Origin of the sequence: Micromonospora sp. WMMD956 (assembly GCF_029626125.1) — a bacterium.
GTDB lineage: Bacteria > Actinomycetota > Actinomycetes > Mycobacteriales > Micromonosporaceae > Micromonospora > Micromonospora carbonacea.
The window spans coordinates 6,467,672-6,523,199 of sequence record NZ_JARUBI010000005.1 but is presented as its reverse complement, the minus strand read 5'-3'; the positions used below and the strand labels follow the sequence as shown (position 1 = coordinate 6,523,199).

General features: G+C 74.5%; 56 protein-coding genes and 1 pseudogene (1 of these 57 only partly in view). 22 read left to right on the top strand and 35 right to left on the bottom strand.

What is annotated here, in order from left to right:
* Positions 1–62 precede the first annotated feature (62 nt).
* Complete coding sequence (locus O7628_RS28245; RefSeq protein ID WP_278135225.1) at positions 63–1,769, top strand: acyl-CoA dehydrogenase family protein; 1,707 nt, start codon at positions 63–65, stop codon at positions 1,767–1,769.
* Between the two features lie 4 nt (positions 1,770–1,773).
* Here O7628_RS28245 and O7628_RS28240 read toward each other — a convergent pair whose 3' ends face one another.
* From O7628_RS28240 to O7628_RS28215, 6 genes are all read right to left on the bottom strand, one after another.
* Positions 1,774–2,775 (bottom strand): tyrosine-type recombinase/integrase, encoded by a 1,002-nt coding sequence (locus O7628_RS28240; protein ID WP_074476412.1) that lies wholly within the window; start codon positions 2,773–2,775, stop codon positions 1,774–1,776.
* A gap of 13 nt (positions 2,776–2,788) precedes the next feature.
* On the bottom strand, positions 2,789–4,468 hold the full coding sequence (locus tag O7628_RS28235) for an ABC-F family ATP-binding cassette domain-containing protein (protein WP_278135221.1): 1,680 nt from the start codon (positions 4,466–4,468) through the stop codon (positions 2,789–2,791).
* 266 nt (positions 4,469–4,734) lie between these two features.
* Positions 4,735–5,160, bottom strand: a complete 426-nt coding sequence (locus tag O7628_RS28230) for an Hsp20/alpha crystallin family protein (RefSeq protein WP_278135219.1) — start codon at positions 5,158–5,160, stop codon at positions 4,735–4,737.
* A 111-nt stretch (positions 5,161–5,271) separates the two neighbouring features.
* Positions 5,272–6,042: an aminoglycoside phosphotransferase family protein gene (locus O7628_RS28225; RefSeq protein WP_278135216.1), complete on the bottom strand. Its 771-nt coding sequence runs from the start codon at positions 6,040–6,042 to the stop codon at positions 5,272–5,274.
* Positions 6,043–6,119: 77 nt separating this feature from the next.
* Positions 6,120–6,344, bottom strand: coding sequence for a hypothetical protein (locus O7628_RS28220; protein WP_278135213.1), 225 nt, complete (start codon positions 6,342–6,344; stop codon positions 6,120–6,122).
* A gap of 205 nt (positions 6,345–6,549) precedes the next feature.
* The gene (locus O7628_RS28215; RefSeq protein ID WP_278135211.1) at positions 6,550–7,380 is read right to left on the bottom strand and encodes a phosphotransferase; all 831 of its coding nucleotides are present in this window, start codon (positions 7,378–7,380) and stop codon (positions 6,550–6,552) included.
* A gap of 237 nt (positions 7,381–7,617) precedes the next feature.
* Here O7628_RS28215 and O7628_RS28210 point away from each other — a divergent pair, with 237 nt between their 5' ends.
* Positions 7,618–8,373, top strand: a complete 756-nt coding sequence (locus O7628_RS28210; protein ID WP_278135209.1) for an alpha/beta hydrolase — start codon at positions 7,618–7,620, stop codon at positions 8,371–8,373.
* A 95-nt stretch (positions 8,374–8,468) separates the two neighbouring features.
* On the opposite strand, the gene O7628_RS28205 is transcribed toward O7628_RS28210, so the two are convergent.
* Positions 8,469–9,440, bottom strand: a complete 972-nt coding sequence (locus O7628_RS28205; RefSeq protein ID WP_278135207.1) for a YafY family protein — start codon at positions 9,438–9,440, stop codon at positions 8,469–8,471.
* 99 nt (positions 9,441–9,539) lie between these two features.
* Here O7628_RS28205 and O7628_RS28200 point away from each other — a divergent pair, with 99 nt between their 5' ends.
* Positions 9,540–9,938, top strand: a complete 399-nt coding sequence (locus O7628_RS28200) for a VOC family protein (protein WP_278135205.1) — start codon at positions 9,540–9,542, stop codon at positions 9,936–9,938.
* 85 nt (positions 9,939–10,023) lie between these two features.
* On the opposite strand, the gene O7628_RS28195 is transcribed toward O7628_RS28200, so the two are convergent.
* Positions 10,024–10,917 (bottom strand): aldo/keto reductase, encoded by an 894-nt coding sequence (locus O7628_RS28195; RefSeq protein WP_278135203.1) that lies wholly within the window; start codon positions 10,915–10,917, stop codon positions 10,024–10,026.
* A 73-nt stretch (positions 10,918–10,990) separates the two neighbouring features.
* Positions 10,991–11,824: a helix-turn-helix domain-containing protein gene (locus tag O7628_RS28190; RefSeq protein ID WP_278135201.1), complete on the bottom strand. Its 834-nt coding sequence runs from the start codon at positions 11,822–11,824 to the stop codon at positions 10,991–10,993.
* Positions 11,825–11,926: 102 nt separating this feature from the next.
* Here O7628_RS28190 and O7628_RS28185 point away from each other — a divergent pair, with 102 nt between their 5' ends.
* Both O7628_RS28185 and O7628_RS28180 read left to right on the top strand, forming a co-directional pair.
* The gene (locus tag O7628_RS28185) at positions 11,927–12,799 is read left to right on the top strand and encodes an oxidoreductase (protein WP_278135198.1); all 873 of its coding nucleotides are present in this window, start codon (positions 11,927–11,929) and stop codon (positions 12,797–12,799) included.
* 180 nt (positions 12,800–12,979) lie between these two features.
* On the top strand, positions 12,980–13,555 hold the full coding sequence (locus O7628_RS28180; RefSeq protein WP_278135196.1) for a maleylpyruvate isomerase N-terminal domain-containing protein: 576 nt from the start codon (positions 12,980–12,982) through the stop codon (positions 13,553–13,555).
* A gap of 45 nt (positions 13,556–13,600) precedes the next feature.
* Here the strand turns inward: O7628_RS28180 and O7628_RS28175 are convergent, their stop codons facing one another.
* The 3 genes from O7628_RS28175 to O7628_RS28165 all read right to left on the bottom strand — a co-directional run bounded on the left by O7628_RS28175 (position 13,601) and on the right by O7628_RS28165 (position 16,086).
* Positions 13,601–14,509, bottom strand: a complete 909-nt coding sequence (locus O7628_RS28175; protein ID WP_278135195.1) for an alpha/beta hydrolase — start codon at positions 14,507–14,509, stop codon at positions 13,601–13,603.
* Positions 14,510–14,996: 487 nt separating this feature from the next.
* Entirely contained in the window at positions 14,997–15,410 is a 414-nt protein-coding gene (locus O7628_RS28170; RefSeq protein ID WP_278135193.1) for a methyltransferase domain-containing protein, read from the bottom strand.
* Position 15,411: 1 nt separating this feature from the next.
* Positions 15,412–16,086, bottom strand: coding sequence for an ATP-binding protein (locus tag O7628_RS28165; RefSeq protein WP_278135191.1), 675 nt, complete (start codon positions 16,084–16,086; stop codon positions 15,412–15,414).
* A gap of 340 nt (positions 16,087–16,426) precedes the next feature.
* Here O7628_RS28165 and O7628_RS28160 point away from each other — a divergent pair, with 340 nt between their 5' ends.
* Positions 16,427–17,593, top strand: coding sequence for an erythromycin esterase family protein (locus tag O7628_RS28160; protein WP_278135189.1), 1,167 nt, complete (start codon positions 16,427–16,429; stop codon positions 17,591–17,593).
* Between the two features lie 10 nt (positions 17,594–17,603).
* On the opposite strand, the gene O7628_RS28155 is transcribed toward O7628_RS28160, so the two are convergent.
* Entirely contained in the window at positions 17,604–18,098 is a 495-nt protein-coding gene (locus tag O7628_RS28155) for a DUF1992 domain-containing protein (RefSeq protein WP_278135187.1), read from the bottom strand.
* Between the two features lie 80 nt (positions 18,099–18,178).
* Entirely contained in the window at positions 18,179–18,514 is a 336-nt protein-coding gene (locus O7628_RS28150) for a cupin domain-containing protein (protein WP_278135185.1), read from the bottom strand.
* Positions 18,515–18,585: 71 nt separating this feature from the next.
* Here O7628_RS28150 and O7628_RS28145 point away from each other — a divergent pair, with 71 nt between their 5' ends.
* Positions 18,586–19,527, top strand: a complete 942-nt coding sequence (locus tag O7628_RS28145) for a helix-turn-helix domain-containing protein (RefSeq protein ID WP_278135183.1) — start codon at positions 18,586–18,588, stop codon at positions 19,525–19,527.
* Between the two features lie 16 nt (positions 19,528–19,543).
* On the opposite strand, the gene O7628_RS28140 is transcribed toward O7628_RS28145, so the two are convergent.
* Genes O7628_RS28140 through O7628_RS28130 form a run of 3 tightly spaced genes read right to left on the bottom strand, consistent with a single transcriptional unit; the run spans position 19,544 to position 22,299 of the window.
* The gene (locus O7628_RS28140; RefSeq protein WP_278135181.1) at positions 19,544–20,101 is read right to left on the bottom strand and encodes a GNAT family N-acetyltransferase; all 558 of its coding nucleotides are present in this window, start codon (positions 20,099–20,101) and stop codon (positions 19,544–19,546) included.
* Between the two features lie 54 nt (positions 20,102–20,155).
* Positions 20,156–20,983 (bottom strand): SDR family NAD(P)-dependent oxidoreductase, encoded by an 828-nt coding sequence (locus O7628_RS28135; protein WP_278135179.1) that lies wholly within the window; start codon positions 20,981–20,983, stop codon positions 20,156–20,158.
* Positions 20,980–22,299: an NAD(P)-binding domain-containing protein gene (locus O7628_RS28130; protein WP_278135177.1), complete on the bottom strand. Its 1,320-nt coding sequence runs from the start codon at positions 22,297–22,299 to the stop codon at positions 20,980–20,982. The genes O7628_RS28135 and O7628_RS28130 overlap by 4 nt, the downstream gene beginning before the upstream one ends.
* A gap of 220 nt (positions 22,300–22,519) precedes the next feature.
* On the opposite strand from O7628_RS28130, the gene O7628_RS28125 reads away from it, so the two are divergent.
* The gene (locus O7628_RS28125) at positions 22,520–23,266 is read left to right on the top strand and encodes a methyltransferase domain-containing protein (RefSeq protein WP_278135175.1); all 747 of its coding nucleotides are present in this window, start codon (positions 22,520–22,522) and stop codon (positions 23,264–23,266) included.
* A 43-nt stretch (positions 23,267–23,309) separates the two neighbouring features.
* Here O7628_RS28125 and O7628_RS28120 read toward each other — a convergent pair whose 3' ends face one another.
* Positions 23,310–23,966, bottom strand: a complete 657-nt coding sequence (locus O7628_RS28120) for a TetR family transcriptional regulator (RefSeq protein ID WP_278136429.1) — start codon at positions 23,964–23,966, stop codon at positions 23,310–23,312.
* 78 nt (positions 23,967–24,044) lie between these two features.
* On the opposite strand from O7628_RS28120, the gene O7628_RS28115 reads away from it, so the two are divergent.
* The 3 genes from O7628_RS28115 (at position 24,045) to O7628_RS28105 (ending at position 27,270) form a co-directional block, all read left to right on the top strand.
* Entirely contained in the window at positions 24,045–25,385 is a 1,341-nt protein-coding gene (locus O7628_RS28115; RefSeq protein ID WP_278135174.1) for an MFS transporter, read from the top strand.
* Positions 25,386–25,501: 116 nt separating this feature from the next.
* Positions 25,502–26,647 carry a hypothetical protein gene (locus O7628_RS28110; RefSeq protein ID WP_278135172.1) on the top strand — a complete coding sequence of 382 codons (1,146 nt, stop codon included), beginning with the start codon at positions 25,502–25,504 and terminating at the stop codon, positions 26,645–26,647.
* A gap of 281 nt (positions 26,648–26,928) precedes the next feature.
* Positions 26,929–27,270, top strand: coding sequence for an RNA polymerase-binding protein RbpA (locus O7628_RS28105; protein ID WP_007070998.1), 342 nt, complete (start codon positions 26,929–26,931; stop codon positions 27,268–27,270).
* Positions 27,271–27,333: 63 nt separating this feature from the next.
* Here O7628_RS28105 and O7628_RS28100 read toward each other — a convergent pair whose 3' ends face one another.
* From O7628_RS28100 to O7628_RS28060, 9 genes are all read right to left on the bottom strand, one after another.
* Positions 27,334–27,840 carry an FxsA family protein gene (locus O7628_RS28100; protein WP_278135170.1) on the bottom strand — a complete coding sequence of 169 codons (507 nt, stop codon included), beginning with the start codon at positions 27,838–27,840 and terminating at the stop codon, positions 27,334–27,336.
* A gap of 60 nt (positions 27,841–27,900) precedes the next feature.
* On the bottom strand, positions 27,901–28,683 hold the full coding sequence (locus O7628_RS28095) for a polyprenol monophosphomannose synthase (RefSeq protein WP_074476527.1): 783 nt from the start codon (positions 28,681–28,683) through the stop codon (positions 27,901–27,903).
* A 48-nt stretch (positions 28,684–28,731) separates the two neighbouring features.
* Entirely contained in the window at positions 28,732–30,354 is a 1,623-nt protein-coding gene (gene lnt / locus O7628_RS28090) for an apolipoprotein N-acyltransferase (protein ID WP_278136428.1), read from the bottom strand.
* Positions 30,355–30,811: 457 nt separating this feature from the next.
* Entirely contained in the window at positions 30,812–32,149 is a 1,338-nt protein-coding gene (locus tag O7628_RS28085) for a glutamate mutase L (RefSeq protein WP_278135169.1), read from the bottom strand.
* Complete coding sequence (locus O7628_RS28080; protein WP_278135168.1) at positions 32,146–32,538, bottom strand: hotdog domain-containing protein; 393 nt, start codon at positions 32,536–32,538, stop codon at positions 32,146–32,148. The genes O7628_RS28085 and O7628_RS28080 overlap by 4 nt, the downstream gene beginning before the upstream one ends.
* Positions 32,535–33,308, bottom strand: coding sequence for an OAM dimerization domain-containing protein (locus tag O7628_RS28075; RefSeq protein ID WP_278136427.1), 774 nt, complete (start codon positions 33,306–33,308; stop codon positions 32,535–32,537). The genes O7628_RS28080 and O7628_RS28075 overlap by 4 nt, the downstream gene beginning before the upstream one ends.
* Before the next feature lie 74 nt (positions 33,309–33,382).
* On the bottom strand, positions 33,383–34,942 hold the full coding sequence (locus O7628_RS28070) for a lysine 5,6-aminomutase subunit alpha (protein WP_278135166.1): 1,560 nt from the start codon (positions 34,940–34,942) through the stop codon (positions 33,383–33,385).
* Positions 34,939–36,510: an amidohydrolase family protein gene (locus O7628_RS28065; RefSeq protein WP_278135165.1), complete on the bottom strand. Its 1,572-nt coding sequence runs from the start codon at positions 36,508–36,510 to the stop codon at positions 34,939–34,941. The genes O7628_RS28070 and O7628_RS28065 overlap by 4 nt, the downstream gene beginning before the upstream one ends.
* Before the next feature lie 4 nt (positions 36,511–36,514).
* The gene (locus O7628_RS28060) at positions 36,515–37,624 is read right to left on the bottom strand and encodes a zinc-binding alcohol dehydrogenase (protein ID WP_278135164.1); all 1,110 of its coding nucleotides are present in this window, start codon (positions 37,622–37,624) and stop codon (positions 36,515–36,517) included.
* Positions 37,625–37,719: 95 nt separating this feature from the next.
* On the opposite strand from O7628_RS28060, the gene O7628_RS28055 reads away from it, so the two are divergent.
* Positions 37,720–39,126, top strand: a complete 1,407-nt coding sequence (locus tag O7628_RS28055) for a lysine 2,3-aminomutase (RefSeq protein ID WP_278135163.1) — start codon at positions 37,720–37,722, stop codon at positions 39,124–39,126.
* Between the two features lie 90 nt (positions 39,127–39,216).
* Here the strand turns inward: O7628_RS28055 and O7628_RS28050 are convergent, their stop codons facing one another.
* Positions 39,217–40,089 (bottom strand): CPBP family intramembrane glutamic endopeptidase, encoded by an 873-nt coding sequence (locus tag O7628_RS28050; protein WP_278135161.1) that lies wholly within the window; start codon positions 40,087–40,089, stop codon positions 39,217–39,219.
* Between the two features lie 239 nt (positions 40,090–40,328).
* On the opposite strand from O7628_RS28050, the gene O7628_RS28045 reads away from it, so the two are divergent.
* Together O7628_RS28045 and O7628_RS28040 are read left to right on the top strand one after the other, a co-directional pair.
* Entirely contained in the window at positions 40,329–40,481 is a 153-nt protein-coding gene (locus tag O7628_RS28045; protein ID WP_278135159.1) for a hypothetical protein, read from the top strand.
* Positions 40,481–41,446, top strand: a complete 966-nt coding sequence (locus tag O7628_RS28040) for an N-acetylmuramoyl-L-alanine amidase (protein ID WP_278135158.1) — start codon at positions 40,481–40,483, stop codon at positions 41,444–41,446. Before O7628_RS28045 ends, O7628_RS28040 begins: the two co-directional genes overlap by 1 nt.
* Positions 41,447–41,531: 85 nt before the next feature.
* Here the strand turns inward: O7628_RS28040 and O7628_RS28035 are convergent, their stop codons facing one another.
* A complete protein-coding gene (locus tag O7628_RS28035) occupies positions 41,532–41,726 on the bottom strand; it encodes a CsbD family protein (RefSeq protein ID WP_074476452.1) in 195 nt (64 codons plus the stop codon).
* Positions 41,727–41,892: 166 nt separating this feature from the next.
* On the opposite strand from O7628_RS28035, the gene O7628_RS28030 reads away from it, so the two are divergent.
* Entirely contained in the window at positions 41,893–42,504 is a 612-nt protein-coding gene (locus O7628_RS28030; protein WP_278135155.1) for a histidine phosphatase family protein, read from the top strand.
* Here the strand turns inward: O7628_RS28030 and O7628_RS28025 are convergent.
* From O7628_RS28025 to O7628_RS28020, 3 genes and pseudogenes are all read right to left on the bottom strand, one after another.
* Positions 42,434–42,940 carry an Lrp/AsnC family transcriptional regulator gene (locus O7628_RS28025; RefSeq protein WP_278135152.1) on the bottom strand — a complete coding sequence of 169 codons (507 nt, stop codon included), beginning with the start codon at positions 42,938–42,940 and terminating at the stop codon, positions 42,434–42,436. The genes O7628_RS28030 and O7628_RS28025 overlap by 71 nt on opposite strands.
* 94 nt (positions 42,941–43,034) lie before the next feature.
* A pseudogene (locus O7628_RS32740) lies at positions 43,035–43,220 on the bottom strand (M23 family metallopeptidase); the annotation flags it as partial.
* Positions 43,221–43,235: 15 nt separating this feature from the next.
* Entirely contained in the window at positions 43,236–44,378 is a 1,143-nt protein-coding gene (locus O7628_RS28020) for an acyl-CoA dehydrogenase family protein (protein ID WP_278135149.1), read from the bottom strand.
* A 240-nt stretch (positions 44,379–44,618) separates the two neighbouring features.
* Between O7628_RS28020 and O7628_RS28015 the strand changes: the two genes are divergently transcribed.
* Entirely contained in the window at positions 44,619–44,843 is a 225-nt protein-coding gene (locus O7628_RS28015; RefSeq protein WP_278135148.1) for a hypothetical protein, read from the top strand.
* A gap of 49 nt (positions 44,844–44,892) precedes the next feature.
* The gene (locus O7628_RS28010) at positions 44,893–45,813 is read left to right on the top strand and encodes a 5'-3' exonuclease (protein ID WP_278135146.1); all 921 of its coding nucleotides are present in this window, start codon (positions 44,893–44,895) and stop codon (positions 45,811–45,813) included.
* 49 nt (positions 45,814–45,862) lie between these two features.
* Here O7628_RS28010 and O7628_RS28005 read toward each other — a convergent pair whose 3' ends face one another.
* Both O7628_RS28005 and O7628_RS28000 read right to left on the bottom strand, forming a co-directional pair.
* The gene (locus tag O7628_RS28005) at positions 45,863–46,756 is read right to left on the bottom strand and encodes an MHYT domain-containing protein (RefSeq protein ID WP_278135144.1); all 894 of its coding nucleotides are present in this window, start codon (positions 46,754–46,756) and stop codon (positions 45,863–45,865) included.
* 165 nt (positions 46,757–46,921) lie between these two features.
* Positions 46,922–49,723, bottom strand: coding sequence for a DEAD/DEAH box helicase (locus tag O7628_RS28000; protein WP_278135141.1), 2,802 nt, complete (start codon positions 49,721–49,723; stop codon positions 46,922–46,924).
* Positions 49,724–49,801: 78 nt separating this feature from the next.
* Here O7628_RS28000 and O7628_RS27995 point away from each other — a divergent pair, with 78 nt between their 5' ends.
* From O7628_RS27995 to O7628_RS27975, 5 genes are all read left to right on the top strand, one after another.
* A complete protein-coding gene (locus O7628_RS27995) occupies positions 49,802–50,578 on the top strand; it encodes an HAD family hydrolase (protein ID WP_278135139.1) in 777 nt (258 codons plus the stop codon).
* A gap of 219 nt (positions 50,579–50,797) precedes the next feature.
* Positions 50,798–51,502, top strand: a complete 705-nt coding sequence (locus O7628_RS27990; protein ID WP_278135137.1) for a tryptophan 2,3-dioxygenase family protein — start codon at positions 50,798–50,800, stop codon at positions 51,500–51,502.
* Between the two features lie 62 nt (positions 51,503–51,564).
* Entirely contained in the window at positions 51,565–52,863 is a 1,299-nt protein-coding gene (locus O7628_RS27985) for a hypothetical protein (RefSeq protein WP_347405222.1), read from the top strand.
* On the top strand, positions 52,860–54,038 hold the full coding sequence (locus tag O7628_RS27980) for an aminotransferase class V-fold PLP-dependent enzyme (protein ID WP_278135133.1): 1,179 nt from the start codon (positions 52,860–52,862) through the stop codon (positions 54,036–54,038). Before O7628_RS27985 ends, O7628_RS27980 begins: the two co-directional genes overlap by 4 nt.
* On the top strand, positions 54,035–55,060 hold the full coding sequence (locus tag O7628_RS27975) for a methyltransferase (RefSeq protein ID WP_083302830.1): 1,026 nt from the start codon (positions 54,035–54,037) through the stop codon (positions 55,058–55,060). The genes O7628_RS27980 and O7628_RS27975 overlap by 4 nt, the downstream gene beginning before the upstream one ends.
* A 42-nt stretch (positions 55,061–55,102) precedes the next feature.
* On the opposite strand, the gene O7628_RS27970 is transcribed toward O7628_RS27975, so the two are convergent.
* Positions 55,103–55,528 carry the end of a methyltransferase gene (locus O7628_RS27970; protein WP_278135131.1) on the bottom strand. 591 nt of this gene lie beyond the right edge of the window, so only the last 426 of its 1,017 coding nucleotides appear in the window; the start codon falls outside the window, past its right edge — the gene reads right to left on this strand; it ends in the stop codon at positions 55,103–55,105.

The window sequence follows — 55,528 nt, the reverse complement described above, 5'->3', positions numbered from 1 at the left end:
GCCCGGCCGCATCGTCTACGGTCGGCGGCACACGGACACGACCCTGCGGAGGCGAGGCGACGATGACCCGTTACGTGCAGCCGGTGCCCACCCCCGACGACCCGTACACCGGCGATGCGCTGCTGCGGTCCTGGCTGCGCCGCCTGCTCGGCCCGGCCGGGCACGACGCCGCGCAGCCCCGGCTGGTCGACCTGGCCGCCGACGTGGCCGGGCCGCTGCGCGCCGCGCACGCCGACGCCGAGGCCCACCCGCCGGTCCTGGTCCGCTACGACCCGTGGGGCGCGCGCGTCGACCGCATCGACACCTCCGCCGGGTGGCAGGCCCAACGGGCCGCCGCCGCCCGGCACGCCGTGGTCGCCCTGCCCTACCAGGCGTTCGCGCGGCAGCGGTGGGGGGCCGGCGCGCGGGTCGTCCAACACGCCCTGCTGCACCTGTACGGGCCGGAGTCGGCCACGTTCTCCTGCCCGGTGGCCATGGCCGACGGGGCGGCGGCGCTGCTGAGCCTGCCCGACGTCGACGCGGGCGTGCGCGACGCGTGGCTGCCCCGGCTGACCTCCACCGACCCCGGCACGGCGATCGTGTCCGGGCAGTGGATGACCGAGTCGCAGGGCGGCTCCGACCTGTCCGGGTCCAGCACCATCGGCCGGCCCGCCGCCGACGGGTCGTGGCGGCTGACCGGGCAGAAGTGGTTCTGCTCCGCCGCCGACGCGCCGATGGCGGTGGCCCTGGCCCGACCCGAGGGGGCCGGGCGGGGCAGCCGGGTGCTCGCCCCGTTCCTGGTGCCCCGCTACGCCGCCGACTCGCCCCTGTCCGGGGTCACCGTCGCCGCCGACTCGCCCGCCCCCGGCGTCACCGTGCACCGGCTCAAGGACAAGCTGGGCACGTGGGCGCTGCCGACCGCCGAGATCGGCCTGACCGACGCGTACGCGCTGCCGCTGGGTGACCCGGACGTGCCCGGCCTGGCCCGGGCGATGACCCTGGTGGTGGTGACCCGGGTGCACAACGCCGCCGCCGCGGCCGGCGGGATCCGCCGGGGCCTCGACTACGCCCGCGCCTACGCCACCGCCCGCGCCGTCGCCGGGGGACGCCTCGCCGACAGTCCGCTGCACCGGGCCACCCTCGGCGCGCTCGCCGTCGACGCCGCCGCCGCGTTCGCCCTGGCCGGGCACGCGTTCGCGCTGCTGGGCCGCGTCGAGGTCGACGCCGACGTGGACGCCGCCGCCGAGCTGCGGGTCGTCGCGCCCCTGGCGAAGCTCGCCACCGGCCGCCTCGCCGTGGCCTGCGCCAGCGAGTACGTGGAGGCGTTCGGCGGCGCCGGGTACGTCGAGGACACCGGCGTGCCCCGGCTGCTGCGCGACGCGCAGGTCCTGCCCATCTGGGAGGGCACCACCAACGTCCTCGCCCTGGACGTGCTGCGCGCCGTCGCCCGCGAGAACGCCGACGCGCCCCTGCTGCGCCGCCTCGCCGCCGCCGTCGACCTGGCCCGGCCGCTGTCACCCGTCCTGGCCGACATCCTCGCCGACGTCACCGGGGAGCTGACCGCCGCCCTCGCCGCCGTCGTCGCCGACCCGCGCGCCACCGGCGTCGTCGCCGGCGCCCGCGCGCTGGCGTTGCGCCTGGCGGCGGCGACGACCTGCGCCCTGCTCGTCGAACACGCCGCGTGGGGCGACGAGCAGGCCCGCGTCGCCGCCGAGCTGTGGGCGCGGCGGCGGCTGCGCCACGACGACATCTCCGCCGACGCCCACCGCCACCTCGACCTGCTCTGCTGACGCGTCAGGCGCGCCGCCGGGCCCGCGCCGCCCAGATCGCGTACGCCGGGTCGCGGTCCAGGTTGTGCCGGTCCCGGTCGTAGCGGCGGGTGGTGCGCGGGTCGGCGTGGCCCATCGCGTCCTGCACGTCCTCCAACGGCACCCCCTCCGCGCGGGCCGTCGTGGCGAACGCGTGCCGCAGCGAGTGCGGCGACAGCTTCTCCCACGCCGGGATGCCCGCCACCCGGGCCAGCCGCCGCACCAGCCGGAACACCGAGTGCCGGTCCAGCCGCGCGCCGGTCGCGGTGACCAGCAGCGGCCCGGTCACCTCGTGGACGCCCACCCCCCGCGCCGCCGCCCGCTGCGCGAGGTAGGCGTCCACCTCGTACGCCGTCGACGGGGTCAGCGCCCGCCGCCGCGGCTTGCCGCCCTTGCCGACGAACCGGACACTACGGTGCCCCCGCTCCGCGCCCAGGTCCGACACGTCCAGCGATACCAGCTCCCCCACCCGCAACCCGAGGTCGGCCAGCAGCGCCACCGCCGCCCGGTTACGGGCCGCCGTCGGCCCCGTCTCGGCCTGCGCGGCGGCCAGCAGCGCGTCCACCTCCTGCGGGGTCAACCCGACCGTCGAGGAGTGGTCCCGGTCGACGCGCGGCCGGTCGGCCGCCGTCACCGGGTTCGCCTCCACCGCCCGCAGCTTGACCAGGAAGTCGTACCAGCTCGACAGGGCCGACAGTTTGCGGGCCACCGTCGCCGGGGTCAACGGCCGGCCGCTGCGCGCCGCCGGGGTGGCCTCCAGCTCCCGGCCGTAGGCGTTGACGTCGAGGAAGTTCGCCCGCAGCGGGTCCAGCTCCCGCGCCCGGCACCACGCCAGCCAGCCCGACACGTCCCGCCGGTACGCGTCGCGGGTGTGTTCGGACAACCGGCGGTTACGCAGCCACGCCTCGGTGAAGTCACCCGGACCGGCCCCGCGCAGGGCCGGTCGGGCCACGCCACGCGGCAGCACCGGAAACTCGGGACGAAGCATGGGTGAAAGGTTCTCAGCCTCCGTGCGTGTCGGCGGTGAGGCGCGCCCGAGGGGTTTCCCGACCCGGCCGCCCGCCGCCGTCCGCCGGTTGCTCGTCGACCCCGCCGCCGCCGACCCGCCACCGCCGGTCGTAGCCGACCGCGTCGGCGAACCACACGTCGTGGGTCACCAGCACCACCGTGCCCCGGTACGCGCGCAGCGCCTCCTGCACCACGTCCAGGGCGTCGAAGTCGAGGAAGTTCGTGGGCTCGTCGAGCAGCAGCACCCGCGCCGGGCCGTTCACCATGGCCGCCAGCACCAGCCGGCGCAGCTCCCCGGCCGACAGCAGCCGCAGCGGCTGGTCCCACTGCTCCGGGCCGAACAGGTGCGCGTCGAGCAGCCGTTCGGCCTCGTCGACGTACACGGGCACCTGGGAGCGGAACCACGTCAGCACCGCGACGTCGGTGCGCAGCGCGTCGTGGGTCTGCGGCAGCAGCGCCACCGGCGCGCCGCGGTCGACCCGGCCGGCGTCGGGGTCGCGCAGGCCGGCGAGGATGCGCAGCAGCGTGGTCTTGCCGGTCCCGTTGTCGCCGGTGAGCAGCACCCGGTCGCCGGCGTGCAGCCGCAGGTCCACGCCCGCGAACAGGGACCGGTCGCCGGCGTGGGCGGTCAGGCCCCGCGCGGCGAGAACCTCCCGGCCGTCGTCGCCGGCCGGGTCGGGCAACGTCAGGGTCAGCGTCGGGCGGGTCTGCGGCTGCGCCAGCCACCGCAGCGAGTCCATCTGCCGGCGTAGCCGCCGCTGCCGCGCCGTGGCCTTGCGCGCGACCTTCTTCGCGTAGCGGCGCGCCTGGTCGGCGCCGAGGCCGCGGCGCACCGTCAGCTCCACCCCGCGCGCGTGTTCCTTGGTGCGGGCGATGTCGGCCAGCAGCCGCTGGTGGGCCTTCTCCTGTGCCTCGTAGTCCAGCAGCAGCCGCTGCCAGCGGCGGGTCTTCTCCGCCCGGTAGGCGGTGTACCCGCCGGTGTACGTCTGCGGCGTGTCGTGGATGCCGTCGAGTTCGACGATGCGGGTGACGGTGCGGTCGAGGAACGCCCGGTCGTGGCTGGCCACCAGCACGCCGCCGTCGAACGCGGCGAGCCAGCCGCCGAGCCAGGCGATGCCGTCGGCGTCGAGGTGGTTGGTCGGTTCGTCGAGGATCAGCAGGTCCGGGGTGTCCAGGAGCACCCGGGCCAGGGTCAGCCGGGCCTGCTCGCCGCCGCTGACGCGGTGCAGCGGCGCGTCGTCGGGCAGGTCGGCCACGTCGAGGCGCTGGCGGGCCTCGGCCAGCCGGGTCTGCGCCCGCCACCCGTCCAGGGCGGCGAAGCGGTCCTGCGCCTCGCCGTAGGCGTCCAGGGCGGCGGTGTCCCCGCGGGCCAGCCGCCGTTCCAGGGCCCGCAGCCGCCGGTCGAGGCGGCCCAGTTCGCCGAGGCCGGCGGCGAGGAACTGCCCGACGGTGACGGTCGGGTCGGGCGGCTGCGGGGCGAAGTAGCCGATCCGGGTGCCGGGGACGACGGCGACGTGCCCGGTCGACGGCGGCTCGGCCCCGGTGAGCACCCGCAGGAGGGTGGACTTGCCGACCCCGTTGGGGCCGACCAGGCCGACCCGGTCGCCGGCGTTGACGATCAGGTCGACGCCGGTGAACAGCGGCTCGGCGTCGTACTGCTTGCTGACGGACACGGCCTTCAACACGGTGATCCTCCGCGGGACGGCAGGCGGGCCGGCGCGCCCACGACGGGCGGCCGGTCGGTGCGCGTGGCGGCGGGGCGGTCGGCCCGGCCGCGGCCTGCGGGATCACATGTGCTGGTCGGCTCCGGTGTCTCGGCTACGGGGACGTCGTCGAGTCTGGCATTCCCCGCCGCCGCCCGCGACCGGTTTACGCCGGGGCGGCGGTGTCGTGGCGATCAGGGCACCCGACGCGGGGTGCCCTGATCGCGTCGGCGCAGTCAGGCGTCGATCTGCCGGTGGCCGTTGCCGCTGGTGGCGATGGCCACCCGGCGGGGCTTGGCCCGCTCGGCCACGGGGATGCGCAGGGTCAGCACCCCGTTGTCGTAGCCCGCCTCGAGGCGGTCGGTGTCGAGGGTGTCGCTGAGGAACAGCTGCCGGCTGAACGTGCCCATGGGGCGCTCCGCGGCGACGAGTTCGACGTTGTCGCCGGTCGGGCGGCGGCGCTGCGCGCGGACGGTCAGCACGTTGCGCTCGACGGTGCAGTCGATGCTGTCCGGGTCCACCCCGGGCAGGTCGAACGCGGCGTAGAAGTAGTCGCCGTCGCGGTAGGCGTCCATGTGCATCACGGCGGGCCGGGAGTTGGTGCCCAGCAGCTGCTCGGCGAGCCGGTCGATCTCACGGAACGGGTCGGTGCGCATCAACATCGTGGTTCCTCCTCGGTTCTCCTGGCCGAAGGCATCGGGTTGAGTCTGGGTGACTCAAGTTCCTGGTTCTTTGATAGCGCGCCCTGCCGGTCGTGTCAACCCGACGCCGCCTCACCCGGCCGGGAAGTCGGCCAGCTCCCGCACCGCCGTCTCCAGCGCGGCGTCGACGCCGTGGTCGACCATCGACCGGTACGCGGGGTCGCCCGCCGCCGCCGTGCGGCGGATGTCCTCGGCCGAGGCGGCCACCCGCCGGCGGACCACCTCGACGAACGGCCCCACCGGCCCGGGGTGGCCATAGGCGTCGAGGAACATCCGCAGCCGCCGGGGCCGGTCCGCGAACGCCGTGAACCCCTCGGCGGCCACCACGTGCCGGGCGTGCAGCGGCACCCAGGCGAACGCGGTGAACGCCAGGTCCCACTCGCGGGTGACCGGGGCGGCGAGGTCCCAGTCGAAGAACCCGACGAGCCGCCCGTCGGCCCACGCCGCGTTGTACGGGGCCGCGTCGTTGTGCCCGACGATCAGGCCCGGCCGCCAGACGCCGCCCTCGCGCCACCGCGCCCCGGCGGGCGGCACGAAACCCACCACCGCGGCGTGCAGGTCCCGCAGCCACCGCGTGACCTGGCACAGCGCGTCGTCGCTGTGCGCCCAGGCCGGCCACGGCCGGGTGACGCCGACCGTCTCCCCGGGCAGGAACGACAGGACCTCCCGCCCGTGCTCGTCGAAGCCCCGCGCCCGGGGCGCCCCGTCGAAGCCGACCGCCTCCAGGTGCCGCAGCAGCGCGTGCACCGACGGCGTCCACGGCCCCGGCGTGCGCCGTACCGTGTCGCCGATGCGGACCGCTCCGCCGGTGTTGCCGCCGGCCAGTCGCTGTTCCTCACCCATGGTCCCATCCTCGCGCACGGGCAAGCGACACGGTCACCCCCGCCGCGCACGCGCACTGTCCGAGGAGGTGGGTCCGATCAACGCTGCGACGGGTCGGGGCTCCCTCCCCCGCATCGCCCAGGGAGCGCCCGCAACAAGGCATCCCGGCGCAGCGCATCGGCGGGGTGGCTGTCCCCGGCACCGCCGATGATCATCGCGTCGGGCGGTAGCCGCTCGCGGAGTTCGTCCACGCGTGATTCGAGCGGGTCGGTCTGCGCCGCCGCGTTGAGCGGGTGGTTCATCGCGTGGTCGACGGGCCGCACCGTGCGCGCCGCTGCCGACGCCCACTCGCGGTGGACGGACCTGGCGCACTCCAGCAGGGGGCATGGAGACTGTCGGGAATCGACACCGGCAGCGTCACTGCCACCCGCCGATCACGTTCAGCCACACCTTGACCGTGAGGGCATGACGGTGGCTGCCAGAGCGCCTGGGTGTGACCCCGGAGTCCGGTCCCGGTCCAGAGTCGGCTTACTCGTCTAGGGCGGCCGCTGTCCTGCGGAGTTCGTTCAGCCACTCGATGCCGAGCCGGCGGCCGTCGGGGAACTGGTCGTCGCGATCCCAGCGCCACACGGTGATCATCGCCAGCACGAGGGCCCGGCAGTCTCGGAGCAACCGGCGATCGACGCCCGGGTAGTGGTCGCCGACGTCGTCGGGCGTGTGGGCCAGGTCGAACTCGACCGGCCCCCGGCAGCACGTCTCGAAGTCGATGAAGAGCGGGCCGGCCCGGGTCGAGAGCAGGTTTCCCGGATGGGGTTCGCCGTGCAGGAGCTGCTCGGGCCGGCTGCTGTCGGTGACCGCTCGTCGCATGCGGGTCAACGTGCCGGAGAGGAAGACCCGGTCCGGGGCGACAAGTTCGGGCGTTCGGGCGTGGTCGGCCACCAGCCTCTCGGCCGCAGAGACCCGGTCGGTGAAGTGCGGGGCGGGCAGGGCGATCCTGCGCATGCCGGCGTGCAGGCGTTCGAGCGCGCCGACGTACTCGGCGTTGGGGACCGGCTGGGCGGCCACCGGTTCGTAGTAGGTCCAGAGGGTGACGACGTAGTCGTTCTGGACGAAGACCTCTGGCGACTCCAGCGTGGCCACCGGGCTCCCGGCCTCGGCCAACCCCCGAGCGACGTCCACCTCGAGCTGGGCGCGCTGGTGTGCGACCGGCGCCACCCGGGCGAGCACGTCGCAGGGCTGTAGACGCAGGGTGAGGGCGTTCGAGTTGTGCAGGACCGCGGCGTCGCGGACGACCAGGCCGAGCTGCGCCCCGATCGACATGGCTGCCCGGGTTGCCTGCTGAGTCTCGTACGCCTGCATCGCCACCACCGTAGTCCGGTACTTCGACGTCCGACCCCCGACGACGGCCGGCTCCGGGAGAACGGCAGAAACCGTTGGCGGGTCACGGCGACCGCTGCTAGCTTTCGGGAGGCCGTGCGAGAGACCGAGGAGGTGGTACCCGTGAACGTTTCGACATGGGTGCTCCCCTCCGGGGTCACGGTCGGGCGATAGGTCGTCCGGGAGCGCCGCTCACGAGCACTCCCGAAAGGCACGACCATGCGATTCACCACCCAACGGCACCTCGACGGCGGCGTCGTCGAACGCGAGTTCGCCCTCGGCGAGATTCCCGGTGTCCTGTGGACGCCGGCCGCCGCGTCCGCGCCGGTCCCGCTGATCCTGCTCGGCCACCCCCCGCTCGGACTGCACAGGATGTACCCCCGCCTGGCGGCCCGGGCCCGACACGCCGTGGCGGACGGCTTCGCCGCGGCCGCCATCGAGCTGCCCGGCAGCGGCGACCGGCCCCGGTGGGCCGCCGCCGAGCAGGCCCGCGCCGACCTGCGCCGGGCCATGGCGGCCGGCGGGCCGGTCAGCGACGAGATCGTCGACGCCCTCGTCCTCCCGCTCGTCGACAGGGCGGTCCCGGAACTACGGTCCGCCCTGGACGCCCTCCTGGCGCTGCCCGAGATCGGCGGCCCGGTCGGATACTCGGGCGGGCTGATCTCCGTGGGCATCCGGCTCGCGGTGGTCGAGCCCCGCATCGTGGCCGCCGGCCTCTTCGCCGGGAGCCTCGTGCCCCGCGTCATGTTCGAGGAGGCCCGACAGGTCACCATTCCGTTGCACGTCCTGCTCCAGTGGGACGACGAAGGAAACGACCGGCAGGCGGCCCTGGACCTGTTCGACGCCTTCGGCTCCCCGGAGAAGACGCTGCACGCCAACATGGGCGGACACACCGGTGTCCCGCAGTCGGCCGGGCAGGACGCGGCGGGTTTCTTCGCCCGGCACCTGCTGCCGTCTCCGGCGGTGCCCGGGTGAGCGCCGCCGCGCGGCGCCGGAGGTGAGGACGCCGCCGAGCCGGACGATCAGCGGGAGCGCGACGTCGCGCTCCCGCGCCGACGGTCCGTCGCGTGCTACGACTGCCTGCGTCCCGAGGCCGCCAGTCGGTCGGCGAGCGCGACGACACGGTCGCGGAGCTCGTCCGGGCGTTCGACGACGAAGGGCAGGTCGAGCGCAGCGAGGACGGCGGGCAGCCAGTCGAGGCGCTCCGCCCGGATCTCCACGCGCTGCCAGCCCTCGTCCCCGTCCTCGCGCACCTCGGCGACGCTGGCCGGGAGCCGGGTGCGGATCTGCTCGACTGTTCCGTGTATCCGCAGCGTCACGGCATGCCGGCGCGGCGCCTGTGCCATCGAGGCGAGCAGGCGACGTGCGGGATCGTCCCCGGCGGGCGGCGGCGCGAACGAGCCCGGCAGTGTTCGCGCGTCGGCGATGCGGTCGAGCCGGAAGGTCCGGTCCTCGCCCACCTGTGGATCGGCTCCGGTGACATACCACCGGCCGGAATGGTTGACCAGCCCGAACGGGTGCAGAACGCGGGTGCTGCGCCGGCCGTCGCCCGAGGTGTAGTGCAGCGAGACCGGCCGCCGGTGGCGGACCGCGTCGGCGACGGTGAGCAGCACGCCCGTCTGTGGCGCAGGGAGCTCGTCGGGTGCGGCGGTGAAGGCGAGGGATTCGAGCACGGCGTCCAGCCGCTCGGCGGTCCGCGCCGGCAGGACGCGTCGGATCTTCGCGGCGGCCGTCTCGCCCGCCGTCCCCGTCGCCGTCGCCAACCCGGCGCGGCGGCCGGCGACCAGGCCGAGCAGGACGGCCAGGGCTTCGTCGTCGCTGAGCATCAGCGGCGGCAGCCGATACCCGGCGGCGAGCCGGTAGCCGCCGTAGCGGCCGCGCACCGATTCGACCGGGACCCCAAGGTCGACCAGGTGACCCACGTAGCGCCGCACCGTGCGCGGTTCGACGCCCAGGCGGTCGGCGAGCTCGGCCATCGTCCGGACGCCGCCGGACTGTAGGAGCTCCAGCAGCGTGAGCACCTGAGCCGTCGGTCGTGCCACGGCTGGACCCTAGCAGCGAATACTGGACCATATCTGTCCAGTATTCGCTCTAGCGTGGGGCTCGCTTCTGATCCGATCCGCACCGAGCAGGGAGAAGGCATGGACTTCGTCTCGATCCGCGTCATCACCGACGACATCGACCGACTCGTCGGCTTCTACGAGACCGTCACGGGCGTGCGGGCGGCCTGGGGCAACGAGGACTTCGCCGAGTTGCGCACCGCCCACGGCACGCTGGCCATCGGCAGCACCCGCACGGTCGCGCTGTTCGCGCCGGGCTCGGCCCGCCCGGCCGCCAACCGCACCGTGATCATCGAGTTTCTCGTGGACGACGTGGACGCGATCCACGAGAAGCTGAAGGACACGGTGGAGGACTTCGTGACCGAACCCACGACGATGCCGTGGGGAAACCGTGCCCTGCTCTTCCGCGACCCCGACGGCAACATGGTCAACCTCTTCACCCCGGTGACCCCCGAGGCGATCGAGAGGTTCGCACGGTGACCTGTCCGGGTCGCGCTGAGGCAGGCCCGCCCGGCCGGGCTGCCCCCCCGCCCCGCGCCCGCGCCGTCGCACCGGTGGCGGGCTGCTATCCGGCTTCGGGGATCTCGCCCTGGAACGTGTCCAGAGTGATCAGGGCAGGGTCGGGGCCGCCCCGGACGCCGGTGTCGAGAGCGTCGATCGCGTTCAGCTCGGCGGCCGTGAGGACGAAACCGAAGACGTCGAGGTTCTCCCGGATGCGTGCGGGATCGGCGGACTTGGGGATCGCCGAGCGGCCCTGCTGCAGGTGCCAGCGGAGCATCACCTGGGCCGGAGTGCGGTCGTGGGCCGCCGCGATCGCCCCGATCACCGGGTCGGCCAGCACGCTGCTGTGGTTGGTGCTGCCCGCCCATCCGGGATAGAACGTCACGCCGCCGATCGGCGACCACGCCTGGGTGACGATGCCGCGTTCGGCGCCGGCTTTCTGGGTGTCCGGCTGCCGGAAGTACGGGTGAACCTCGATCTGGTTCACGGCGGGCACGACGGTGGCCGTGTCGAGCAGCGCATCCAAGGTGTCCGGCGTGAAGTTGCTGACGCCGATCGCCCGGACCCGGCCGTCGGCCAGCAGCGTCTCCAGCGCGCGGTACGCCTCCCGCGTACGGTCGAATGCAGTCGGCAGCGGCTGGTGGAGAAGGACCAGGTCGATGTGGTCGACGCCGAGCTTGCGGGCGCTCTTGTCGAACCCGTGCAGGGTCCGGTCGTAACCGTAGTCGCTGATCCAGAGGCTGGTCTGCAGGAACAGCTCGGCACGGGGCACCGCGGAGGCGGCGATCGCCGCACCGACCTGGGGTTCGCTGAAGTAGGCGGCGGCCGCGACGAGGTGCCGGTAACCGGCCGCCAGCGCGGTCTCGACCGCGGCCTGAGTCTCGGCCGGCGGGTTCTGGAAGACGCTGAAGCCGAGGGCCGGCATCGGGACGCCGTTGTTGAGGGTCAAAGTGTCCATGCCCATCAGGCTCGGTCCCCGCCGGGCGCCGAACCAGTGCCCCCCGCGACGGTAGGAACCGGACTACCAGGGTTCACGGCGTGACCGCGTGGACCGCGCCGACCCGCAGGAACTCCAGGCGCTCGGCGGCGGCGCTGCCGGCCGCCGCAGTGTAGACGGTGATCCGCAGGTCGGAGCCGGTGACGGTCAGCACGTCACAGTCCAGCACCAGATCACCGACCAGCCGGTGGTGCACCGTCTTGCGGGAACTGACATGCCGCCCAGCCGCGCCCGAGCGCCACAGGCTCCGGAAACGCGGGCTGGCCGCGGAAACCTCGGCGACGAGGGCACGCAGCGCCTCGTCCTCCGGATAGGTGGTGACGGCCTGACGCAGGTCGGCGACCAGCGCCCGTTCGATCTCCTCGTCCGGCCCGTGGATGTTCGCCCAGCTCGGGGGCGCGCAGAAGGTCGCCCGGATCACGTTGCGGTCGGCGGCCGGACTGCCCGCCGGGTCACCGTAGAGAGCGCTCCACATGGTGTTCCAGGTGATCAGGCTCCAGTCCGCCGCGTAGACCGCCACCGGGTAGTCGGTCATCCGGGTGACCAGCCGCTGGACCCCGGGCGGAATGTGCACCGGCACCACCCGGCCGGCCGGCGCCGGCAGCCCGGCGGCCTGATGCAGAAGGGCGTTCTCTGCCTCGTCGAGTTGCAGCGCACGGGCCAGCGCGGCCACGATCGGCTGACTGGGCCGCCGTGACCGGCCCTGCTCCAGGCGGACCAGATAGTCGACGCTCACCCCGGCCAGGCCGGCCAGCTCCTCACGGCGCAGCCCCTGCGCCCGGCGTCGCCCGTGCCCGGCCAGGCCCACGTCGGCGGGGGAACACCGGTCCCGCCACGCCCGCAGGAGACTGCCGAGATCGTTCGTCATGCTCCCATGATGGCCGCGTTCCCGACGGGTTGCCTGGTAACGCCGTTCCTACCGTAGCGGCGGGCCCTGGCTACCCGGCCGGCACCGGACGACCCTCGACGTATGACACCATCTCTCGCCGGGCGCACCGTCGTGATCACCGGAGCCAACAGCGGCATCGGCCGCGCCACCGCCCGTACCCTGGCCGGCCGGGGCGCCCGCGTCGTCCTCGCGGTCCGCGACCCGGACCGGGGCCGCGCCGCCGCCGCCGACATGCCCGGCCGAACCGAGGTGCGGCACCTCGACCTGGCCGACCTGTCCTCGGTCCGCGCGTTCGCTGCGGCCTGGACCGAACCTGTCGACGTGCTGATCAACAACGCGGGGGTGATGATGCCGCCGCCGGATCTGACGGTCGACGGCTTCGAACCGCACTTCGGCATCAACCACCTGGGCCACTTCGCCCTCACCAACCTCCTGCTCCCGCGGATCACCGGCCGGGTCGTCACCGTGTCCGCCGGCGGGCACCAGGCCGGCACCCTGGACCTGGACGATCCGCACTGGAGGAACCGCCCCTATCGGCCGTTCTCGGCGTACGCCCAGTCCAAGCTCGCCAACCTGCTCTTCACCGCCGAACTCCAGCGCCGCCTCACCGCGTCCGGCTCGACCGTCCTCGCCACCGCCGCCAACCCCGGCCTGGCCGCCACCAACCTGCTCAGCCACGGCGGCAGCCGGGCGGCCCGCTGGACGAACGCCCTGCTGCGCCCGCTGTCCCAGTCCGACGTGGGCGGCGCCCGAACCACCGTGCACGCCGCCACCGCCGACCTGCCCGGCAACAGCTACGTCTCACCGAGCGGCGTGACCCAGTCCCGGGGCCGCCCCAAGGTCACCACCCCGTCGAAGGCAGCCCGCGACCCCGAACTTGCCCGCCGCCTCTGGACCCTCTCCGAGAGCATGACGGCCACCACGTTCCCCCTGCCCCTGCGGAGCAGGCCGTAGCTCATCGCCGGGGTCACGCCATAGTCGCCGCCGGCCGGTACATCCGCCGCGCACATAACTGTCATTATGGTGCGCCGATGATTTGCCCGCTTTGCGGCATCCGATTATCGTATTGCCGTTACCGGTAATCCGATAATTAACCGGCTTGTCGGCCGGGCCGCCGGCTGGCACGGTCGGGGCATGACGGCCACGGATGGAGCGGGCGTACGCGCCGCCGTCGACGAGATGGGCCGCGTCCTGCGGCCGCACACCGAACGCGACTGGGCGGTGCCGGCCGGAACCCTGGAGTGGGACTGCTGGACCACGGCGGCGCACGTGGCGCACGACCTGCTCGCATACGCCGGGCAGTTGACCGGCCGGCCCGCCGACGGCTACCTGCCGTTCGACCTGCGGGTCTCCCCCACCGCGACGCCCGCCCGGGTGCTGGCCGTCGTCGCCGCCTGCGGCGGACTGCTCGCCACCGCCGTCGACGCGGCCGATCCGGACCTGCGGGCCTGGCACTTCGGCCCCTGCGACCCGGCCGGGTTCGCCGCCATGGGCGTGGCCGAGACCCTCCTGCACACCCACGACATCACCCGGGGCCTCCGCGTCGACTGGCAGCCGCCCGCCGCGCCCGCCGCCGCCGTGCTGGCCCGCCTGTTCCCGGACGCCCCGCCCGGCCCGCCCGCCGAGGTGCTGCTGTGGATGACGGGACGGGCCGAGCTCGACGGACGGCCCCGCCGCGCCGCGTGGACGTGGCAGGCCGCCCTGCCCTGACCGGGCTTCAGCGCGGTTTGGCGGACATCCCCGTTCGGCTGGGAATCAGGTCGTGTGGCGGATGATCGAGCGGGCGATCCGCTCGGTCAGCCCCGGCGAGAAGAAGGGATGGTGGCCCATTCCAGGCACGATCTCCAGGCGCGCCGCCGGGATCTGCGCCGCGACGGCTTCGCCGTGGGCTTGAGGGAACAGCGGGTCGTCGCTGCCGTGCAGGACCAAGGTCGCAGCGGTGATGCGGGACAAGGAGGCCCGCCGGTCGTCGCCCCAGCGCCGGCCGGCGAGATCGTGATTCGAGGCGGCAGCGACGTTGTCGGCCCGGGCGTAGCAGTGTTCGACGAACCGTCGCGCGGCGGCCTCGTCGAAGGGCAGGACGTCACCGTTGAGCACTCGCCAGGTCCGTATGTCGGCGTCCATGCTCTGCTGGGCCGTCGTGCGTGGCGCCTTCGCCGAGTCCAGCACGTGGTGGAGGAACCGTGTCGTCGGGGGCGGGAGCTCGTCGGCCGCAGCCGGTTGACCTGCCATCGCCCGCGCCCATGCCGGGCCGGGGTTGTTCCCCATGGGAGAGGAAGCCATGGCCGTCAGGGTGCGGACACGGGCCGCCTGATGCACGGCGAGCCACTGCCCGATCGCCGCGCCCAGCGACGTCCCGACGACGTGCGCGGCCGTGACTCCGTGACCGTCCAGAACGGCGGTCGCGTCGGCCGCCATGTCGGCGAGCGCGTACGGATGCGTCGTGAAGTCGACGGAATCGGAACGGCCGGTGTCACGGTGATCGAACCGGATCACCTGCCGGCCGCTGTCCAGGAGAGCTTCCACGAGCTGATCGGGCCAGCCGATGCCCTGCGTGGAGGTGCCCATGACCAACAAGACGGTGGGGTCGTCAGGGCGGCCGAAACGCTCGGTCCACAACCGGACTCGCCCGGAACGAACGAACTTCTCCTCACCAGTAAGCATGCCGGGCACCGTAGCCGTCACCGGATGAACCCGAAGCCGCTACCCCTTGTAGTCGGAGATAGGTGCTCATGAGATAATGGAGAGGCAGGCGAGGGCGCGTTGAGGCTCTGGATGCCGTGGCGGCGGGTTGGACGGCGTTCGCCCCGCACGAACCCCACAGCTTCGGTGTCATGGACCGCGCCTCGCTTGTCGACGCCTTCGCGCGGCGCCCTGCTGTTCACCACCGGCGGCGCTTCGGTCAACCCCGCCCAGGGATCGCCGGAGTTCGCCAACATCGCCATCGCGGGCGCGGCCCTGCGCTCCTGGGTCCTCAAGCTGCACCAGGTCACCGAGGGCACCGGCGTCTACGCCTCCCACCTCCCCCTCTCGGTCTGGATCGGCACCGGTGGCCCGAGACCCAGCCCGACACTACTGGGACCTCTACACCAAGCGGGAAGGCGCCGAGCACCACTACACCGCGCTCTGACAGCCCGCAACCCTCCGGAGATCAGGTCGAACTGCCCGTCGGGGAAGCTCCGGGCCAGGTCGTGCCGGTCACCCGGCCGTCGATGCCGAGTTGTCGGGAGCGGGCGCGCACCCGTTCCACGGCGGCGCTTGAGATGTCGACAGCGGTGACCTGCGAGCCATGCCGGGCAAGCCAGACTGTGTCGCCGCCGGCGCCATACCCCAGGTCGAGGGCGGACCGGGATGCAACGTCTCGGCTGTCTCCTTCAACACCGGGTTGGGGTGCCCGGTGCCGCCGCCGCGCCGGACGCGGTGGTGCTGTTCCCAGAACGACTCGGCACGGAGCGCATCTCAGGCCGCGGAGCTGCTGACGCTCTTCAGCGCTCAAGGCGAACGCGCCCACCTGTCGCCCTCCCCGACGTCGCCCACCTGAACGGCCCGGCTCTGAAGCAGACATTTCACCCGAGCCGGGCCCCGGCGGCGTCGCCGGGTGCGAGCGAGGGCCAGCGGCACGCGGCCCACTCCGGCCAGCCCCGCCACCCCGACGGTGGGCCGGGGACGGGGCCGCCGTCGAGTTCGGCGGCGTCCGGCGCCTGGAACTGCCCGCACCACATGTCGATGTCCGCATCGCTTATCGGGAACGTCGTGTGCGGCGCGGTCGCCCAGCGGTGGACGATCCGCGCGCGTTGGACGGTCCTGTCGACCGGCAGGTAGACGACGTGGGAGACCGCGCCGGCCGACGTCGCCAGCCAGCGCAGCGCCGACCGTTCGTCGCGGCTCCAGAGCCCGAAGTCGAGCACGACGCTCGTGCCCAGGCGCAACGCCTGCAGGGCCAACCCGATGAGCTGCCCTTCCAGCAGGTCGCGTTTGCCCTCGGGCTGCGCTCCGTCGAACAGGGGGATCATCCACTCGTCCGGGGTCAGCCGCAACGCGCGGTGTGCCCCGGCGAGTTCCCTGGCCCGGGTGGTCTTCCCGGCGCCGGGAAGACCGACCATCAGGAGCAGCCTGGCGGGTCCGGGCCGCGCCTGCTGGTCGGGCTTCGTGTCCGTGGCGGCCGCGGCCAGCTTGTCGCGGCCGGCGGGAGACGTCTCGGACCCGCGGTCCTGACGCCTGGGGCGGAACTGCTGCGGCATGGGTCTGCTCCCCGAATCACGCAGGGCGATCCGGCAGCACAGCGGGACGCGGGTGGCTGCCGGCGGGACCTGATCCGGCGGTACGCCTGGCGTCGCCCCCGGGCGGGGCCGGAGATCAGGCTGCGGTCACGCGCGACCGGCGATACCGCCCGGCGGCGGTGCGGATGTTCATGGCGGCGGAGCAACCCATGCCCCCGACCATAACCGACGGCGCGGGTGTCGCTCGACCGGTGCCCGCCGCCGTCCCCCGCCACGACCCGTCGTTGGAGGCTTTTCCCGAGTCAGAGCTGTCCCGATCGGGACAAGTTTACACCGCTCGTTCAACGATACCGTTGAGGGAATGACTATCCGGAACATGGCCCGCGAACTCGACGGGGCCGCCGTCTCGGCCCTCCTGCGTTCCCTGCCCGCCCGTCCCCTGCTGCTCGGCCTGGGCGAAGCCCGGCACTTCGTGGGGGAGCTGGGCGAACTGCGCAACGAGATCTTCCGGCACCTGGTCGAACACGAGGGCTACCGGTCGTTCGCCATCGAGAGCGACTGCCTGAAGGGCCTCGTGGTCGACGACCACCTCGCGACCGGCGCCGGTGACCTCGACGACGTCATGGCGCACGGCTTCAGCCACGGCTTCGGCGCGTCGCCGGCCAATCGTGAGCTCGTGCGTTGGATGCGCGCCCACAACGAGAAGCACGACGAGAAGCTGCGGTTCTTCGGGATCGACGGCCCGCTGGAGTACTGGGCGGCAAGCCCCCGCGAGGCGCTCACCGCCCTGCACGGCCTCCTCGACGGCCCGCTGCCCTGCACCCGGGAAACCCTCGACGCGCTGCTCGGCCCGGACGAGCGGTGGTCGGACGAGGCCACGGTCATGGACCCGGCCCGGTCGATCGGCCGGTCCGCCGACGCCCAGCGGCTGCGGGTGATCGCCGACGAGCTGGTGGCGCTGCTCGACACGCAGCTGCCGCAGCTGGGCGTGCGCGACCGGGAGCGGGCGCAGCTCTACGGACGTACCGCCGTCGGCCTGCTCCGCTACCATCACGCGATGGCCGACCCCGGCGCGGCCCGGATCTCCCGGTTGTCGGCGCTGCGGGACGCGATGATGGCCGCGAACCTGTGTGCCGTCGCCGCGCACGGGCCGGCGCTGGTCTTCGCCCACAACCTCCACCTGCAACGCCACCGCAGCCGCCTGTCGCTCGGCGACCAGCACGTGCAGATGTGGAGCGCGGGGGCGATCACCGCGGCCCGGCTGGGCGACCGGTACGCCTACCTCGCCTCGGCCTTCGGCGTCGTCGGTGGCGACACCCCGGCTGCGGACTGCGCCGAGGGCGTCCTGGCCACCCTGCCGTGGGACGCTGCCCTGGTCGGCGGCCGCCACCTGGCCCAGGTGGCCGCCGGAGCCTCCCCCCGTGTCTCCCGGGACTTCGCCTACTTTCCGCTGGACCCGGCCCGGCTCGACGTGATCGACGGCGTCGTCTTCGTCCGGCAGGCCGTCGACCTGGGTGCGCCCGGCTAGTAGCGGGACGTCAGGGCCGCCGCCACGGCCACCGCCACCGGCCGCGGCGAGGGCCGGGGGCGCGCGGCGGCGCAGCTGCCGGCCGTGCCGCCGCCACCGCCACCGCCTGCGCGTGGGCGCGTTCCCGGTCGGCGCGCCACCCGGCGACCACCTCGTCGGCGTTGGCGGGACGCACGACGACCTGCGGGCCGGTCGGGTTGCGCAGCCAGGCGACGACCTCCCGGTTGAGGTCGGCGACGTACGCCCGCACGGCCGCCTCGGTGGGCAGCCCCCGCACCTCGTCGGGCAGCCGTTCGATCCGGCGGCGCAGCAGCAGCGGCGTGGGCAGCAGCAGGTCGCCGGGCAGCTTCTCACGCTCCAGGAAGCTCTTGATCCACCACGACTCGTCGTAGGGCGTGCCCCGGCCCGGCAGTGGTTTGCCCGCACCGGGCAGGTTGTCGAACTCGCCGCGTTCCTGGGCGGTGCGGATCTGCGCCTCGGCCGCGGCCTCCCACCTGTCGCTCACCCGGCACCTCCCCGGCCCCACGGTACCCGTCCGGCCGTGTCGCTGACCGGGGCGCGGGGAGGTCGCGTGGTTCCGGTGCCCTAGCCCGCCGGGTAGAAGAGGAACAGCCTGCAGCCGGTGACGGTCGCGGGCACGTGCCACGATCCGGCCGGGGCGTGCAGGAACGTCCCCGCCGGGTAGTCGCGCGCGCCGTCGTGGAACGTGCCGTCGAGTACGTACACCTCTTCGGGGCCGGGCGTGTGGACGTCGCGGCGCGGCCACGACGAGCCGGGGTCCATCTCGAGCACGGCGGCCTGCGCGCCCTGCGGTCCCCGCCACAGCGGACGCACCCGGACGCCGGGGAAGAGCTCGCGGACGGGGGCCGTCTCGACGCGTACGGCGGTGTAGCCCTCCTGGGCCAGGATCTCTGGATGCATGCCCTCCACGGTGCCGCCGGGGAGCCCCGCACGACAGCGGCGACGAGGACACCGTGGGGTACTTTCTCGCCATGCATCGCGTGGTCGCCCTGGTACGGCCGGTGCAGTCGACGTTCGAGCTGGGCTGCGCCGCCGAGGTCTTCGGTACGGTGCCCCCTGGTACGCCCCGCCACTACGAGTTCGAGGTGTGCACGGAGAGGCCCGGGCAGGTCTCCACGTCAGCCGGGTACGCGCTGTCGGTGGCGCGGGATCTTTCAGCTCTCGATGCCGCGGACACCGTGGTGATCCCGGGCTGGGCGCCGGTGGAGGCGCCGCTGTCGGCACGGGTGCGCCGTGCGCTGCTGCGGGCCCACGCCCGGGGGGCGCGACTCGTCACGATCTGCGGCGGCGTGTTCGCGCTGGCCCGCACCGGCCTGCTCGACGGCCGCTCGGCCACGACGCACTGGGCACGCGCCGAACAGTTGCGGCAGGAGTTCCCCCGGGTGCGCGTGGACGCGGAGGTGCTCTACGTCGATCACGGGGACGTGGCCACGAGCGCCGGCGCAGGCGCCGGCATCGACCTGTGCCTGCACCTCGTCGGGAAGGATCACGGGGTCGCGCACGCGGCGCTCGTCGCGCGGTACATGGTGATGCCACCGCACCGCAGCGGCGACCAGACCCAGCCCGTGCTGACCGCGCCGGCCACGGACAGCCTGGACGGGCTCCTGGAGTGGGCCGAGGCGCGTCTGGGAACGGCGTTGTCGGTGAGTGACCTCGCGGCGTATCTGCACGTCTCGCCCCGGACGCTGACCCGACGGTTCGCCGAGCAGCTCGACACGAGCCCGGGCGCGTGGCTGCTGTCGCGCCGGGTGGCGCAGGCACGCACGCTGCTGGAGGAAACGGACCTGCCGGTGGAGGCCGTCGCGGTCCGGGTCGGCCTCACCTCGGCGGCGAATCTGCGCCGTCGCTTCCGGGCTCGGGTGGGCGCGACCCCGGGCGCCTACCGGCGGGCGTTCCGGGGCTCCGCGACCTGATGCCGCGCGCTGCTGCTCACCCGCGGGGGGCCGCGTGGCGGGCGTGGCGGTGCCCGTCGAGCGGGAACGGCGCCCGCGCGGGAAGCGTCTCCTGGAACGGGTAGCCGGCCTTCTCGGCGACCCGGCAGGAGGCGGTGTTGTCGACATGGTGCAGCAGGTCCAGGCGGGTCAGGCCGGTCGCGGCGAACCGGGTGAACGCCCAGTCGGTGACCGCCTGCACGGCGCGCGGCGCGACGCCGCGCCCGCGGGCCCACGCGGCTGTCCAGTAGCCGACCTCGGCGTGCGGGCGGCCGGGCAGGACGTCCTTGAGCACGACGGTGGCGACGAGGCGGTCGCCGCCGGGGCGGGGTTCGCGTACGGCGAAGGCGAACCGGCGGCCGGCGGCCCAGCCCTGCCGGCTGCGGACCAGCCACCGGTGGGCGTCGCGGGCGTCGTCGACCGGACGCCGGGTCCAGTGGCGCAGCACCGGGTCGCGGTAGACCTCGATCAGCTCGGGAACGTCGCCGTCGCGCCAGGGGCGCAGCTCCAGCCCGCCGTGGTGGGGGGTCGCGGGGACCCGCAGGAGCATGGACATCCCCATAGTGTCGCCCACCGGCGCGGCCGGCGTCGTCCCGTGGGCGGGCCGGGGTCAGGGCGTCCCGGGGTGGCGGTGGCGGCGCACGAGGCCGGCGGCCAGCGGCGCGGCGTCGAGGTCACCGGCGGCGATCCGGCGGGCGACGGTGCGCCGCACGAGGCGGTCGGCCAGGGCGGGGGCGTGACGGGCGACGGCCAGTTCGAGGCGGCCCCGGGCGGTGGTGGCCACGTCGCGCGGGGCGCGGCGGGCGGCGGCGGCGCGCAGGATCGCCGCGACGACGCCCTCGACGGGTTCGGGGCGGGACACCCCGTCCAGGGACAGCCCGGCGCGGGCGGTGCTGTCGTGGATGGGTGAGGCGACCATGCTGGGGTAGACGACGGTGACGCCGACGTGGGTGCCGACCTCCAGGCGCAGGGCGTCGGCGTACGCGACGAGGGCGCGTTTGCTGACCCCGTACGCGGCGGCCAGGGGCAGCGGCAGCACCGCCATCCGGCTGGCCACGAAGATCACCCGGCCGTGGTCGGCGACGAGGGCGGGCAGGGCGGCGGCGGCGGTGCGCCAGGCGGCGAGGAGGTTCACCTCGAGCTGTTGGCGCACGGTGTCGTCGGGGGGCAGTTCGGCGGGGGCGGGGCCGCCGACGCCGGCGTTGTTGACCAGCAGGTCGAGGCCGCCGAGCCGGTCGACGGCGGCGGTCACGGCGGCGGCGGTGCCGGCCGGGTCGGTCAGGTCGACGCCGAGCACCGGGGTGTCGGGGTGGTCGTGGGCGTGCAGGTCGAGGCCGACGACGTGGGCGCCGGCGGCGTGCAGGGCCGCGCACAGGTGCCGGCCGAAGGTGCCGCGTGCGCCGGTGACGAGGGCGCGGCGGCCGGTCAGGGCGCTCACGTCGCGTCCCGGGCGGCGCGGCGGGCGCCGGCGGCCAGTTCGCGGCCGAGCTGCGCCAGGTAGGTGTCGAAGTCGACGCGCATCGCCGGGCGGCGGTGCCCCCACCGGGCGGTGGCGGCGCGCAGTTCGGCGCGGCAGGCGGCGCGTTGGGCCGCCGGGGCCGGTGGGGCGTACCGGCCGGCGATGCGGGCGGCGACGAGGCGGGCCTGCGCCTCCAGCAGGGGGAACGCCGCCCCGGTGGACTGGGTCAGCCCGACGAAGGCCAGGCCGGGAGCGTCGAGGTGGAACACGTGCCGGTACAGCGGCAGGGTGTCGGGGCCCGCGCCGAGCAGGGCGGGGTCGAGGAACGGCAGCTCGATGCGGTAGCCGGTGCACCAGACGACCAGGTCGACGGCGTCGACGCGGCCGTCGGCGAACTCGACCTCGTCGCCGTGGAACGCGGCGATGCCGGGGCGGGCCTCGATCGCGCCGTGGGTGAGCCGCGACAGCAGCGCGTCGGAGAGGGTGGGATGGTCCTGGAGGAGGCCGTGGGTGGGGGCGGGCAGCCCGTAGCGGGTGGGCGGGCCGACGGCGGCGGTGAGCAGGGCCTGGCTGATCCGTTGGCGCAGCCGCCAGGGCAGCCGCCGCGCGAGCGCACCGTTGAGGGTGTCCGACGGGCGGCCCAGCAGGTGCTTGGGCACCACCCACACGCCGCGGCGCAGCGACAGCAGGGTGCGTCGGGCGGTGTGGGAGGCGTCCACGGCGATGTCCATGGCGGAGTTGCCGCCGCCGACGACGAGGACCCGCCGGCCGGCGAGCTGCTCGGGGCCGCGGTAGGCGTGGCTGTGGAGCTGTTCGGCGGTGCTGTCGCCGGCGGGCGGGGGCTCGGGCGGGCGGGGCACCCGGTTGTGGCCGTTGGCGACGACGACGGCGGCGACGGTGACCTCGCTGACGCCGTCGCCGCCGGTGGCCCGCACGGTCCACCGGTCGTCGGGGCCACGGGTGACCCCGACGACGGTGTGCCGCAGCCGGACGGCGTCGAGGAGCCCGAAGCGCCGGGCGTAGTCGTGCAGGTAGCCGGCGACGCGGGTGTGGTGGGGGTAGTCGGGCCAGTGGGCGGGCATGGGGTGGTCGGCGAACTGGGTGCGGGTCCGGCTGGTGTTGAGGTGCAGGGTGCGGTAGGCGGGCGAGCCCGGCGCCCCGTACACCCACAGGCCGCCGACGGTGTCGGCCGTCTCGAAGGCCACGGCCGACACGTCGGCGTCGGCGAGGGCCTTGAGGGTGGCCAGGCCGGCGGCGCCGGCGCCGATCACCGCGACCCGTGGGGGCTGCCCCATGTCGTCGTCCTCCCCCACATTAATCCAACACTCGATGGATAATGCGGGGGTCGATGGCCCGGCGTCAAGACGTCCGGCCCTCGCGGGCCGGTAATGCGGTCGACGCCGCCGCGCGCCGCGGTTACCTTACGGACCTCACGTCCCGTGGAGGTGTTCCGGATGCCCGTGTCGAGCGCGCCCGCCCAGCAGACCCCCGCCCCCGACGTGAGGAAACCGAGAAGTGGACCTGCCACGTAGCTTTGTCATCCGCGAACGCGACCACCGCATCCACAACCCCTTCACCGCCGAGAAGCTCGCCACCCTCGGGCGGGCGCTGCGCCTGCGGCCGGGCACGACCCTGCTCGACCTGGCCTGCGGCAGCGGCGAGATGCTCTGCCAGTGGAGCCGCGCCCACGGGGTGACCGGCACCGGGGTCGACATCAGCACCGCCTTCGTCGAGGCCGCCCGGGCCCGCGCCGCCGAGCTGGGCGTCGCCGGGCGGGTGACGTTCGTGCACGGCGACGCCGCCGCGTACACCGCCGGCACCGCGGTCGACGTCGCCGCCTGCGTCGGGGCGACCTGGATCGGCGGCGGCGTCGCGGGCACCATCGAGCTGCTCGAACGCGCCCTGCGCCCCGGCGGCCTACTACTGGTCGGCGAGCCGTTCTGGCGGGCCGACCCGCCCGACGAGGCGACGGTGGCGGCCTGCCACGCCACCGCCCGGGAGGACTTCCACGACCTGCCGGGCCTGGTCGCCCTCTACGGCCGGCTCGGCTTCGACCTGGTGGAGATGGTCCTCGCCGACGAGGACAGCTGGGACCGTTACGTCGCCGCGCAGTGGTTGTCGGTGCGCCGCTGGCTCGACGCCCATCCCGACGACGAGCTGGCCGGCGAGCTGCGCGCCGAGCTCGACGCCGCGCCGCAGCAGTACGTCCGCTACCAGCGCCCCCACCTCGGGTGGGGGGTGTTCGCGCTGATGCGGCGCTGACGATCCCGCCGGCGGCGCGCGGGCCGGTCCCGTGCGCCGCCGGCTATCGCGCGTCCGGTCGCCCGCCGGGCCAGTACAGGCCGTCGAGGAACCGGTGCACGAAGGCGCGGAACTCCCGGCGTTCCCGCTGCGCCGAGGCCGCGTCCGCGGCCAGCGCCACCACGTGCGCGTGCACGGCCCAGACCAGGCTGCGCACCGTGATGTGCGGGGTGGGCTCGACCAGCGCCCCGGCGTCCGCCGCGGCCCGCAGCAACTGCTCCACCAGCTCGTACAGCGGCGCGGAGTACCGCTCGTCGAGGTCGGCGTGCCGGTGCGGCTCCAGCCAGCGGCGCAGCCACAGGGCGGTGGTCTGCGGGTGCTCCTGGAGGAAGTCCACGAACACGTCGACCAGGTCGTGCAGCGCCCCCCGGGCGGCGGTGGGCCCGGTGTCGAGGGCGTCGTGGGCCGCGCGCGTCGCCGCCCGCAGGGCGTCGCGTTCGGCGACGAACACCCGGGCGAAGCAGGCGTCGTAGAGCTGGGCCTTCGTGCCGGTGTGGTGGGAGACCGTGGCGACGTCGACGCCGGCGGCGGCGGCGACCTGCCGCAGCCCGACGGCGTCGAAGCCCCGGGCGGCGAACAGCGCGGTGGCGGCGGTCAGCACCACCTCGCGGGTGTCCCGGCTCTCGGAACGTCGGGGTCGGCCGGGCCGCCGTCGGGGCATGGTCATGGGCGCCATTGTCCCCCTACAATCCAGCAACCGTTGGATTTGGCGGCGGCGTGCCGCCGAAGGGACCCCACCATGACCGACCCGGCCCCCGCGCCACGGGCGGGCCTGCCGCGCGGCCCGCTGCTCGGCTTCGCCGCCGGCTCCCTCGGCATGGGCGTGTGGGTCACCGTACCCGGGCTGCTGCTGCTGTACTTCCTCACCGACGTGCTCGCGGTGACACCGTGGCTGGCCGGCCTGGTCCTGCTGGCCCCGAAGGTCGTCGACGTGCTGGCCCACCCGTGGGTCGGCCACCTCAGCGACGCCGGGGCGGCCCGCCGCGGCGACCGGCGGCGGCTGCTGCTGGCCGGCTGCGCCCTGCCGGCGGCGTTCGCCGCGCTGTTCGCGGTGCCCGGCGGCCTCGCCGGCGCGGCCGCAGCCGGGTGGGTCGCGGCCTGGTTCGTCGCCGGGAACCTGCTGTTCGCCGCCTACCAGGTGCCCTACCTGGCCACCCCGGCCGACCTGCGGATCGGCTACCACGAGCGGACCCGGCTGATGGCGTTCCGGATGGTGGTGCTCACCGCCGGGATCCTGGTCTCCGGGCTGCTCGCGCCGCTGCTGGCCGGCGGGGACGCCGCGACCCGCGGCGGCTACCAGCGGATGGGCCTGCTGCTGGGCGTCGCCGCCGGCGTCGCCATGCTGGCCGGGGTCGCCGGCATCGGCCGGCTGCGCCGGCGCGCCGGCGTCACCGCGCACCGCCACGCGCCGGGCGGCTGGCCGGCGCTGGCGGCGGCGCTGCGCGACGGGCAGTTCCGCTGGCTGGTCGCCGCCTACCTGGCGATGTCCACCACGACACACCTGGTGCTGGCCGGGGTGCCGTACTACGCCGAGTACGAGCTGGGCCGCCCGGCGCTGACCACGGTGCTGGTCGCCGCGTTCGTCGCCCCGGCGCTGCTGGTCACCCCGGTGTGGCTGGCTGCGGCCCGCCGCGCCGGCAAGCAGCGGGCCCTGCTGGTCGCACAGGGCGCGTTCGCGGCCGGATCGCTGGTCCTGGCCGCAGGTGCCCCCGCCGGCCTGCCCGTCCTGGTCGCGGCGGTGACGGTGCTCGGCATCGCGTTCGCCGGCATGCAGCTGCTGCCGTTCGCGATGATGCCCGACGTCATCCGCGCCGCCGGCGGCACCGGCGCGGGCACCTACGCCGGGGTGTGGACGGCCACCGAGGCCACCGGCGCGGCGCTGGGCCCCTACGCGTTCGCGCTGTGCCTGACCGCCGGCGGGTTCGTCGCCTCCACCGGCGGTCAGGTCGTCGACCAGCCGGACGCGGCCGGGGCCGCGATCCGCTACGGATTCGGGCTGCTGCCGGCCGCGCTGATGCTCGCCGCGGTGCTGCTGCAACGCCGCTACACCCTCGACGGCGCGGCCCGCGCCGCCGGCTGACGCGCAAGCAGGGGCCCCTTGTTATCGCCTCCGGTAGAGCAGGGGCCCCTTGTTAACCACCTGCCGCCGCAGGCCCGGCCAGGCCGGGCGGCCGCCGCCGTTAGACTTCCGCCTCGATGGACGACCAGCCCTCCCCCGCCGCCGACATCCGCCCCTGCGCCCACTGCGGGCGCGACGTGCCGCAGCGGGCCGGCGCGGGCCGGCCGTTCCGCTACTGCCGCGACAACGACGGCGCCTGCCAGCGGGCCTCGCGCAACAGCCGGATGCGGCACCGCAACGCCCCCGGCCTGCCCGGTCAGGTGGCCCGCACCTGGGAGGCGGTGGACCGCCTCGACCAGATCGTGCAGACCCTCACCGAGGCGTTGCACGCTGAGCTGTCCCCGGCGGGGGTGCAGCGGCAGCTGGCCCAGCTGCGCGCGGAGACCGCCGCGGAACTCGCCCAGGCGCACACCGAACGCGACGAGGCCCGCCGCGACGCCCAGGACGCGGCGGCGGCCGCCGCCCGCGCCGGCCAGCAGGCCCGCACCGTCACCGCCGAACGCGACGCCGCCGTCGCCCGCGCCGACGCGGCGCTGGCCGACGCGGCCGCCGACCGGCAGCGGGCCGACGCCGCCGAGGCGGCCCGCGACGCCGCGCGCCGCGACGCGGACGCGGCGCAGGCGCTGCGGGTGCAGGCCGAACGGGACCGCGACGCGGCCCGCCACGAGCTGCGCACGGTACGCGGCGAACGCGACGCCGAGCGGCAACGCGCCGCCGACCTGGGCGTCGAACGCGACGCCGCCCGGGAGGCCGCGCGCCGCGACGCCGAAGCTGCGGCGCAGGCCCGCGAGCGGGCCGAGCAGGCCGACGCGCAGGCCCGGCAGGCCCTCGCCGACGCGCGCAGCGCCGCGCTGGGCGCCGACGCCGCCCGCGCCGACGCGCAGCGGGCCCGCGACCAGGCCGACCGGCTGCGCGCCGACACCGCCGACGCGCGCCGCGACGCCGAGGCCGCCCGGGCGCAGGCGCAGGCCGCCCGCCAGGACGCGGCGGCGCTGGCGGCGCGGCTGGCCGAGGCCACCGCCGCCCACGACGCGGCCACCGGCCAGGCGGCGGCCGCGCGGGAGGCCGCCGCCGCCGTCGAGGGCCGCCTCGGTGAGCTGGAGGTACGGCTGCGCGCGGCCGAGGCCGAACGCGATGCCGCGCAGCGCCGCTCGGCGCAACTGGTCGACCAGGTCAGCGACCTCGCCACCGCGCTGGCCCGGCTGGGCGCCCCACCCCGGTGACGGCGCCGGTGGGCGCGGCGGCCGGCGCGTCACCGGGCGTCGCCGCCCGCGCCCGCGCGGGAATGGGTAGCATCCCCGGTGAGCCGCCGGACACCTCCTCCGATTCGCCCGGCCGGGACGACCCCGCCGGGCACCTGGCGTGGCCGGCTACCCTTGCAGGGGCGGCGGGGCTCGCCGCGTCCCGCCGGCCGGCGGGGTGCGGCCCGGCGGGGCGGGAATGACCCGGCCGACAGACACCGTTGGACCTGAAGGCCACCACCACGAACGAGGGGAAGTCGATCATGGGCGAGCGTATGCTGCGCGGAAGCCGTCTGGGCGCGGTCAGCTACGAATCCGACCGCAACACGGAGCTCGCGCCGCGTCAGACCCGCGAGTACCTCTGCGCCAAGGGCCACCAGTTCGAGGTGCCGTTCGCCGTCGACGCCGAGGTCCCCACGACCTGGGAGTGCAAGTTCGACGGCAGCGTCGCCCGCCTGGTCGACGGCACCGAGCCGGAGCAGAAGAAGGCCAAGCCGCCGCGCACCCACTGGGACATGCTGCTGGAGCGCCGTTCCATCGCCGAGCTGGAGGACATCCTCGCCGAACGGCTCCAGGAGGTGCGCACCCGCCGCGGCCGCGCCTGACCCACCGCCGACGACGCCCCCGCAGGGATCATCCCCGCGGGGGCGTTTCGCGTCTGCGACCGGCTACCGGTCGACGATCTCACCCTCGATGGCCGCGCCACTGTCGACCACCGTCGGCTCGGGCTGCCCGGCCGGTGGCGCGTCGCCGCGGCGCACCCGCACCCGCCGCGGCCCGAACAGGTCACCGGCCACCATCGACGACACCCGCCGCTCCGTGGCCCGGCGCACCCCCGCGCCCGCCAGCCGCCGCACCGGCGGCACCAGCAGCACCAACCCCACCACGCCGGAGACCAGGCCCGGCACCGCCAGCAGCAGCGCCCCCAACAGGCCCACCAGCCCGTCGGTGACCTGCGGGCCCGGCGGCGCGCCCGCCTGCGCGGCAGCCCGGAACCCCCGCCACGCGCGCATGCCCTCCCGCCGCAGCAGCACCAACCCCAGCAGCGACGCCGCGAACACCAGCAGCACCGCCGAGCCGAACCCGACCGCCCGGCCGACACCCACGAACACCGCCAGCTCCACCAGCACGGCCGCCAACGCGGCCAACGGCACGAACCTCAGTCCCCGGCGCATCTCACCCCATCGCCCCGTCGCGTCCCACCACCCGGTCCCGCAAGCATGACACGCCGCCGCTCACGGCCACCGCACCTGACCGTCGCCGTGCAGGCCCCGCCGCCACGCCGCCCGCCGATCCTGCACCGCCCACACGCTGACCCGCCACAACGCCTCCGCCACGATCAACCCGCTCATCTTGCTCGCCCCCCGCTGACGCTCCGCGAACGTGATGGGCACCTCCACGATCCGCGCCCCCGCCCGATGCGCCAACCGCGACAACTCCACCTGGAACGAATACCCCTGCGAACACACCGACCCCAGGTCCACCGCGTCCAACACCGCCAACCGGTACACCCGGTACCCGCCCGTCGCGTCCGTCACCGGCATCCCCAACGCCACCCGCGTGTACAGGTTCCCGCACCGCGACAGCAGCAGCCGCCGCAGCGGCCACCCCACCACCCGCGCCCCCCGGCACCACCGCGACCCGATCACCACGTCCGCGTCGGCGGCCGCGGCCAACAACCTCGGCAGGTCCTCCGGCGCGTGGGAACCGTCGGCGTCCATCTCCACCACCGCGTCGTAGCCGCGTTCCCGCGCCCACGCGAACCCCGCCAGATACGCCGCGCCGAGCCCCTCCTTACCGGCCCGGTGCAGCACGTGCACCCGCCCGTCGCAGGCCGCCAGGGCGTCGGCGAGGACCCCCGTGCCGTCGGGGCTGGCGTCGTCGGCGACCAACACGTCCACCTCCGGGACGGCGGCCCGCACCCGCGCCACGATCGACGTCACGTTGTCGGCCTCGTTGTAGGTGGGGATGACCACCAGCACCCGCCGCAGCGGCGCCCGGCCCGCCCGTGCTCGCACGCCCACCGCTGCACCCACCGTTCCCGCCGGCACCCCCCGGCGCATCCGTCAGCCCACCGTCACCCGGGACCGTTCGGCGCCCGAGCGCCGCCGGCGCAGCACCGCCGCACCGGCCACCACGGCCACCGCCACCGCGACCAACGCCACCTCCGGCCACACCCCGACCCGGGTGGCCAGGGTGCGCCCGTCACCGAGGCGCAGCTGCCGCGACACCACGGCGCGGGTGTTGAACCCGGTGGCGTCGGATACCCGCCCGTCGGCGCCCACGAACCCGGACACCCCCACCGTCGACGCCATCAACGACGCACGGCCGTGCTCCACCGCCCGCACCCGCACCATCGCCAACTGCTGGCGGGCCTCCGCCACGTCGAACGTCGCGTTGTTCGTCTGCACCACCAGCAGCTGCGCGCCGCCGGTGACGGTGTCCCGCACCAACCCGTCGTAGGCCACCTCGAAACAGATCACGTCACCCACGGTCACCGCACCCGCGTCGACGACCCCCGGCCGGTCACCGGCCACCATGTCGCTGCGGACCCGGTCGACCTCCTTGCTGACCATCCGCGCCACGTCCCGCAACGGCACGTACTCCGCGAACGGCACCGGATGCCGCTTCGTGTACATCTGCTCCAGGTCCGGCCCGGCCCCCGGCCGCCACAGGATCCCCGCGTTCTGGCTCTGCCCCGGCCCCGGCCCCACCAGCACCGCGCCCACCAGGATCGGCGCCCGCACCGCCGCCGCCGCCACACCGATGCGCTCACCGGCCGCCGCACTGCGCAACGGATCGATGTCGCTGGCGTTCTCCGGCCACACCACCAGGTCCGGCTGCGGGCGCTGCCCAGCCGCCACCTGCGCCGCCAGGTCCAACGTCGCCTGCACATGATTGTTCAGCACCGCCTGCCGCTGGGCGTTGAAGTCCAACCCCAACCGCGGCACGTTGCCCTGCACCACCGCCACCGTCACCGTCGCCCCACCACCGGCGACCCCCACCGGCACCAGCCACCCCACCGACAGCACCGCCACCGCCGCGACCGCCGGCCCCACCGCCGCCCACCGCACCCGCGCACCCCCGGCCCGCCACGGCCGCCACAGCGCCGCCACCACCAGCCCACCCGCCACGGCCACCGCGAACGTCACCACCGGCGCCCCACCCCACGCCGCCAACCGCAGCGTCGGCGCATCGCCCTGGCTGAACGCCAACCGGCCCCACGGGAACCCCCCGAACGGGGCCCGCGACCGCAGCGCCTCCTGCGCCACCCACAACACCCCGCACACCGCCGGCCACGCCCACCGCCACCGGTCCACCACCGGCGACACCCACGCCGACGCGGCACCCAGCAACGCCACCACCGCCGCCTGCGACAGCGACAACAACACCCACGGCAGCATCCCCGTGTGCAGGTTCGTCCACTCCAGCAGCGGCGCGAACAACGCCAACCCCGCCAGGAAACCCAACCCCGCGCCCGCGCGCACCCGACGCCGGTGCGCCGCCGCGGCCAGCAACGCCACCCCCACCGGGGCAGCCACCCACCAGTCGTACGGCGGGAACGCCACCAGCAGCACCAACCCGGCCGCCACCGCCGCCGGCACGGCCACCCGCAACGGCAACGGCCCTGCGGCCGGACGCGCCACCGGCGCAGACGACGGGTCCTGCGCGACAGCCGTCACCGGCATCTCACCTGCGATCACACCGCCGAAGGCTACCCGCACCACCGCGCCGACCCGGCGACAGACGCCACCTGCGAAACGGAAATCGGGGCACGGCCTACGCCGCACCCCGATGCTCCCAGGCCCTTCCCGGCCGGTGGGGCGAGGATCAGGCGCCACGACCTTCGGACCGACCCGACGGGAAACTGGCTGCCCCCGCCCGACCGTTGTCTACTGGCCGCGCACCTCACCCTGCCCGTACACCGGTAACCGCGGCCGGTTCGCGCCGCCCCGCCGACCCCCGCCCGCTGGACCTGGCCGCCGCAACCGTCGAAGGTCACTCGGCCAGCGGACGAAGGGACGAAGCGAACAACAGCCGCTTCCCGTAGTAGGACTCAAAGACGGTACGTGCTGCCCCCCGGCCCCTGTCAACCCGCCCCCGGCCAGTCGCCCCACCCGACCCGGCGTGTCGCGTCGGCGAGTCTCAATCCACCGCCAGGCACCGCCGCACCAACGCCCCCGCCGCCCCCGGATGATCCGCCGCCAACAACCCCGCCGCCGCCAGCACGTACTCCACGTCCACCACCGCCCGCGCCGCCCGCGGCACCGCCCACCCGCCCGCATGATCCGCCAACACCGCCCCCAACACCCCCGCCCCCACCCCCGCCGGCACGTGACGCAACACACCCCCCGACCCGACCAGCAGCCGCACGTCCCGCAGATCCCGCCCCCCACGCTCCCCTGTCGCACCGCCCCGCGCGTGCCGACGCACCGCCACCGTCGCCGCCAACGCCGCGATCCGCGCGTCCACCACCCACCCCGCCTCATCCGCCGCCACCCACCCCGGATCAGCCGCCCGCGCCCGCGCCGCCACCGCCAACGCCGCCTCCTCCGCCGCGTCGACCAGCCGCTCCTGCGCCGCCGCCCGCACCACACCTGGCGCGCTCCACCGCACCCCCAGGTCCCCCTCCACCGTGCGGGCCCGCCACAACGACCCGGCGACCTCCCGCCCCGGCCCGCCCGCCCGCTCGTCCGGCGTCAACACCGAATACACGTCCGTCGTCGCCCCACCCACGTCCACCACCAGCAGATCGCCACCGACGGCGTCGGCGAGGACCTCCACCCCCGTCAACACCGCGTCCGGCGTCGCCGCCCGCACCAGCCGCCCGAACCGGGGCCCCCGCGACAGGCGCTTCCCACCGATCACATGCCGCAGGAACACCTCCCGGATCGCCGCCCGCGCCGACCCCGGCTCCAACACCCCGATCCGCGGCAACACGTTGTCGGCCACCGACACCGGCACCCCCGACCCGGCCAACACCGCCCGCAACTCCTCGCGCACGTCGACGTTGCCCGCCAACACCACCGGCACCCGCCACCGCGCCCGCGCCAGCCGCGTCGCGTTGTGCGTCAACACCTCCGCGTCCCCACCGTCGGTGCCACCCACCAGCAACACCACATCCGGACGCGCCGCCCGCAACGCCGCCACCTCCGCCGCACCCAACCGGCCCGCGGCCACGTGCACCACGTCCGCCCCCGCCGACAGGCCCACCCGCCGACCCGCCTGCGCCGTCACCAACGCCTCGTAGCCCACCACCGCCAGGCGCAACCCACCACCGGCCGACGAACACACGTACCACGGCACATCACCCACACCGGCCGCCGCCGTCGCCGCACCCACCGCCGCGTCCAACCCGAGCAGCACATCCGAACCCACCGTCGTCGGCGACGCCCCCGCACCCACCAGCCGGCCGCCGTCCAGATCGACCACCACCGCCTTCGTGTACGTCGAACCGACGTCGACGCAGACCGCCCTGCTCACGCCACCGGCGGCACGACCACCGTGCCGGTCGCCGTCACCGCCACGATCGGCTCGGCCAACACCTCCGCGGCCGACCCACCCCGGTCCGGACGCCCCCGACACACCACCCGCGCCTCGAAGTCGATCGTGCGGCTGCGCGTGCCCACCCGCGTCACCGTCGCCGCCACCTCCACCACGTCACCCGCCCGCACCGGCGCCCGGAACTGCACCTGCGAATACGACGCGAACAACCCCTCGTCCCCGTCGGTCCGGATACACACCTCCGTCGCCACGTCCCCGAACAACCCCAACGCGTACGCCCCGTCCACCAGGTTCCCCGCATAGTGGGCATGCGCATACGGCACATACCGGCGGTGCACGACGGTCAGACCGACCCGGGAATCACTCATGCCACACCCGCCTTCCTCGACGTGATCAACGCATGGACGAGATAGCTGGCCACCTCGCCCGGGGTGGTGCCCCGACCGAAGATCCGATCCACGCCCAACTCGGCGGTCATCGTCTCGTCGAACCGCGGCCCACCCACGATCAGCAACGGCCGCCGCCCCGCCGGCAACGCCTCCCGGAACGCCGCCGACATCTCCCGCGTGTTGTGCAGATGCGCATCCCGCTGCGTCACCACCTGCGACACCAGCACCGCGTCGGCGCGTTCCCGCCGCGCCGCCTCCACCAGCTCCGGCACACTCACCTGCGCACCCAGGTTCGTCACCTTCAACTCCCGGTAGTACTCCAGGCCCTTCTCCCCCGCGATGCCCTTCACGTTGAGGATCGCGTCGATCCCCACCGTGTGCGCATCCGTGCCGATGCACGCGCCCACCACCGACAGCTTCCGCCGCAGCCGCCGCTTCACCATCGCGTTGACCTCCTTCGCCGACAACAGCGGGAAGTCACGCTCCACCACCTGCACCGTCGACAGGTCCACCAGATGGTTCACCCGCCCATACACCACGAAGAACGTGAACCCGTCACCGATCGGCTTGGCGTGCACCAGCATCGCCGGATCCATGCCCATCCTGTTCGCCAGCTGCACCGCCGCGCCCTCGGCCCGCTTGTCGTGCGGCACCGGCAACGTGAACGACACCTGCACCATGCCGTCACCCGTCGTGTCCCCGTACGGCCGCACGATGCTCTTCCCACCCGTGCCGCGCCGGCCGGACATGCCCTCGCTTCGCTCGCTCATGCTGTGCTGGCCAGGCATGCTCTCGCGGCCCTCGCTTCGCTCGGTGCGCTCGCTCATGCCGGCAGCTCCAGGATCTCCGTCGCCGGGTTGTAGTAGTCCCCCTCATGCCGCGCCACCCCGGAAAGACCCTTCCCCCGGTCCGCCGGCCGCTTCATGATCCCGAACGTGCCCTCCGCGATCGCCGTCAACAACGACTGATCCCCGATCCGCTCCAACAGCTCCACCGCCTCACCCAACACCCGGCGCGCCCGCTGCTGGATGAACCCACCCGACGCCGGCACGAAATCCTCGTGCAACCCACCCGCCGCACCCAACACGTACCGCACGTTCTGCAACGCGATGTCCCGGTCCGACAACCACGGCGTCACCACCGCCTCCGTCATCATCCCCACCAGCAGAATCCCCTGCCCCGTCATCGCACCCACCAGATTGAAGAACCCGTCGAGCAGGTTCCCCCGGAACACGTCCCCCGTCATGTGCTTCGTCGGCGGCATCCACTTCAACGGCGCATCCGGAAACAACTCCCGCGCCAACAACGCATGCGCCAACTCCAGACGCAACGACTCCGGCACATCCGGATTGATCTCGAACGCGTGCCCCAACCCCAACTGCCAGTCCGCCAAACCCGCCTCGTGCGCGAAGAACTCGTTCAACAACTGCGACACCGTCACCGTGTGCGCCTCGTCCACCGCGTCCGCAGTGGTCAGATAGTTGTCCTCACCCGTGTTGATGATGATCCCCGCCCGCGCGTGCACCTGCCGCGAGAACCGCTGGTCCACGAACGTCCGGATCGGATTGATGTCCCGGAACAAGATCCCGTACATCGAATCGTTGAGCATCATGTCCAGCCGCTCCAGGCCCGCCAACGTCGCCATCTCCGGCATACACAGACCCGACGCGTAGTTCGTCAACCGCACGTACCGACCCAACTCCCGCGACGACTCATCCAACGCCGCCCGCATCAACCGGAAGTTCTCCTGCGTCGCATACGTCCCCGCGAACCCCTCCCGCGTCGCCCCCTCCGGCACATAGTCCAACAACGACTGCCCCGTCGACCGGATCACCGCGATCACGTCCGCACCCGCCCGCGCCGCCGCCTGCGCCTGCGGAATGTCCTCGTAGATGTCACCCGTCGCCACGATCAGATAGATCCACGGCCGCCGCGCCGGATCCCCGAACCGCCTCACCAGACGATCCCGCTCCGCCCGCCGCCGATCGATGCGCCGGATCCCCGCCGCCACCGCCCGCCGCGACCCCCGCCGCGCCGCCGACGCCGCCCGCCCCGACGGCACCTCGAACCGCACCGACCCGGCCGCCGCCTTCTGCGCCAACAACGTCACATCCGACACGCCCTCCCGCGCCAACGCGTCGAACACCGGCACCGCCACCCCGTGCCCCAACCCCACATCGGCGACCACCGCGTCCACCAGACGGTTCACCCACGGAATCCCGTCCGGATCAGCACCGGACACCCCCGCGAGCCGCAACACCGCCCGCTCCACCGACACCGTCGTGTGGCTACGCGCCAGATCCACCACCGGCTGCCCGGCCCGACGCGCCAACTCCCGCGCCCGCCCCACCAGCGCCGGATCCAACCCAAGCTTGCCCGTCACGACACGCCTTCCTCGTAGATCACGTCACCCCGCAACACCGTCGCCCGACACACCGGCAACGGCGTCGGATCATCCGCACCCCGCAACTCCGGATCCTCGGCCTGCAACACCGGCAACCCCCGATCCACCCCCGCCGGGGCGTCCCACACCGCGAACGTCGCCGGCGCCCCCAACGCCAACACACCCTCGTTGTCCAGGTGCACCGCCCGCCACCCACCCCGGGTGTGCGCCGCGAACGCCGCCCGCACACTCATCCGCTGCACCGGATTGTGATGCGCTGCCGCCGCCCGCACCGAACCCCACGGATCCAACGGCGTCACCGGCGAATCAGACCCGAAAGCCAACGCCACCCCCACCGAATGCATCGCACCCATCGGATTCGACTCCAACGACCGCGACAACCCCAACCGCGCCTCATACATCCGACCCGCACCACCCCACAACCGGTCGAACGCCGGCTGCATCGACGCCACGATCCCGAACTCCACGAAACCCGCGATCGACCGCCGCCCCATCAACTCCGCGTGCTCCACCCGATGCCGCCCCGCCCGCAACCGCTCCACCCCCACCCGCTCCGCCGCCCCCGCGAACCCCGCCAACACCGTCCCGATCGCCGCATCACCGATCGCGTGGAACCCGCCCTGCACCCCGTGCGCCACACAATCCAACAAGTGGTCACGCACCTGCTCCGCCGTCACGTACCCGTGCCCGCACGCCCCCGGCTCCCCATCCAGGTACGCCGCCGACACGTGCGCCGTCCGCGACCCCAACGCACCGTCCGCGAACAGGTCCCCACCCGCACCCACCGCACCCAACTCCCGCGCCCGCGCCGCACCCAACAACTCACCCCAGTACCCGTACACCTCCGGCACACCCCGCCCGGACACCGCCAGCAACCCCGTGAAGTCCTCCTCGTCGGAGATCTCCGGACCGCCACACTCGTGCACCGCCGCGATCCCCAACGACGCCGCATGCGCCAGGGCCCGCCGCTGCGCCGCCACCCGCTGCGCCCGCGTCACCGACCCGAACGCCGCCGCCCGCACCACGTGATGCGCGTCCCGCCGCAACCACCCCGACGCGTCGAACCCGGCCGCCGCCACCACCTCGGGACACGCCGCCAGTAACGCCGCCGACACCAACGCCGAATGGATCGACGCCTGCGACAGGTACACCCGCCGCCCACCCGCCGCCCGACCCAACGCCACCGCATCCGGCAACCGCGGATCGTCCCAACCCGACTCGTCCCACCCGTGCCCCAACACCACCGCGTCACCCGGCAACCCCGCCGCGAACACCGCCACCGCGTCCAACAACTGCCCCGCCGACCCCACCCCCGACAGATCCAGCCCCGCCAACGCCAACCCCGTGTCCGTCGCATGCACGTGCGCGTCCACGAACGCCGGCGTCACCAACGCCCCCGCCAGATCCACCACCCGGTCCGCCGCCGGCGCCTCCGCATCCACCCCCAACCAGGCGATCCGCCCGTCACGCACCAACAACGCCGTCGCACGCGGATCCGCCGGACAGTGCAGCACACCACCGCGGTACAAGATCGAGGGACTAGTCATGACGTCAGTCTGCCGCCAACCGGGCCTCGAACAGGCCGCGCACCCCAGGCTCCGACCGCAACAACCCCAACGCCAACTCCGCGTGCCCCGGCACGTACCCGTTGCCCACCAGCATCGTCACGTCCGCCGCCAACCCCTCCGCCCCCAACGCCGCCGCCGCGAAACTCGTCGCCATCGAGAAGAAGATCACCGTCCCGCCGTCCGCCGTGGCCAACACCGCCCCGTGCTCACAACCCGGCACGTCCACGCACACCACCGTCACGTCCGCCGGCGCCCCCAACGCCGACGTCACCGCCGTCGACAACCCCACCGGATCCCGCGCATCCGCCAACGCCACCACATCGGCCAGCCCGGCCGCCGTCAGCGCGTCCCGCTCCGCCACCACCGGCACCACCCCGACGGTACGGGCGGCGCCCGCCCGCCGCGCCGCCGCCAGGGACAACGACCCGCTCTTGCCGGCCCCGCCGATCACCGCCACCGACACCGGACGCGGGTCACCCTCACGGGAACGCCGCGCCACCTGCTCGGCCACCACCCGCGCCGTCAACGCCGGCGCCCCGCACACGTCCAACACCGCGAGAGACAGCTCGGGGTGCAGATCCGGCGGCAGCACCGCCGCGATCGACCGGGCGAACAGGATCGCGTGCCCGTCGCACGGCACCTGCTCGCTGCGCCCGTCCCAACGGGCCAACCCGTCGGTGACCGTCAACGGGGTCAACGTCAGCGACACCAACGTCGCCACCCGGTCACCCACCCGCAGCCCCAACGGCGACCGCCGGCCCGCCTCCTCCACGGTGCCGATCAGCATCCCGCCCGACCCCGTCACCGGGTTCTGCATCTTCCCCCGCGTCGCGACGATCTCCAGCACCTCGGCGCGGACCTTCCCCCCGTCCCCGCCGTGCTTCTGCCACAACTGCCGGAAACTCGCCGCGTCCAGGTTCAACCGCTCCACCCGGATCCGCACCTCGTTCGGCGCGATCCGCGCGCTGGCGTCCAACCGCCACGCCGCCTGCGGCAGCACCCCCGCCGGTTCGACAACACGGTGCAGACCCACCGGTGACGTCACGCCGACCTCCCCTGTCCAGCCGCCCGAAGCCCCGCGCAGGACTCGCATCGCGGGAAAACTTACGGCAGACTAATTTCTTCGCCGGATATTTTCCAGTAGCCTACGGGCCGCCGATCATCCGCACCACGCACCGAGGAGGGGCCGTGACCCAGACCCAACCGGCTGAGACCATCCCTGCGCCCCGTCACGCCCCGGTCGCCGCACCCACCGCCGGGCAGCCCTACGAATACCGCCGCCGCCCCCTGGTCGAACCCGACTGGACCCGCTTCCCCGGCTGGCGTCACATCACCCGCGAACAGTGGGAAAGCGCCCAGTGGCAGCGCGTCAACTGCGTCAAGAACATCAAGCAGCTGCACGCCGTCCTCGGCGACACCGTCGACGAGTCCTTCTACGCCGACCTGGAAGCCGACCAGCAGGCCCTGGCCACCATGTCCATGCTCGTGCCACCCCAGATGATCAACACCATGGTGCCGCACGCGCCGCTCACCACCGCCGCGCTCCTCGCCGACCCCATCCGGCGCTACATGATCCCCGTCGCCTCCGACCGGCGCACCGACTGGCCCTCCCACCCGTACGCCAGCCGCGACTCCCTCCACGAGCACGACATGTGGGTCGCCGAGGGCCTTACCCACCGCTACCCGACCAAGGTCCTCGCCGAGCTGCTCTCCACCTGCCCCCAGTACTGCGGGCACTGCACCCGGATGGACCTCGTCGGCAACTCCACCCCCGCCGTCGACAAGCTCAAGCTCACCCTCAAGCCCGTCGACCGCTACGACGCCCACATCACCTACCTCAAGGCCCACCCCGGCGTACGCGACGTGGTCGTCTCCGGCGGCGACGTGGCCAACGTCCCGTGGCGCAACCTCGAGTCGTACCTGATGCGGCTGCTGGAGATCGAAACCATCCGCGACATCCGCCTCGCCACCAAGGCCCTCATGGGCCTGCCCCAGCACTGGCTCCAGCCCGACGTCGTCGAGGGCCTGGAACGCGTCGCCCGCACCGCCGCCCGTCGCGGCGTCAACCTGGCCATCCACACCCACGTCAACCACGCCCAGTCGCTCACCCCGCTGGTCGCGAAGGCCGCCCAGACCGCCCTCGACGTCGGCGTACGCGACGTACGCAACCAGGGCGTGCTCATGCGCGGCGTCAACGCCACCGCCCCCGACCTGCTCGACCTCTGCTTCGCGCTCCAGGGCGAGGCGGGCATCCTGCCCTACTACTTCTACATGTGCGACATGATCCCCAACGCCGAGCACTGGCGGGTCCCGGTCTGGCACGCCCAGCAGCTCCAGCACGACATCATGGGCTACCTCCCCGGCTACGCCACCCCGCGGATCGTCTGCGACGTGCCGTTCGTCGGCAAGCGGTGGGTGCACATGCTCACCGACTACGACCGCGAGCGCGGCATCTCCTACTGGACGAAGAACTACCGCACCTCCATCGAGTCGGCCGACCTGGAGGCGCTCAACAAGCGCTACGCCTACTACGACCCGATCGACACCCTGCCCGCCGCCGGCCGGCAGTGGTGGCACGACCACCGCGACGACTGATCGGCACCCGCTCGACCGCATGGGCCCCGGCGGATGCCGGGGCCCATGCTTTTTGGTTTTGGCGTGGCGCGCCACGCCCCGTAGGGTGTCCTAGGATACTAGGGTCTGAGGCTCGGATCCGGCCCGACGCCTTCCGGCGAGCAACGGCGACGGCGCGCCGCGGCGGGCGGCACGCCAGGCCATGACCAGCAGGACCACCGCCCACAGCATGACCACGGTGGTGGAGACGGCGGCGACGGTTCCCGACGCGGCGGCCGACGCCGAGGACAGGTTGTAGGCCACATGCCAGCAGGCCGCGGCGGCGACACCCCCGCCGGCGGCGTTGTAGACGAAGGCCAGGACCACCGCGCCGGCGACCATGCCGAGGAAGAAGCCGGGCAGCACGGCGGGGCGGAAGCCACGGAAGGTGGCCAGGATGACGAACAACGGCGCGTGCCAGACCGCCCACCCGACGGCGGTGAGCAGCGCCGCCCGGACCGGCCCGTGGCGGGCCTGGAGCTGCTCCTGGGCGAAGCCGCGCCAACCGCCCTCCTCCCCCAGGCCGTTGAGCACCACCAGACCCAGGAGCATCGGCAGCGCCGCCGACGGCAACCCGCTGATCACGAACAGGTCCCGCCACGGCGGGACCGGCTGACCGGCCAGGGCGACGGCCGCCAGCCCGACGGCCAGCATGGCCAACGGACTGGCGGCCAGCAGCGCCGTGCGCCAGCCGCCGCGCCAGCGCCACAGCCGCCCGACGTACCCGGCCACCGCCGCCCGGCCCCCGGTCACGGCGGTGACCGTCACCGCCGCCAGCAGCGGCCCGAGCAGGCCGGGCATGTGGGTGGGCCACGGATCGCCGCCGCGCACCACACCCCCGGCGACCGCGATCGGCACCCACCAACTCCACGACAGCACGTACGCCAGGGCGAAGAACGACGCCACCGGCCAACGCCGCACCAACCCACGCAGCTTGACGACCATGCCCCGAGTACAGCAGCGGCCAACCGCCCCCGGACAGGGCCGGAAGACCGCGACAGACCGGCCGACAGCCCGTGTCCACCCTGGACGCGGGCGCCTGTGTCCGGGCCGGCGCTGCGGGAAACCTACAGCCCCCACAGACTCATTGAAGGGTATCGACATAGCCAGGTGTAACCGGATAGCGTGCCGTCATCCCTGACCACCGACCGGGCGGACCACCGTCCGCCGCTGTGAGGAGTGCCGTGGCCACGTCACCCGTCGCCCGCCTGCGCCGCCGAGGGCTCCTCGGCTTCCCCGCCCTCGTCGCCGCCGCGCTCACCGTCGCCCTGCGCCCCGCGCCCGCCCGGGCCGAGGCCCGCGCCGAATGCCTCGCCGACCTGATCGGGCAGTCCTGATGGCCACCGTCGGCTGGCTCGCCGACGTCCTGCGCGCCGCCGGCGTCCAGGTCGTCGAGGAGGGTGACTGGCGCAACCGGATGCGCCCCGGCGACTTCGACCCCATCGGCGTGCTGTGGCACCACACCGCCTCCACCTCCAGCGCCACCAACCCCCACCCCGCCCTGGGCATCTGCATCAACGGCCGCTCCGACCTGCCCGGGCCCCTCTGCCAGGCCCTCGTCGACTACCACGGCGTGTTCCACCTCATCTCCGCCGGCCGCGCCAACCACGCCGGCGCCAGCGGCGGCAGCGGACCCATCCCCGCCGGCGACGGCAACACCCTCATGATCGGCTGGGAGATCGACTACAACGGCGTCAGCCAGGAGATGACCCCCGCCCAGTACGAGGCGTCGCTGCGCGCCACCGTCGCCGTGCTCACCCGCCTCGGCCGGGACGCCAGCTACGCCCGGGGCCACCGCGAAACCAGCACCACCGGCAAGATCGACCCATCCTTCATCGACCTGGACGTCATGCGCGCCGACGTCGCCGCCCGGATGAACGGCGGCACCGCCTGGAGCGCCGTCGTCGACAACGCCACCTCCGGCCGCTTCACCGCCAGCGCCAACTGGCGCGTCTCCACCTACTCAGGCCAGCGCTACGGCGCCGACTACCGCTACGCCGACCCCGTCGCCTCCAGCGACGTCGCCTGGTACCGGGTCAACGTCCCCGCCACCGGCACCTACCGCGTCGACGCCTGGTGGCCGGCCAACGCCGGATACAACAACGCCACCCCGTACCTCGTCGCCACCACCACCGGCAACAAGACCGTGTACGTCGACCAGCGCGCCACCGGCGGCCAGTGGCGCGCCCTCGGCACGTTCGCCCTCCCCGCCGGCGACGCCAACCGGGTCGGCGTGAGCCGGTGGACCACCGGCGCCGGCCTCGTCATCGCCGACGCGATCCGCGTCACCCGGGTCTCCTAGCCCGCCCCCCTCCCCCGGCCGGACACGGGGACGACACGACGACGGCGGCCCCGGAGGACTCCTCCGGGGCCGCCGCGCGGTCGGGTCACCTGGTGAACGCGTCGCGCACGTCCCGGCCGGCGTCCTTGACGTGCTCGCCCGCCTGACGGGCCCGCGCGTCGCTCTGCTCGGTGGCGCCCTCGGCGCGCAGGCGCTCGTTGTCCGTCATGTCGCCGACGCGCTCCTTGGCGGCGCCGGCCAGCTCCTGGGCCTTGTTCTTCGCCTTGTCGGTGAAGCTCATGTCCACTCCCTCTGCTCCGGCGGTCCGGGGCTTCACTGCCCCTGACCAAAGGCATGCCCGGGTGTGGGGCAGCGGAAACCTGGGAGGCGGGCGGCGTCACACGCGGCAGGGCATCCTAGGAGGCTAGGTGTCGCGTGTGCGGCGGGGGACCTGGTTGACTGGGCCGATGGGAGAGATCGTCCTCGTCCGCCACGGCGAGACCGAGTGGAGCGCCAGCCGCCGGCACACCTCGTACACCGACCTGGAGCTCACCGCCGACGGCGAACGGGAGGCCCGCGCGCTCGCCACCCCCCTCGCCGGCCGGCGGTTCGCCCTCGTGCTGGCCAGCCCGCGCCGCCGGGCGCTGCGCACCGCCGAACTGGCCGGGCTCGCCGTCACCGCGGCCGACGAGGACCTGGCCGAGTGGAACTACGGCCGGTACGAGGGCGTCACCACCGCCGACATCCACACCGGCCGCCCAGGGTGGAACATCTGGACCGACGGCTGCCCCGCCGGGGAGTCACCGGCCGAGGTGGGCGCGCGGCTCGACCGGGTGCTGGCCCGCGCCGCCGCCGCGCTCGCCGACGGCGACGTCGCCCTGGTCGGCCACGCGCACAGCCTGCGGGTGCTGGGCGCCCGGTGGATCGGCCTCCCGCCGCCCGGCGGCGGGCTGCTGCGGCTGGACACCGCCACGGTCAGCGTCCTCGGCCACGAGCACGGCCGGCGGGTCATCCTGCGGTGGAACCAGCCGCCTCCCCCGCCGCCCGGGACCGCGCCCGGGTCGACGGCTCCCCGCTGATCTTCGGCGGCCGGTTCTCGTACGGGGTGGACAGGACCACGGTGGTGCGGGTGGTGACGTTCGCGGCCGTGCGGATCTCCTGGAGCAGGCGCTCCAGGTCGGCCGGGGAGGCCACCCGCACCAGCAGCAGGTAGAAGTCCTCCCCCGCCACCGAGTAGCAGGAGTCGATCTCGGGCAGGTGGGCCAGCCGCTCCGGGGCGTCGTCGGGCTGCGACGGGTCGAACGGCCGGATCGCCACGAACGCGCTCAGCGGCAGGTCGACCGCCTCGAAGGAGACCCGGGCGGCGTAGCCCCGGATCACCCCGCGCTGCTCCAGCCGGCGGACCCGCTGGTGCACGGCGGACACCGACAGGCCCACCTTCTCCGCCAGGTCCGTGTACGACAGCCGCCCGTCGGCGGTCAGCGCCGCGACGATGGCCCGGTCGATCTCCTCCACGGCGTGCAACCTACCGGTAAAAGCGCTCCCCCGCGACGACGCCCCCGCCCCGCGTGACGCTCGGTCCGCCCCGGGTGACCTTCCGCGTCGGGCCTCAGTCCCACTGGTCCTGGTTGAGGAAGCGGGCGAAGCCACGCCAGGAGCCGTCGGACAGCAGGAACTGCGACAGGTGCAGGTACTGGCTGCGGTAGCCGTCGGAGTGGTGGATGGTCACCGTGTGCCCGCCCGTGCCGTTGTTCGGGATGTTCTGGATCGTCCCGGCACCGCAGGCCGGCAGGTTCGTGCCGACGCGCGCTCAGTCCCTGGCCAGGGCGCGGGAGATCACCAGGCGCTGGATCTGGTTGGTGCCCTCGACGATCTGGAGCACCTTCGCCTCCCGCAGGTAGCGCTCGACGGGATGGTCGGCGACGTAGCCGGCCCCGCCGAGCACCTGCACCGCGTCGATGGTCACCCGCATCGCCACGTCCGTGGCGAACAGCTTCGCCTTCGCCGCCTCGATCGAGTACGGCCGGCCGGCGTCGCGCAGCCGCGCGGCGGCCAGCGTCAGCGCGCGGGCGGCGGAGATCTGGGTGGCGTGGTCGGCCAGGGTGAACCCGAGGCCCTGGAAGTCGACGATCGCCCGCCCGAACTGCCGACGCTCACGGGCGTAGCCGACCGCGTGGTCGAGGGCGGCCTGGGCCAGGCCGACGGCGCAGGCGGCGATGCCGAGGCGGCCGGAGTCCAGGGCGGACATGGCGATGGTGAAGCCGGCGCCCGCCCCGCCGATGAGGCGGTCGGCCGGCACCCGGGCGTCGTCGAAGGCGACCTGCGCCACCGGGGAGGCGTGCAGGCCCATGGTCCGCTCGGCGGCCTGCGGGACGATGCCGGGGGTGTCACGGTCGGCGAGCAGGCAGGAGATGCCCTTCGGGCCGGGCCCGCCGGTGCGGCAGAAGACGTTGTAGAAGTCGGCCACCTGCGCGTGGGTGATCCACGCCTTGGTGCCGGTGACCACGTACGCATCGCCGTCGCGCACGGCCCTCGTGGTCAGCGCCGCCGCGTCCGAGCCGCCCTGCGGCTCCGACAGGCAGTACGCGCCGAGCAGCTCGCCGCCGATCATGTCGGGCAGCAGCTTGCGCTGGGCGTCCGTGCCGAACTGGGCCAGGGGGTAGCAGGACAGGGTGTGCACGCTGACCGCCTCGGCGACGGCGAGCCAGCGGCTGGCAAGCACCTCCAGCACCTGCAGGTACACCTCGTACGGCTGGGCGGCCCCGCCGTGCTCCTCGGCGTAGGGCAGGCCGAGCAGGCCGGCGCGGCCGAGGGTGCGCAGCACCTCCCGGGGGAACTCGGCGCGGGACTCGAACGCGGCGGCGCGGGGGGCGAGCTCCCGGTCGGCGAGCTCGGTGGCGAGGTCGAGCAGGTCGTGGGCCTCGTCGGTGGGCAGGATCCGGTCGACGGTCATAGCGCGCTGAGCTCCGTGGGGTGGTGTTGAGCCGGGTCACGCCGCCCGTCGTGCGGACGGCGTCGGGTTCCGGTGGCCGGTTCTACCGTCGGTTCCCGCCCTGTGAGCTTAACGGTCGTTTGGCCACCTGCGGGAGGCGGCGGTGTCGCGTCGAACCCGCCCGAGGCGGGCGGCGACGTCGATAGCCTGGACCCACGCCGGCACCGGTCCGCCGGCCGACGGGACGGAGAAGGCGGCGCGATGGGCGGCGGGCGGGAGCGCGGGGCGCGGCGGCGGCGCGGGCTGTTGTGGGCCGGCATCCTCGCCGTCGCCGGGCTGGTGCTGCTGGCGGTCGGCCTCACCGTCGCCAACGGGGCCCTCGCGTGGCTGGAGGCGGCCGTCGCCCTCGTCCTGCTGGTGGCGAGCTACGCCGTGCAGCGCCTCGCCCGCCGGGAGGCGCTCTACCGGCACGACGGGCCGCGCTGACCGCCGCGCCGCGCCCGGATCGTCGGACGGCTGTGCCACGCTGTCCGGCGTGGCACACCGATCCCCGATCCTGCTGATCGACGCTCCCAGTCTCTACTTCCGGGCCTACTTCGGCGTCCCCGAGTCCGCCGCGCGGGCCGCCGACGGCAGCCCCGTCAACGCGGTGCGCGGATTCCTCGACATGCTCGCCACGCTGGTGCGCACCCGCCGCCCCGACCGGCTGGTCTGCGCCCTGGACCACGACTGGCGTCCCGACTGGCGGGTGGCGCTCCTGCCGTCGTACAAGGCGCACCGGGTGGCCCCGGAGGGGGGCGAGGAGGTGCCCGACACCCTCGGCCCGCAGGTGCCGGTGATCCTGGACGTGCTGGCCGCGATCGGCATCACGGCGGTCGGGGCCGCCGGCTACGAGGCCGACGACGTGCTGGGCACGCTGTCGGTGACCCAGCCCGCACCGGCGGAGGTGGTCTCCGGGGACCGGGACCTGTTCCAACTCGTCGACGACGCGCGCGGGGTGCGGCTGCTCTACGTCGGGCGTGGCGTGGCGAAGCTGGAGGACTGCGACGACGCGGCGGTGCGCGCCCGCTACGGGGTGCCCGCCGACCGGTACGCCGACTTCGCGGCCCTGCGCGGCGACCCCAGCGACGGGCTGCCCGGCGTGCCGGGCGTCGGCGAGAAGACCGCGGCCCGGCTGGTCGACCGCTACGGCGGCGTCGCCGGCATCCTCGCCGCGCTCGACGACCCCGACGCCGGGTTCGCCCCCGGCCTGCGGGCCCGGCTGGACGCCGCCCGCGGTTACCTGGCCGTCGCGCCGACGGTGGTGCGGGTGGCGCTGGACGTGCCGCTGCCGGAGCTGCCCACGGCGCTGCCGCAGGCCCCGGCCGACCCGGACCGGCTGCTGGCGCTGGCCGAGCGCTGGAACCTGGCCGGCTCCTGCCGCCGCCTCGTCGACGCCCTCGCCATCCGCGACTGACCGCGGGCCCACCCCCGGCCGGCCAGGGGCGGACCAGCGGGTCAGCGGGTCAGCGGGGCGGGTCGACGCGGCGGGTGGGGAACGTGCTGCCGGGGCGGGCCAGGGTGCCGCGGGCGCGCAGCCCGACCGGGTCCGGGGCCGGCTGCGGATCCGCCGCCGCCGCCGACCCGGCCGGGTCCGCCCGGCGCGCGTCGAGGTAGGCCGCGCCGGCCCGGTCCTCCTCGGTGGGCGCGGCGAGCAGGGCGTAGACCAGCCCGACCACCACGAGGATCACCGCGAGGACGATGGGCACCAGCAGCGTGCTGAACCCCGCACCGGTGACGTCGTCGTGCTGCTCGTGCAGGCGCACCGACAGGGCGCTCATGCCGGTGAAGTGCATGCCGTTGACGGCGACGCCCATCACCAGCGCGGAGGCGACGACGGCCAGGACCCGGCGCACGGTGACGGCCAGCCACAGCGCCACGGTCGCCGCGACCACGGCGATCGCCACCGACAGGGCGACCCGCACGCCGTCGTAGCCGAGGGAGCCGCCGAGCCGCATCGCCGCCATCCCGGTGTAGTGCATGGCGACGACCCCGGCCCCGGTCAGCCCGCCCCCGATGCCGATGCGCAGCGCGGAGACCCGGCCGGTGCCGACGATGGCCAGGCCGATGCCGACCGCGACCACGGCGATGAGGGCGCTCGCCACGGTGATCGGCACGTCGTAGCGGATCCGGGTGCCCTCGACGGCGAAGCCGAGCATCGCCATGAAGTGCATGCTCCAGATCGCGGTGCCGCCGATCGCCCAGGCGGCGAGGGTGCCCCACCACACGCGTTGGCCGGTGGTGGCGGCGGCCCGGATGCGGCCCGCGCAGACCAGACCGAGGAACGAGCCCAGCACCGACAACGCGTAGCTGAGCGCCGGCGTGATCCAGCCGTACTCAAAGTGATTGATCTCCGCCACGGCGGTTGTCCCCCCACCCGGTCACCGGCGCGTCGACGACGCGCCGCAGACATGATCGGGGACGCGTTGAGCTGCCGCAACAGCGCCCCCCGACCACTTCGGGGGGTGCTGTCACGGTGACAGTCCGATGCATGGGACCGGCGTCGAAACGACGCAGGGTGACCGTCAGGCGGTGGCGTGGTAGGCGAGGACGCCCCGGTTGACGGCGGCGATGGCCTGCCGGGCCGTGGCGCGCAGCTCGGTGGAGGCGCCGCCGGAGTCGGCGACCTGACCGAGCAGGTCGACGACCTGGCGGGCCCACCGGACGAAGTCGCCGGCCGGCATCTCGCCGTCGAGCTGGTGCCCGCTGGCGAGCACCTTGGCCAGGGCCTCGCCACGGGCCCAGCGGTAGATCGGCCAGGCGAAGCCGAGGTCGGGCTCGCGGGTCACCGCGAGGCCACGGGCGGCCTCGTCGGCCTCGATGCCGCTCCACAGGTGCAGCGTCTCGTCCACCGCGTCCGCGACGGGGCCGCGCGGCAGCGACGCCCGCTCGTCGGCGTCCCGGCGGGCCTCGAACACCACCACCGACACGGCGGCGGCCAGCTCCGCCGGCGAGAGCCCGTCCCAGACGCCCCGGCGCAGGCACTCGGCGACCAGCAGGTCGGCCTCGGTCCAGATCCGGCCGAGCATCCGCCCGGCGTCGGTGACGGCCCCATCGGCCGACAGGTAGCCGCGCGCGGTGAGCAGCGCGACGATCCGGTCGAACGTGCGGGCAAGGGAGCCGGTGCGGCCGGCGACCCGCTGGCGCAGCTCCTCGGTGTCGCGTTCGAGGCGGCGGCGCCGCTCGGCCCAGCGGGCGTGCTCCTCCCGGTCGGGGCAGGCGTGGCAGGGGTGCCGGCGCAGCTCGGTGCGGAGCTGGCTGAGCGCGTGGTCCTCGCCCGCGCCCTGCCGGGACCGGCCGCCCCGGCGGCCGCCGTGCCGGTCCAGGCCGGTGCCGCTGACCTCGGCGGCGAGGTCGCGGCGGGCCGCCGGGGAACGGTGGTTGAAGTGCTTGGGCACCCGGATGCGGGCGAGCACCTCGGCGGGGGTGGTGAAGTCGCCGGGGCTGACCCGCCCGGCCCACCGGTCCTGGGTCAGCACGAGCGGGCGGGGCTCGCCGAACCCGCCGGTGGCCGGGTCGAGCACCACCGCGAGGCCGGCACGCCGGCCGGACGGCACCCGGATCACGTCGCCGACGCGCAGCCGCTCCAGCGACGCCACGGCGGCGGCCTTGCGCTGGTGCTGGCCCTGCCGCGCGATGGCGCGCTCCCGGTCGGCGATGGCCACCCGCAGGGCGAAGTACTCGTCGAAGTCGCCGTGGTGGCAGGCGGCCTCCGCGCCGTACGCGTCGATGGTCTCGGTGTTGCGCTGCACCTGCCGGGCCAGGCCGACCACCGACCGGTCGGCCTGGAACTGGGCGAACGAGCTCTCCAGCAGCGCGCGGGCCGGCTCCGCGCCGACCGTGCCGACCAGGTTGACGGCCATGTTGTAGGACGGGCGGAAGCTGGACCGCAGCGGGTAGGTGCGGGTGGAGGCCAGGCCCGCCACGTGCCGGGGGTCGGTCTCGGGCGACCAGACCACGACGGCATGCCCCTCGACGTCGATGCCCCGGCGGCCGGCGCGCCCGGTGAGCTGGGTGTATTCGCCCGGGGTGAGGTCGACGTGGGCCTCGCCGTTGAACTTCACGAGGCGTTCGAGGACGACGCAGCGGGCCGGCATGTTGATGCCCAGCGCCAGGGTCTCGGTGGCGAAGACCGCCTTGACCAGGCCCCGGACGAACAGCTCCTCGACGACCTCCTTGAACACCGGCAGCATGCCGGCGTGGTGGGCGGCCAGGCCGCGCTCCAGGCCGTCGAGCCACTCCCAGTAGCCGAGCACCGTCAGGTCCTCGCCGGGGATGGCGGTGACCCGCGACTCGACGACCCGGCGGATCTCGGCGCGCTCCTCCGGGTTGGTGAGCCGCAGGCCGGCGGCGAGGCACTGCTGCACGGCGGCGGCGCAGCCGGCGCGGCTGAAGATGAACAGGATCGCCGGCAGCAGCCCCTCCCGGTCGAGCCGGTCCACGATGTCCGGGCGCAGCGGGCCCCGCCAGCGCGGCCCGCGCCGGCCGCCGCCCGGCCCGGCGCTGCGCCCCTCCCCCAGCTCCAGGCGGCGCACCGTCTCGCGGGTGTAGCGCAGCAGCTCCGGGTGCACGTCGTGCTTGCGGGCGGCGTCGGCGTCGTGGAAGAGGTCGAACATCCGCTTGCCGACGAGCATGTGCTGCCACAGCGGCACCGGGCGGTGCTCGCTGACCACCACGGCGGTCTCGCCGCGCACGGTGACCAGCCAGTCGGCGAACTCCTCGGCGTTGGAGACGGTCGCCGACAGCGAGACCAGGGTCACCGAGGCGGGCAGGTGGATGATCACCTCTTCCCAGACCCCGCCGCGGAACCGGTCGGCGAGGTAGTGCACCTCGTCCATGACCACGTAGGCCAGGCCCTCGAGGGTGGCCGAGCCGGCGTAGAGCATGTTGCGCAGCACCTCGGTGGTCATCACGACCACCGGTGCGTCGCCGTTGATCGCGTTGTCGCCGGTGAGCAGCCCGACGTGCTCGACGCCGTAGCGGTCGACCAGGTCGTGGTACTTCTGGTTGGACAGCGCCTTGATCGGCGTGGTGTAGAAGCACTTGCGCCGGGCGGGCGGCGGGCCGTCGCCGTCGGCCGCCGCCGGCCGCGCGGGCGTGCCGCGCAGGGCCAGGTGCACGGCGAACTCGCCGACCACGGTCTTGCCGGCGCCGGTGGGGGCGCAGACCAGCACGCCGCTGCCCCGTTCCAGGGCCTGGCACGCCTCCCGCTGGAAGTCGTCGAGATCGAACCCCAGGTCAAGGGCGAACTCGTCCAGCGCCGGGAACTGTGAGGCCTGCGCGGCCCGGCGGCGCGCCGCGGCGTACCGCTCGGCGGGGCTCGACATGTCACCAAGATTAGTGCGTGCCTCCGACGACCACCGCCGCAAGGCCGTCCGACAGGGGGGTCGGGGGCGGTCGGTAGGGTGCACGGCGTGCCGGATCATGCCGAACCGACCCAGTCGACCCCACCGAGCGCCGACTCCGCCGCGGGCGTCGGGGCGTCCCGTCGGCCCGTCGAAGCGGTCCTGTTCGACTTCCACGGCACCCTCGCGCAGGTGGAGGAGCCCCACGACTGGGTGCTCGCCGCCGCGCGGGCGTGCGGGGTGGCCCTGGAGCGGGTGCGGGCCACCGCGCTGGCCGACCGGCTGCTCACCGCCGGCCGGGCCGGCGGGCCGCTGCCGGCGCGGGTGCCGCCGGCGCTGGCCGAGCTGTGGGCCGAGCGGGACCTCTACCCGCACGCGCACCGGGGCGCGTACACGGGGTTGGCGGCCACCGTGGACGCCGGGATCGACGGCCTCGCCGACGCGCTCTACGAGCGGGTGCTGCGGCCGGACGGGTGGGTGCCGTACCCGGACACCGCGCCGACCCTCGCGGCGCTGCGGTCGGCGGGGGTGAAGGTGGCGGTGGTGAGCAACATCGGCTTCGACATCCGGCCGTTCTTCGCCGCGTGGGGCCTCGACGCCCTGGTGGACGCGTTCGTCCTGTCCTACGAGGTGGGGCGCTGCAAGCCGGACCCGGCGATCTTCTGGCGGGCCTGCGGGATGCTCGGGGTGGACGCGGAGCGGGCGCTGATGGTGGGCGACACGGCGGCGGACGCCGGTGCGGTGCGGGCCGGCTGCGCCGTGCTGGTGCTGCCCGAGGCCGAGCCGGGCCGGCCCAACGGGCTGGGCTCCGTGCTCGACCTGGCCCTGCGCGGCTGATCCGTTCCCCGGCCCGGCGCGCCCCTATTCGACAGCGCGCCGGGCGGTCTCCTTTCCGTCGAATGAAACGGTCGAGAAGGCTCGAATTACCCCTGCCGTCCTACGGACGGGATCCCCGGGCGTGACATATTGCTCGACGTCGTTGGATAATGTCCGCCGCGATGAGCCGTCGCGGGTCGCGTTCAGGTGCCCCGACGCTTAGCCGAAGGGGACAATTCCGTGAAGCGGGACCACTCACCCGTGCTGCCGGGCGACGGCGACACCGACTATGCGCGTTACATGCGCGTCGACGAGCTGCTCGACCTGCAGCGCACCCCGGAGCAGGTGATCTGTCGCGACGAGCTGCTCTTCCAGGTGGTCCACCAGTCGGCGGAGCTGTGGCTCAAGCTCGCCGCGTCCGAGCTGCGCGAGGCCGCCGCGCGACTCGACGCCGGCGAGCCGGGCGCGGCGGAGCTGCTGCTGACCCGGGCGGCGCTCGGCGTGCGGCTGGTCACCGACCAGCTGGAGATGTTCCGCCACCTGTCCCCGGCCGACTTCCAGGCCATGCAGCCGGCGCTCGGCAACGGCTCCGGCGCCGAATCGCCTGGTTGGCGGCAGGTGCAGGCCGCCAGCCGGCGGCTCGGCCGGGCCTTCGCCGACCACCTCGCCGCCGTCGGCGTCGACGTCTCCGCGCTGCCGGGCACCGACCCCGCCGATCCGCTGCACCGGCTGGCCGAGGCCATGGTGGAGTGGGACGAACGGGTCGCGTCCTGGCGGGTACGGCACTACCAGGTGGCCCTGCGCATCGGCGGGCACGGCCCGGCCGGCACGCCGGGCAGCCCGGCGACGATGCTCGCCCGGCTGATCGACCACCGGTTCTTCCCCGAGCTGTGGCATCTGCGGGTGGGCGTCGCCGGCCCCGCGCCGGCCACCCCACGGGCCTGACCGGCCGCCGCCGGAATCGTCGGTTCCTCACCGTCCGTATTTAACACGACCGTAATGTTGAGGTGCCGTTCGTGCGTGAGCTGACGACTTGGCGATCCGGCCTATCCGATCCCGACGACTTTCCCTACTCTGCGGTGCTCGACGCGTTCCAGCGCGCCGGTAAACACTTTGTCGAAAAAGAACTGCTCGCACTTCTCGACGAGATACGGACGCACGTCGTCGCGGCGGGGCGCGCCGCCGCCGGGCCCACGGAGCCGCACCGGTTCCTGCGCGAGTTCCTCGACGTCGCGCTCGACAAGTGGGACGGCCGGTACGACTACCGCAGCTACCTCGCGCTGCCCCTGCTGCGGCTGCCCTGCACGGCGGACGACCCCGGGACCGACGCGGGGCCCGACCCGGCGGACGCCCGCCGCGCCTCCGACCGGCTCCTGGTGCGGCTGGTCGCCGACGCCCTCGCCTTCGAACTCGCCGCCACGGCCGGAGCCACCACCCTGCTCCCCGAGCAGCGCCCCGGCCCAGCGACGGTCGCGAAGCGCCTGCGGCTCGGCGTCCGGGCCGTGTTGCCCGCGATGGCCCGGCTGGACCCGGCGTGGACGGTCGACGACCGGAGTCCGGCCACCGCCGCGGCGGCCCTGCACGCGTTCGCCGTCGCCGACGACACCGGCGACGAGGAGCGCCGGCTGCGGCTGAGCATGCTGCCGGTGTACCGGTCGCACGACGAGTACCTGTTCGTCCGGGTGCTCCAGGCGTACGAGTGCGTCTTCGCCGGGCTCGCCGACGAACTGCGCGGCACGGTCGCCGCCCTGCGCACCGGGCAGCCGGGCACGGCGGCCGGCCGGCTGGCGTCCGCCCGCGACCGGCTCGCCGCCGCCGCGCCGCTGTTCTCGCTGCTGGCCACCATGCAGCCGGAGTCCTTCCGGACCTTCCGGGAGTACACCGAGGGGGCCAGCGCCATCCAGTCCCGCTCCTACAAGCTGGTGGAGTCGCTGTGCCGTACCCCCGACGGGTCTCGGCTGGACTCGGCGGCCTACCGCTCGGTGCCGGAGGTGCGCGAGTGGGTGCTCGCCGGGCACCCGTCGGTCGACGCCGCCTACCGGGCGGCGGCCCGCGCCGGCCGGCTCACCGGGGCCGACCGCGACCGGGTGGAGCGGGAGATGCGCGCCTTCGCCGAGGCGGTGCTCGGGTGGCGGCGCACCCACCACCGGCTGGCGGTCCGGATGCTCGGCACGCGCCCCGGCACCGGATACACGGAGGGCACCCCCTACCTGGCCGCCGTCCGCTCCACCCCCGTCTTCACCGCCGTCGGCCCCGACCCGGGCGCGGCGGCCCCGCCGACGAACACCGGAGGCTGTCCCGCGTGAGCACCCCCGACCCGGCCCCGGCCGCCGACGAGGCGCGCTGCCTCGACGCGGACGCGCTCGCCGCCCTGCGCGCCGAGTTCCCGCTGCTGCGCACCTGCGTCTACCTGAACAACAACTCCACCGGCGCGGTCCCGCAGGGCGCGCAGCGGGTGCTGGCCGACTACTGGGAGACCCTGCGCGGCTGGCGTGACGACGTGTGGCAGGGCTGGCACGTCGGCCTCGACCGGTACGCCGACTCGGTGGCCGCGCTCATCGGCGCGCCCGCGGGCAGCGTCGTCACCGACGCGAACCTGAGCACCCTGCTGGCCCGGATCGCCTCCTGCTTCGACTACCGCCCGCCCCGCGACCGGGTCGTCACCACCGACCTGGAGTTCCCGACCGTGCCGTTCGTCTGGAACGCGTTCGGCCGCTACGGGGCGCAGGCCGACGTCGTCGCCACCGGCGGCGTCCGGTTCGACCAGGACGCCCTCGAAGCGCGCATCGACGAGCGGACGCTGCTGGTGTGCGTGCCGCACGCCAGCTTCGCCTCCGGCGACACCATCGACCTGCCCCGGCTCGTCGCCCACGCCCACGACGCCGGCGCCCTGGTGATCGTCGACGCCTTCCAGACGGTCGGGGTGGTGCCGCTGGACGTGACCGCGCTGGGCGTGGACGTCGTCCTCGGCGGCGCGCACAAGTGGCTGTGCGGCGTCGGCACCGCCTTCTGCTACGTCCGGCCGGACCTGACGCCCCGGCTGGAGCCGGCGGCGACCGGCTGGCAGGCCGGGGACGTCGCGCTGACGTTCCGGCCGTCGACCGGCTGGGCGGCCGGCGCGCAACGGTTCGCCGGCGGCACGCCGTTCCCGCTCACCTCGCTGGTCTCCCAGGTGGGCCTGGACCTGCTGGCCGGCGTCGGGGCGCCCGCGATCCGGCGGCACTCCCTGGCCTGCACCGGGCGGATCGTCGAGCGGGCCGCCGCCGCCGGGATCACGGTGGTCAGCCCGACCGAGCCGCACCGCCGCGGCGGCGTCGTCTGCCTCGACGTGCCCGACGGGGAGGCGGTCAAGCGGCGGCTCGCCGCGCGGAACGTGATCTGTAGCTGGCGCGGCTGGCTGCGGGTCGGCCCGCACGTCTACAACACCCTGGAGGAGATCGACGTGTTCATGGACGCCCTGGAAGCGGAGGTCCGCCGGTGAACGTCACCCTGTCGCCGCGGGCGCTGATGAGCCTGCTCGCCAACGGCCCGAAGGCGATGGACGTGCTGGAGACGGCCCTCACCCTGGGCCTGCTCGACGCGCTGGAGCCGGGCCCCGCCCGCCTGGGCGACCTCGCCGCGCGGTTCGGGTTCCGGCCGCTGCGGCTCTACAAGTTCCTGGACTGCCTGGAGAGCCTCGGCGTCGTCACCCGCGAGGAACCCGACGACGACATCGCCGCCGCCCGCTACCGGGCCGAGCCGGGGCTGCGCGACGCCGTGGCGGCGGTCGTCGGGCCGGGCGCCGTCGAGCGGGACCGGGACCGCTACCCGTGGCGCGTGCTGCACGGCCGGCTGGCCGAGAGCCTGCGCGGCGAGGTCAGCATGACCGACGAGGACTTCGCGTGGCCGCCGCGCACCGACGAGCAGACCGCCGCGTTCGAGCGCAGCATGGCCGTCGGGCTCGGGCCGGTGCTGGAGACCCTGCACCGGCACGCCGACCGGCTCTGGGCGGACCGCCGCCGGCTGCTCGACGTCGGCGGCGGCGACGGCACGCTCGCCGCCCGGGTGCTCGACGACGCCCCGCACCTGCGGGCCGATGTGTTCAACCTGCCGGCGGTGGCGCCCCTGGTGGCCGAGACCCGGCAGCGCCGCGGCCATGCCGAGCGGCTGGGCTTCGTCGGCGGGGACTTCTTCGCCGAGGCGCTGCCGACCGGCTACGACGCGCTGGCGTTCGTCCGGGTGCTGCACGACTGGCCCAACGACGTCGCCCGCCGGCTGGTCGAGGCGGCGTACCGGGCCCTCGAACCGGGCGGGCTGCTGCTCATCGGCGAGGAGTTCCGCACCCCGGACCGGCTGGCGATGCAGTTCTTCTGGAGCTACTTCCTGATCGGCGTCGACAGCTGCGTGAGCCGGCTGCGGGAGGTCGAGTTCTACACGGGGCTGCTCAAGGAGGTCGGCTTCGAGCGGGTCGCGGTGCTGCCCGGCGGCTGGGAGCTGGTCACCGCGTACAAGCCGGCGGCCTGACCGGGGCGGGCGGGCCGTGGCCTGCCCGCCCCGGTCGGCGCGTCAGGCCCGGCGGCCCACCACGGCGCCGTTGGCGCCCGGCGCGTCGAACGTCAGCCGCTCGACGTCGACGAAGCCGGCGTCGGCGAGCCACGCCGCGTACTCGGCGCCGGAGTAGTTCTTGCCGCCCTCGGTCTCGACGAGCATGTTCATGCCCATCAGGGCCGCCTCCGGCGGGCCGGCGCGGTCGTCGTCGAGCAGCAGCTCGCAGATGACGACCGCGCCGCCGGGCGGCAGCGCGGCGTGGCACTTGGCCAGCAGCGCCCGGTTGGTCGGTTCGTCCCAGTCGTGCAGGATCATGCTGAGCAGGACGACGTCGTGCCCCTCCGGCAGCGCCGGGTCGGCGAGGAAGTCGCCGGCGACCGTGCCGATCCGGTCGGTCAGGCCCTCGGCCGCGATCCGGTCCTGTGCCTTCGCGCACACGTGGGG

What these genes read in the sequence shown, in the direction of transcription:
- O7628_RS28065 (WP_278135165.1), bottom strand. Translation starts at nt 36,510, where the DNA reads ATGACTAGTCCCTCGATCTTGTACCGCGGTGGTGTGCTGCACTGTCCG.
- O7628_RS28020 (WP_278135149.1), bottom strand. Translation starts at nt 44,378, where the DNA reads ATGACCGTCGACCGGATCCTGCCCACCGACGAGGCCCACGACCTGCTC.
- O7628_RS28215 (WP_278135211.1), bottom strand. Translation starts at nt 7,380, where the DNA reads ATGCAGGCGTACGAGACTCAGCAGGCAACCCGGGCAGCCATGTCGATC.
- O7628_RS28115 (WP_278135174.1), top strand. Translation starts at nt 24,045, where the DNA reads ATGACCGACCCGGCCCCCGCGCCACGGGCGGGCCTGCCGCGCGGCCCG.
- O7628_RS28015 (WP_278135148.1), top strand. Translation starts at nt 44,619, where the DNA reads ATGGGCGGCGGGCGGGAGCGCGGGGCGCGGCGGCGGCGCGGGCTGTTG.
- O7628_RS28040 (WP_278135158.1), top strand. Translation starts at nt 40,481, where the DNA reads ATGGCCACCGTCGGCTGGCTCGCCGACGTCCTGCGCGCCGCCGGCGTC.
- O7628_RS28190 (WP_278135201.1), bottom strand. Translation starts at nt 11,824, where the DNA reads ATGACGAACGATCTCGGCAGTCTCCTGCGGGCGTGGCGGGACCGGTGT.
- O7628_RS28230 (WP_278135219.1), bottom strand. Translation starts at nt 5,160, where the DNA reads ATGTTGATGCGCACCGACCCGTTCCGTGAGATCGACCGGCTCGCCGAG.
- O7628_RS28030 (WP_278135155.1), top strand. Translation starts at nt 41,893, where the DNA reads ATGGGAGAGATCGTCCTCGTCCGCCACGGCGAGACCGAGTGGAGCGCC.
- O7628_RS28180 (WP_278135196.1), top strand. Translation starts at nt 12,980, where the DNA reads ATGACGGCCACGGATGGAGCGGGCGTACGCGCCGCCGTCGACGAGATG.
- lnt (WP_278136428.1), bottom strand. Translation starts at nt 30,354, where the DNA reads ATGCCGGTGACGGCTGTCGCGCAGGACCCGTCGTCTGCGCCGGTGGCG.
- O7628_RS28080 (WP_278135168.1), bottom strand. Translation starts at nt 32,538, where the DNA reads ATGAGTGATTCCCGGGTCGGTCTGACCGTCGTGCACCGCCGGTATGTG.
- O7628_RS28050 (WP_278135161.1), bottom strand. Translation starts at nt 40,089, where the DNA reads ATGGTCGTCAAGCTGCGTGGGTTGGTGCGGCGTTGGCCGGTGGCGTCG.
- O7628_RS28130 (WP_278135177.1), bottom strand. Translation starts at nt 22,299, where the DNA reads ATGGGGCAGCCCCCACGGGTCGCGGTGATCGGCGCCGGCGCCGCCGGC.
- O7628_RS28105 (WP_007070998.1), top strand. Translation starts at nt 26,929, where the DNA reads ATGGGCGAGCGTATGCTGCGCGGAAGCCGTCTGGGCGCGGTCAGCTAC.
- O7628_RS28000 (WP_278135141.1), bottom strand. Translation starts at nt 49,723, where the DNA reads ATGTCGAGCCCCGCCGAGCGGTACGCCGCGGCGCGCCGCCGGGCCGCG.
- O7628_RS28150 (WP_278135185.1), bottom strand. Translation starts at nt 18,514, where the DNA reads ATGCATCCAGAGATCCTGGCCCAGGAGGGCTACACCGCCGTACGCGTC.
- O7628_RS28110 (WP_278135172.1), top strand. Translation starts at nt 25,502, where the DNA reads ATGGACGACCAGCCCTCCCCCGCCGCCGACATCCGCCCCTGCGCCCAC.
- O7628_RS28225 (WP_278135216.1), bottom strand. Translation starts at nt 6,042, where the DNA reads ATGGGTGAGGAACAGCGACTGGCCGGCGGCAACACCGGCGGAGCGGTC.
- O7628_RS28035 (WP_074476452.1), bottom strand. Translation starts at nt 41,726, where the DNA reads ATGAGCTTCACCGACAAGGCGAAGAACAAGGCCCAGGAGCTGGCCGGC.
- O7628_RS28185 (WP_278135198.1), top strand. Translation starts at nt 11,927, where the DNA reads ATGACACCATCTCTCGCCGGGCGCACCGTCGTGATCACCGGAGCCAAC.
- O7628_RS28175 (WP_278135195.1), bottom strand. Translation starts at nt 14,509, where the DNA reads ATGCTTACTGGTGAGGAGAAGTTCGTTCGTTCCGGGCGAGTCCGGTTG.
- O7628_RS28100 (WP_278135170.1), bottom strand. Translation starts at nt 27,840, where the DNA reads ATGCGCCGGGGACTGAGGTTCGTGCCGTTGGCCGCGTTGGCGGCCGTG.
- O7628_RS28240 (WP_074476412.1), bottom strand. Translation starts at nt 2,775, where the DNA reads ATGCTTCGTCCCGAGTTTCCGGTGCTGCCGCGTGGCGTGGCCCGACCG.
- O7628_RS28160 (WP_278135189.1), top strand. Translation starts at nt 16,427, where the DNA reads ATGACTATCCGGAACATGGCCCGCGAACTCGACGGGGCCGCCGTCTCG.
- O7628_RS28075 (WP_278136427.1), bottom strand. Translation starts at nt 33,308, where the DNA reads ATGTCCGGCCGGCGCGGCACGGGTGGGAAGAGCATCGTGCGGCCGTAC.
- O7628_RS28145 (WP_278135183.1), top strand. Translation starts at nt 18,586, where the DNA reads ATGCATCGCGTGGTCGCCCTGGTACGGCCGGTGCAGTCGACGTTCGAG.
- O7628_RS28165 (WP_278135191.1), bottom strand. Translation starts at nt 16,086, where the DNA reads ATGCCGCAGCAGTTCCGCCCCAGGCGTCAGGACCGCGGGTCCGAGACG.
- O7628_RS28060 (WP_278135164.1), bottom strand. Translation starts at nt 37,624, where the DNA reads ATGCGAGTCCTGCGCGGGGCTTCGGGCGGCTGGACAGGGGAGGTCGGC.
- O7628_RS28170 (WP_278135193.1), bottom strand. Translation starts at nt 15,410, where the DNA reads ATGTCTGCTTCAGAGCCGGGCCGTTCAGGTGGGCGACGTCGGGGAGGG.
- O7628_RS28120 (WP_278136429.1), bottom strand. Translation starts at nt 23,966, where the DNA reads ATGCCCCGACGGCGGCCCGGCCGACCCCGACGTTCCGAGAGCCGGGAC.
- O7628_RS28140 (WP_278135181.1), bottom strand. Translation starts at nt 20,101, where the DNA reads ATGTCCATGCTCCTGCGGGTCCCCGCGACCCCCCACCACGGCGGGCTG.
- O7628_RS28210 (WP_278135209.1), top strand. Translation starts at nt 7,618, where the DNA reads ATGCGATTCACCACCCAACGGCACCTCGACGGCGGCGTCGTCGAACGC.
- O7628_RS28195 (WP_278135203.1), bottom strand. Translation starts at nt 10,917, where the DNA reads ATGGACACTTTGACCCTCAACAACGGCGTCCCGATGCCGGCCCTCGGC.
- O7628_RS28245 (WP_278135225.1), top strand. Translation starts at nt 63, where the DNA reads ATGACCCGTTACGTGCAGCCGGTGCCCACCCCCGACGACCCGTACACC.
- O7628_RS28200 (WP_278135205.1), top strand. Translation starts at nt 9,540, where the DNA reads ATGGACTTCGTCTCGATCCGCGTCATCACCGACGACATCGACCGACTC.